The organism is Rugamonas violacea (assembly GCF_016461825.1).
GTDB lineage: Bacteria > Pseudomonadota > Gammaproteobacteria > Burkholderiales > Burkholderiaceae_D > Rugamonas.
Window position 1 is genome coordinate 32,917 of sequence record NZ_JAEMNU010000031.1, and the last position, 57,671, is coordinate 90,587.

Genomic DNA, 57,671 nt, shown 5'->3' on the forward strand with positions numbered 1-57,671 from the left:
GGGCCCCCACCCCGGATCTCTGCCGCTGGGTGGTTTTTGTCGCCGCCGGCGGCTTTCTTGACCGTGGCGACTGCCTTAGGCGGCGAGACCGACGACGATGCGCTGCAGCAGGCGGTCGCTGTGCGGACCGGCGCCGTTCCAGCCGGCCGGCAATTGCTCCAGCTTGCGCAGCTGGGCGCGGTTGCGCTGACGGAAGGCGTCCGGCGCGGCGCCGATATCTTCCAACATGCCCTCGGCGGCGCGCTCGATGCGCGCCCGGTCCTGCGGCGCCAATTCGACCAGGCTGGCCAGCAAGGTCGCGCCCCACTGCAAGCGCGTGGCGGGGCCGCGCGCGCCTTGCCAGGCCCGCTCGTACCAGTCCAGCACGGCGCCGTGGTCGCCGCGCCGGCGGGCGGCGGACGCCAAACTCAACATGAAGTAGAACGGTGCATGCGACGCGTCCAGCTCGGCCCGCAGCAGCGCCTCGGCCTGCGGCGCCAAACCGGCGTCGTTGAGGGCGCTGACGGCCGTGTTGAGCAAGGTGTGGCGCTCGTGCGGATGGTCGGCTGGGCCGGCTTCGTCCAGCAGGACTTGCATTTGCTGTTCGATGCCGACGCTGCGCTTGGCGGCCGGCGCACCGAGCCGCTCCAGCCGGCCCTGCAGACGCAGCGCGGCGAGGCGGTCGGGCCGGCCCAGCCACAAGTCTTCTGCCCAGCTGACGGCCTGCGCGTGCAGCGCCGTGGCCACCGCCGCGCGCTGATCGGCGGCGACCAGCCACTTCAGCAGACTGGCGCCGCTGTTGCAAAGGATGTCCATATTCGCCCGGGCTTGCGCCGGGTCGGCGCACAAGGCCAGCAGTTCGACCGGGTCGGCGGCGCGCTCGGCCAGTTGCGCGTGCAGCCCCAGGCGCAGGCGCGCGGCGCCAGCGGGCGCGGCCGCATGCAGCGCGCGCAGGGTGGGCGCGAGGCCGCGTTGGCCCAACAGGCTGGCCTCGTCGGTGTCCCAGGAATAGTGGCTGAGCAGTGTCCACTGCTCGCTGTTCAGAGTGTCGCCGGCCAAGGCCGCTTGCAGCGACCTGGCGGCATTGCCGCCGGCGGCGCCGACGCGCAAGGCCAGCGCCAGTGTGGCGGCGAACAGTTCGCCGTCCAGCTCGCACGGCAGACGGCTGATCTCGCCACCGTCGGGCGCGAACAGCACCAGCGTGGGATAGCTGCGCAGGCGGTATTGCTCGGCCAACGCCTGGGCGCCGGCGCTGTCGCCGTCCAGCTGCACGGCGCTGACCTTGGCCAGCTGCGCGATCACGGCCTCGTGGCCGAACACTTCGGACTTCAGCCGGTTACAAGGCGGACACCAGGCCGCGCCCCAGTACAGCAACACGGGCCGGCCGTCGCCAGCGGAGCGGGCCAAAACCTCGGCCAAGGCGCCGTCGCGCCCGCCGTCCCGCCACACGATGCCGGCCGCCATGCGCTTACTGCTCGCGGGCCAGGGCCAGGAACTCGGTGCGCAGCGCCAGGTTCGGCTGCAGCTCGCCCAGCATGGCCGAGGTGATGGTTTCCTCGCCCGGCGTGCGGATGCCGCGACTTTCCATGCACATGTGGCGGCACCGCACCACCACGCCGACCGCCTTCGGCTCCAGCGCCTCCATCAGCGCGTTGGCGATCTGGATCGTCATGCGTTCCTGCACCTGCAGGCGCTTGGCGAAGCAGTCGACCAGGCGGGTCAGCTTGGACAAACCGACAATCTTGCCGTTCGGGACATAGCCGATGGTGGCCTTGCCAAAGAAGGGCGCCAGATGGTGTTCGCAGTGGCTGTAGACGGGAATGCCGCGCACCACGATCAGCTCGTTGTACTGTTCCGCGCCATCCTCGAAAGCCTTGAGCAGCTCGACCGGGTCCTGGCCGTAGCCGGAGGTCCAGTGCTTCCAGGCCTTGGCCACGCGGTGCGGCGTTTCGACCAGGCCCGGACGATCCGGGTCCTCGCCCAAGCTGGTGAGCAGGCGGCGCCAGTCGTTTTCCGAGAATTCTTCTTTAGACATGATGATGAAAGACCATAAAAATTACGAGTGCCGCCAGTATATAGAGAAAATGTCGGCCAAGCATCGGCCGATGCTGCCGCCCGCGCAGGCCGCAACCGCGCCACAACCACGCCACAACCGCGCCGCCGGGGCGGCCCGGCGCGGCCGGCGTGCGGGCGGGCGGCCCGGCGCGGCGGGCCGGGCGAAGGCGCGGCGGGCGGCGGCCTATTCGGCGGCGCCGCGCGGCCGGTGCAGATTGAGCAGTTCGGCGGCGATCGACACCGACACCGTCATCTCCGGCCATTCGTCGTCCGGGCCGAACCAGCGGGCGTCGGCGATCTCGCTCGCGTCGACGCGGATCTCGCCGTCCAGGTAGTCGGCGGTGAAGGCGATCATCAGCGAGTGGGGGAAGGGCCAGAACTGGCTCTTGAAGTATTGCAGGTTGTGCACGCGCAGGCCGACCTCCTCGTACACCTCGCGGTGCACCGCCTCCTCGATCGACTCGCCGGCCTCCAAAAAGCCGGCCAGCGCCGTGTAGCGCTTGTACGGCGAGGCCGTGTGCATGGCCAGCAGCACCTTGTCGCCCTTGCGGATCAGCACCATCATGGCCGGCGAGATGCGCGGATAGGCGCACATGCCGCAGGCCGGGCAACGGTAGCTGCGGTCGCCCTCGGCCAGCCCCATCGGCGTGGCGCAGGCGCCGCAGAACTGGTGGCTGCGCGACCATTCGGCCAACTGGCAGGCGCGTCCGGCCAGGCCGAGGAATTCCTCGTCGAGCTGGCCGAACAGCGAGCGCAGCGGATGGAAGCTGTGGCCGGCCGGCGCCGGCGCGTCCAGCTCGGTCCAGGCCGTCTGGTAGTAGGACTGTTGCCACAAACCAACAGCGTGCAGGCGCGCCGCCTGCAGCGCCAGCGCGGCCACCACGTCGGCGTTCGGCAGGGCCAGGTCGGCGTCGCGCAGCAATAGGCGGTCGCGCTGGAACACCATGGTCAGGGTGGCGGCGTGGGCCTGGGGCTGGATCAGCGGAATGAAGGTGGAGGGCGTGCGCAACATAGCGGTCAATATTCCTGGCAAAAGGTGATAGTTATTATCTTACCGTGTTTCCAATTTGATTATACAACGCACGTAAGTCATTGTTTTTAGGCAAAGATTTAGCCAAATTTTACGGCTCAGCTCTCTAAATCAAAGCGATTGGCGTTACTATATATTTCCTGGAGGAGATATTAAACATGCCATCGATCATCCCCGGTTTAAACACCGACCAAATTCTCAGCCTGTCGACCAGCCAAATCGGTTTGTTGAGCACGATCGACATCGCCCTCTTGTCCACCGACCAGATCGGGGTGCTGACGACCAATCAGTTGCGCGCGCTGACCAGCGTGCAGATCCGTGCCATCACCACGCGCGACATCCAGGCGCTCAGCACCGACCAGCTCGGCGGCGGCTTCTCCACCTTGCAAATCCAGGCGCTGAGCAGCAACCAGATGGTCAGCCTGACCACCAGCCAGCTGATCAACGGCCTCAACTCCGACCAGTTCGGCGCCCTCGGCAGCGCGCAGATCGCCGCGCTGGGCAGCGCCCAGTTCGTGCTGCTCGGCAGCGCCGCGATCGTTTCGATGCGCACCGCGCAGATCGCCGCCATGTCGACCGCCCAGGTGCGCGCCCTGTCGACCGAGCAGATCGTCGCCTTCAGCAGCGCCCAGGCCGCCGCCCTGCGCACGGCCCAGGTGGCCGCGCTCAGCAGCGGCCAGATCGCCAGCATCGAGACGGCCGACCTGGTCGCCCTTAGCAGCAACCAACTGAACGCGCTGGGCAGCGCCGCCATGGCCTACCTCGGCACCGGCCAGATCGCCTCGCTCGTTTCAAGCCAGGCCAACACCCTGAGCAGCAGCCAGTTCGCCGCCCTGAATAGCGACCAGCTGGCCGCCATCGGCACCAGCAACTTCGCCGCGCTGAAGACCGCCCAGCTCGCCGCCATCGGCACGCGCCAGTTCGCCACCCTGGGCAGCGACCAGATCGTCGCCCTCAGCACCCAACAAGCCGCCGCCCTGACCACCGCCCAGCTGGTCGCGCTGAGCACCGACCAACTGGCCGCGCTGGAGACGGCCGACCTGGCCGCGCTGCGCACCGCGCAGATCGCCGCCCTCGGCACCGGCGCCACCGCCGCGCTCAGCACCAACCAGATCCAGGCGCTGACCACCGCCCAGGTCGCCGCCCTGCGCAGCGCCCAGTTGCGCGCCCTGAACAGCGACCAGATCGTCGCCCTCAGCACCCAGCAGGCCGCCGCCTTGACCACCGCCCAGCTGATCAGCCTGAGCACCGAGCAGATCGCCGCCCTTGAAACGCTGGACTTCGCCAGCCTGAAAACCGCGCAGGTCGCCGCCCTGACCAGCGCCCAGTTGCTGACCCTGAGCACCGACCAGATCGCCGCGCTGAGCAGCGCCCAGACCGTCGCCCTCGGCACCGCCCAGATCGCCCTCTTCAACAGCGCCCAGATCAACGCCCTGAGCAGCGCCAACATGGCCGTTCTGCGCAGCCAGCAGGTCGCCGCGCTGGCCACCGCCACCATCGCCGCGCTGGCCACCAGCCAATTCGCCGCGCTCGGCAGCGCGCAAGTGCTGGCACTGAAAACCACGCAGATCGCCGCGCTCGGCACCGACCACATCGCCGCCCTGAGCAGCAACCAGGCCGGCGCCCTGAGCAGCCAGCAGATCGCCACGCTGTCGACCCAGCAATTGAGCGCGCTCGGCACCGCCGACTTCGGCAGCCTGAAAACCCAGCAGATCGCCGCCCTCGGCACCGGCCAGTTCGCCTCGCTCAGCACCGACCAGATCGTCGCCCTGCGCACCGCCCAGGCCAACGCCCTCAGCTCGCAGCAACTGGCCGCGCTCGGCAGCGACCAGTTGCTGGCGTTGGAGACGGCCGACCTGGCCGCGCTGCGCAGCGCCCAGTTGGGCGGCCTCGGCAGCAAAGCCATCGCCGTCCTCAGCACCGACCAGATCGGCGCCCTGGGCACCGCCCAACTGCTGGCCCTGGCCACGCAGCAACTTGCCGGTTTGAGCAGCGACCAGATCGTCGCCCTGAGCAGCAACCAGGCCGGCGCGCTGAGCACGCGGCAGATCGCCAGCCTGTCGAGCGCGCAAATCGCCGCCCTCGAAACGGCCGACTTCGCCGGCCTGAAAACGGCGCAGATCGCCGCGCTGGGAACGGCCCAGTTGGCCGCCGTCAGCACCGACCAGATCGTCGCGCTGAAGACGGCGCAGGCGCAAGCCCTGGGCACGGCCCAGCTGGCCAGCCTCAGCACCGACCAGATCGCCGCGCTGGAAACGGCCGACCTGTTCGCCCTGAAGTCGCAACAAATCCTCGCCTTGGGCAGCAGCGCCATCGCCGCGCTGGGCACCGCCCAGATCGCCGCCATGGGCACGGCGCAGATCGCCGCGCTGAGCACCGGCCAGTTGGCCGCGCTGGGCAGCGACCAGATCGTCGCCCTGACCACCGCCCAGGCCGGCGCCTTCGGCAGCAAGCAGATCGCCGCCCTCTCCACGCTGCAAATCAACGCGCTGGAAACCTCCGACTGGGCCGCCTTGAAGACGGCGCAGATCGCCGCGCTGACCACCGCCCAGGTGGCCTCCCTCAGCACCGACCTGATCGTCGCGCTGACCTCGAACCAGGCCGGCGCGCTGACGGCGGCGCAACTGGGCGCGCTCAGCACCGACCAGCTGGCCGCCTTCGAAACGGCCGACTTCGCCGCGCTGAAATCGAGCCAGCTGCTGGGCCTGGGCACCAACGCCATCGCCTCGCTCAGCGTGGGCCAGGTGGCGGCGCTGAAGACCTCGCAAATAGCCGACCTGAACTCGGCGCAGATCGCCGTGCTCAGCTCGGCGCAGATCGGCGCCCTCAGCACCGCCCAGGTCAACGCCCTGAGCAGCAACCAGATCACCTGGTTCGGCAGCGCGCAGATTCCGGCGCTGACCACGGCCGACTGGGCCTCGCTGAAGAGCAGCCAGTTGAACGCGCTGCGCTCGGACCAGATCGCCGCCGTCAGCACCGACCAGATCGTCGCGCTGACCAGCGCCCAGACCGGCGCCTTGGCGACGCGACTGGTGGCGCTGCTGTCGACCGACCAGGTGGCCGCGCTGGAAACGGCCGACCTGGCCGCGCTGAAGAGCGCACAGATCCTGGCCCTGGGCAGCGATGCCCTGACCGCGCTGAGCAGCACCCAATGGCAGGCGCTGACAACGGCGCAAACCGCCGCGCTGAGCAGCACGCAACTGCGCTCGCTCGACAGCAAGCACATCGCCGCGCTGACCACCCTGCAGGCCAGCACCCTGGGCACGGCCCAGGTGGCCGCCCTGCTCGGCGCCCAGGTGGCGGCGCTGGAAACGGCCGACCTGGCCGCCCTCAAGACGCAACAGATCAACGCCTTCTCCAGCGACCAGCTGGCCAGCCTGAACACCGACCAGATCGCCGCGCTGAGCACGCTGCAAGCCGCCAATCTGAGCACCCGCCTGCTGGCCGTGCTCAGCAGCGACCAGTTGCGCGCGCTGGAGACGGCCGACCTGGCCGCCCTCAAAACGGCGCAGCTGGCCACGCTGGGCAGCGATGCCCTCAACCTGCTCGGCAGCGACCAGTTGCAGGCGCTGACCACGACGCAATTGCAGGCCCTGGGCAGCGCCCAGCTGCAAGGCCTGAGCACTAGCCAGATCGCCACGCTGACCACGCGCCAGACCACCAACCTGGGCACGGCGCAGATCGCCGTGCTGGCCAGCGCGCAGATCGCCGCCCTCGGCAGCGCCGGCCTGGCCCTGCTGCGCACCGCCCAGATCGCCGCGCTGAAAACGGCGCAGATCGCCGCCCTCGACAGCAACCAGATCATCGCGCTGACCAGCGCGCAGGTCAGCAACCTCGGCACCGCCCAGATCGCCGCACTGTCGAGCGACCAGTTGAACGCGCTGGAAAGCGCCGACTTCGCCGCCCTCAAAACAGCCCAGCTGGCCGCCATCGGCACCAGCCAGATCGGCACCCTGGGCAGCGACCAAACCGGCGCGCTGACCTCGCTGCAAATCGCCAGCCTGAGCACCGCGCAAATCGCCGCGCTGGGCACCGCCCAGCTGCAACTGCTGCCCTCGGCCGACCTGGTCGCGCTGAAATCCCAGCAGATGGCCGCGTTGACCACGGCGCAACTGGCCGCGCTGACCACCGACCAGTTGCAGACGCTGAAAACGGCCCAGCTGGCCGCGCTCGGCACGGCGCAGTTGCAGGCCTTGAGTAGCGACCAGATCGTCGCCTTGACCACGCTGCAGGCGAGCAACCTGGGCACCGCCCAGATCGCCGCGCTGTCCACCGGCCAGATCGTCGCGCTGGAAACGCTCGACCTGAACGCCCTGAAAACCCAGCAGATCAACGCCCTCAACAGCGACCAGATCGCCGCCCTGGGCAGCGACCAGATCGTCGCGCTGAGCTCGCTGCAAGTGGCCAACCTGGCGACCCGCCAGTTGGCCGCGCTGAGCACGACCCAGTTGCAGGCGCTGGAAACGGTCGACCTGATCGCCCTGAAAACGGCGCAGATCGTGGCCCTGAACAGCGACCAGCTGGGCGCCCTGCTGACCGACCAGTTGCAAGCGATGGCCACGGCGCAGCTCAGCGCGCTGACCACGCTGCAATTCCAGGCGCTCGGCACGGGGCAGATCGCCTCGTTGACGACGCGCCAGGTCAGCGGCCTGGCCACCGCGCAGATCGCCAGCATGAGCAACGGCCAACTGGCCGCGCTGTGGTCCGACGAGATCGCCGCCCTGCGCACCCTGCAGATCGCCGCGCTGGGCACCGCCCAGGTCGGCCTGTTGAGCACCGACCAGATCGTCGCCCTGACCACCTTGCAAGTGTCCTCGCTGAGCACGCGCCAACTGGCCGTGCTGAACTCCGACCAGATCGGCGCGCTGGAGACGGCCGACTTCGCCGTGCTGACGGCGGCCCAGTTGCTGGCCCTCGGCACCAACCTGTTCGGCCTGCTCACCACCGACCAGCTGCAAGCGATGACGACGGCGCAGATCGCCGCGCTGTCGACCGACCAGATCCGCGCCCTGAGCAGCGACCAGGTGGTGGCGCTGACCACGCGCCAGGCCACCAGCCTGACCAGCAACCAGATCGCCGCCCTGAGCACGGCCCAGCTGGCCGTCATGGAAACCGACGACATCGCCGCGCTGCGCAGCGACCAGGTGCAGGCGCTGGAAACCGACGACCTGCTGGCGCTGAAAACCGCGCAAATCGCCGCCCTGAACAGCGACCAGTTGGCCGCGCTGACCGTCGACCAGTTGCCCGCCATGGGCACGGCGCAGCTGGCCGCCTTGAACAGCGACCAGCTGCACGCGCTGGCCACCGCGCAGATCGCCGCGCTGACCACGCTGCAGGTGAGCAACCTGGGCACGGCCCAGGTGGCCGCACTGGGCACCGACCAGATCAACGCCCTCGACCTGGACGACATCGCCGCCATGAAAACCGCGCAGATCGTCGCGCTCAACAGCGACCAGATCGGCCACTTGACCATCGACCGCGTCGCCGCGCTGACCACCGGCCAGGCCGCCGCCTTGCTGACCCGGCAGATCGCCGCGCTCAGCACCACCCAGTTGCAGGCGCTGGAGACGGACGACCTGGCGGCGCTGCGCACGGCGCAGATCGTCGCCCTGAGCAGCGACCAGATCAACGCCCTCACCGTCGACCAGTTGCAGACCCTGGGCAGCGCCCAGCTGAACGCCTTCAGCAGCAAGCAGCTGCAAGCCTTGACCACCGACCAGATCGTCAGCTTGACCACGCTGCAGGTGAGCGGCCTGTCGTCGGCCCAGCTCAACGCCTTGAGCTCCGACCAGCTGATCGCCATCGAGCTCGACGATCTGGCGGCGCTGACCACGGCGCAGATCGCCGCGCTGGCCACCGCCCATGTCAACCAGCTGAGCCTGACGCAGATCGCCGCCCTGAGCACCGCCCAGGCGGCGGCGCTGAGCACGGCGCAGATCGTCTCGCTGGGCACCGCCCAGCTGCAAGCCGTCAACACCGACGACATCGCGGCCTTGCGCACGGCCCAGTTGGCCGCGTTCAGCACCGACCAGATCGCCGCCCTGAGCACCGACCAGGTGCACAACCTGGCCACCGCCCAGCTCAACGCGCTGGCCTCGGCGCAGATGGCCGCGCTGGGCAGCGACCAGATCGCCGTCCTGTCGACCCTGCAGGTGGCCAACCTGGCGACGCGCCAGATCGCCGGCCTGCGCAGCGAGCAGATCGCCGTGCTCAACACCGACGACTTCGCCGTCCTCAGCAGCACGCAGATCGGCGCCTTGAGCGCCAGCCAGTTCGGCGCCGTCACCACCGACCAGATCGTCGCCCTGAGCAGCATGCAGGCCGCCGCGCTGAGCAGCGGCCAGGTCGCCATGCTCAGCAGCGATCAGTTGAACGCGCTGGAAAGCGCCGACTTCACCGCCCTGCGCAGCAACCAGATCGCCGCCATCACCACCGCCGACATCGCCGCCCTGACGACCAGCTTGTTCAGCGTGCTGGGCAGCGGCCAGATCGCCGGCCTGGGCAGCGCGCAGATCGCCGCCCTTTCCACCGACCACATCGTCGCCTTGCAGACCGCCCAGGCGGCCGCCCTGTCGACCGCGCAGATCGCCGCCCTGTCGACCAACCATGTGGCCGCGCTGGAAACCGGCGACCTGAACGCGCTGCACGGCAACCAGTTGGCCGCGCTCAGCTCCGACCAGTTCGGCGCCCTGACCAGCGACCAGCTCAACGCCCTGTCGACCAGCGCGCTGACCGGCCTCAGCCCGCAACTGCTGGCCAACAACCTGAGCACGGCGCAAGTGGCCGCGCTGGCCACGGCGCAGATCGCCGCGCTGCTGTCCAGCCAGGTCGCCGCGCTGACCAGCACGCAGCTGGCCGCGCTCGGCACCGATCAATTCGGCGTGCTCAGCACGGCCGCCGTCGCCGCGCTGGGCAGCGACCAGTTCGCCAGCCTGTCGACCGACCAGATCGCCGCGCTCAGCACGCGCCAGAGCCGCGCCCTGGGCAGCACGCAGATCGGCGCCCTCAACAGCGACCAGATCGCCGCCCTGGAGACGGCCGACCTGGCCGCGCTGAGCACCAGCCAGCTCAACCTGCTGCGCAGCGAACAGCTGCGGGCGCTGCACACCCAGCAGCTGGCCAGCTTGGCCACCGGCCAGATCGCCGCGCTGTCCACCAGCCTGGTCCACAACGGCCTGAGCACCGACCAGATCGTCGCCCTGGGCACCGCCCAGGCCGCCGCGCTGGCCACCGCCCAGGTGGCGGCCCTCAACACCGACCAGATCGCCGCGCTGGAAACGGCCGACCTGGCGGTGCTGGCGACGCGCCAGATCGCCGCCCTCGGCAGCGACCAGATCGGCGCGCTGGGCAGCGACCAGCTCAACGCCCTGGGCAGCGGCCAGTTCGCCGCGCTCGGCACCGGCCAGTTGCTGTACGGCCTGAGCACGCTGCAACTGAGCGCGCTCGACACCGCCCACATCGCCGCGCTCGGCACGGCGCAACTGGCCTACGGCCTGGGCACCGGGCAGATCGCCAGCCTCAGCACCGACCAGCTCGGCGCCCTGGGTAGCGGGCAGATCGTCGCGCTGGGCAGCGACCAGCTGCTGAGCCTGAGCAGCGACCAGATCGTCGCCCTCAGCACCGCCCAGGCGGCGGCGCTGAGCACCCAGCAGATCGCCGTCCTGGCCAGCGCGCAGATCGCCGCGCTGGAAACCCGCGACCTGCAAGCGCTGGGCACGCGCCAGATCGTCGCCCTCAACACCGCCCAGGTCGGCGCGCTGAACAGCGACCAGTTGAACGCCCTGAGCACCACGCAATTCTCCGTGCTCACCAGCAACCAACTGCTGTACGGCATCGCCACCACCCAGCTGGCCGCCCTCGACAGCAGCCACATCGCCGCCCTCGGCACCGCCCAGCTGGCCTACGGCCTCAGCACCGACGCGCTGCAAGCCCTGCGAACGGGGCAGATCGCCGCCCTGCGCTCGGCCCAGATCGCCGCGCTGAGCAGCAACCAGGCCGGCAGCCTGAGCACGCAACAGATCAGCGTGCTCAACTCCGACCAGCTGCCCGGCCTGACCACCGCGCAAATGGGCGCGCTGAGCGCCGACCAGTTGGCCGCGCTGAGCACCGACCAGATCGTCGCCATCGACACCCAGGACATCGCCGCGCTGGGCACCAACCAGTTCACCGGCCTGTCGACCAGCCAGACGGCGGCGCTGACCACCGCCCAGGTGCGCGGCCTGAGCACCGGCCAGATCGCCGCCGTGGCGCCGGCCCAGATCGCCGCCTTCGGCACCGGCCAGTTGCTGGCGCTGAGCACGGCCCAGGTCTACTCGCTGCAGGTCGACAGCCTGCAGGCCTTGAGCGACGACCAGCTGGGCGCGCTGAGCAGCGGCCAGATCGTCGCCCTCGGCACCTTGCAAATCTCCAGCCTCGGGCTGGGCCAGGTGCCGACGCTCAACACCAGCCAGGTGCGGGCCCTGACCAGCCTGCAAATCGGCGCCCTCACGGCCGACCAGATGCTGGCGCTGAGCACCGGCCAGATCGCCGCGCTGCGCACCGCGCAGATCGGCTACCTGAACGCGCTGCAACTGCCGGCCCTGTCGAACGGCCAGGTGCAGGCGCTGACCACGGCGCAACTGGCCTCGATCAAGCTGAGCCAGATCACCCAGCTCACCGTCGACCAGGTCGGCGCGCTGCTGACCGAGCAGCTGGTGGCGCTGACCGCCTCGCAGATCCTGACCCTGAGCAACACGCAGATCGGGGCGCTGACCGTGCCGCAGGCCGGCGCCTTGACCACCACCCAGATGCAGGCGCTGAAAAACGCCCAGATCGCCGTGCTGTCGATCGACCAGATCGGCGCCTTCAGCACCACCCAGCTGACCGCCTGGAGCACCACCCAGCTGGGCGCGCTGACGACCACCCAGATCGGCTACCTGTCGCCGGCCCAGATCGCCGGCCTCAGCAACGCCCAGATCGCCGGCCTGAAGACCAGCCAATTGCTGGCCTTCAGCGTCGACCAGATCGCCGCGCTGACGGCGAGCCAGATGCCCTTGCTCAGCAACGCCGGCCTGGCCGCGCTGAGCACCCTGCAAATCACCGCGCTCGAGACGGTCGACCTGGCCGCCCTCAGCACGGCGCAGATCGCCGCCTTCACCAACAGCCAGATCGCCGCCATGACGGTGACGCAGACCATGGCGCTGGACCCGTCCTCGTCGCGCTACGCCACGCCCATCGTGCTCGACCTGGACGGCGACGGCGTCTCGACCCTGGGCGCCGACGCCGGCGTGCGCTTCGACATCTACGCCGACGGCAAGCCCGTGCCGACCGGCTGGGTGGCGCCGCACGACGGCCTGCTGGCCCTCGACCGCAACAACGACGGCGTCATCAACGACGGCGGCGAACTGTTCGGCAGCGCCACCACGCTGGCCGGCGGCGGCAAGGCGGCCGACGGCTACACCGCCCTGGCCGAGCTCGACAGCAACAAGGACGGCCGGATCAGCGACGCCGACGCGGCCTTCGGCGCCTTGCGCGTGTGGGTCGACAGCAACAGCGACGGCGTCAGCCAGGCTTCTGAGCTGCACAGCCTGGCCGCGCTGGGCATCAGTTCGATCAGCACCCACGCCGACGCCAGCGCCACGCTGCAAAGCGGCAACCGCATCGGCCTGACGTCGAGCTACACCACCAGCGACGGCCTCAGCCATGCCAGCGCCGACGTCTGGTTCCTCGCCCAGCGCAACAGCGGCGCGCTGCAGCAACGCGTCGGCCAGTTGGGCGAGGCGCTGCGCCAGTACGGCGACGGCGCGGCGGTGGCGCCGGCGGCCGGCGCGCCGGCCACCCCGGCCCAGCTGCTGCAAAGCGCCACCCACGCGGCGCAACCGGCGCGCGCCATGGCGGCCGCGCTGGAGCGCTTCGCCGCGCACGGCCTTGCGGCCATCGCGCCGCTGGCCGACGGCGGCGGCGGCGGCAAAGGCGGCGAATTCAAGCCGCAGGCCGACGGCTGGTTCACCGTGCCGAAACGCTGACCACGGCGGCCGGCGCCGGCGCCAACGCGGCGGCGCCGGCGTGCCCGGCGCCGGCCTCGCCGCCGCGTCCGGCCGGCGCCGGCGCGCCGTTCGACGCGGCGCGGCAAACGCCGCCCGTCGCGGCGGCCGCGCGAGTGTTGCTCTGGAGCCAAAAATTTGCCCCAGCCAGAGCGACAAAAGGTATGATAGGTGCTTCCTTTAGGCGTCCGCCGCGCCGATAGTTTGCGGCCTGCCCGAAACGACCAACCTGCCATTTTGCCCATGACCGCACAAGCCTCCCAAACCGTCCCGAACGTGCTGCAACTGGCCGCCAGCGGCGCCATGTCGATTACCGATCTGTTTGGCGCCGCCGCGCAGTTGCAGGAGCACGGCCAGCTCGACGCCGCCATCGCCCTGTACCGGCTGTGGCTGGACCACACGGTCACGCCGCTGGCCTACGCCGCCTGCTTCAATTTGGCCGTGACCGTGTCGGCGGCCGGCGACGACATCGGCGCCGAGGCGATCTACCGCCGCGCCATCGCGCTCAATCCCGGCTTCGTCGAGGCGCGCCTCAACCTGGGCACCTTGCTGGAACGCTTGAACCGGCCCGACGAGGCGCTGGCCACCTGGCGCGAAATCCTCACGCCGGCGGTGCAGCCCGACGTCAGCGACAACCGGCCGCTCTACCTGCAAACCCTGAACAACCTGGGCCGCCTGCTGGAGATCCGCAAACAATATCCGGCCGCCGAGGCGATGCTGGCGCGCAGCCTGCGCGTCGACCCGCAGCAGGCCAACGTCATGACCCACTGGGTGCACCTGCGCCAGAAGCAGTGCGAATGGCCGGTCTACAGCGGCCTCGAACACATCTCCACCACCACCATGATGGACGGCACCTCGGCGCTGGCCATGCTCAGCGCCTCGGCCGATCCGGCCCAGCAGCTGGCCGCCGCGCGCCGCTTCGTCAACGAGAAGGTCAACGCCGCCGTCGCGCCGCTGACCGGCGCCTACGGCTACGCCCACAGCCGCCTGCGCATCGGCTACCTGTCGTCGGACTTCTGCTCGCACGCCGTCTCGATCCTGACCGCCGAGCTGTACGAACTGCACGACCGCAGCAAGGTCGAGGTGTACGCCTTCAGCTGGAGCCGCGAGGACCACTCGCCGATCCGCGCCCGCGTGGTCAAGGCGATGGACCACTACATCCGCATCGACGGCATGAGCGACGAGCAGGCGGCGCGCTGCATCCGCACCCACGAGATCGACATCCTGGTCGACCTGCACGGCCTGACCCTGGGCGCGCGGCCGAACATCCTGGCCTACCGCCCGGCGCCGGTGCAGATGACCTACCTCGGCTTCCCCGGCACCACCGGCCTGCCCGGCGTCGACTACGTGCTGGCCGACGAGTTCCTGATTCCGCCCGAGCTGGCCGCCAACTACACGGAAAAGCCGCTGTACCTGCCGGACACCTTCCAGATCAACGACCGCCAGCGCCTGATCGGCGCCCGTCCCAGCCGCGCCAGCGTGCAGCTGCCCGACGACGCCTTCGTCTTCTGCTCGTTCAACAACAACTTCAAGTTCACCCCCGAGGTGTTCGGCGTCTGGATGTCCATCCTCAAGCGCGTGCCGAACAGCGTGCTGTGGCTGGTGGCCGACTACGACGAGGTGCGCGAGAACCTGTGGCGCCACGCCGAGCGGGCCGGGATCGAACGCGGCCGCCTGATCTTCGCCAGCCGCGCCGTGCCGGCCGAATACCTGGCGCGCTACCAGCTGGCCGACCTGTTCCTCGACACCTTCCCCTTCAACGCCGGCACCACCGCCAGCGACGCGCTGTGGGCCGGCCTGCCGCTGCTCACCTGCGCCGGCAGCACCTTCGCCTCGCGCATGGCCGGCAGCCTGCTGCACGCCGTCAACCTGGCGCAGCTGATCACCCACAACTTCGCCGACTACGAGGAACTGGCGGTCGAACTGGCCAACGACCCGGAACGCATCGCCGCCATGAAGCGCCAACTGGCCGAGCAGCGCCAGACCTGCGCCCTGTTCGACAGCCCGCGCTTCGTGCGCAACCTGGAAACGGTGATGCAGCGCGTCGCCAAGCCGGCCGCGCCGCGCCTGGCCACGCCGCACGCGCCGCAGGCCCCGGCCGTCTCGCACGCCGCCCCGGCGCCGATCGGGGACATCCCGATCATCACCGTGTCCTACAACGCGCCCGACCTGATCGCCGCGCTGCTCGGCTCGCTGCGCAAGTTCTACACCAACCGCGTCTACATCATCGACGGCTCCAACCCCGACGTGGCCGAGCAGATCCGCGCCGTCGCCGCGCGCTTCGACAACGTCGAGTTCATCCCCTTCGGCTACAACATCCACCACGGCCCCGGCCTGTCCTGGGCCATCAACCATCTCGGCCTGAACGGCGAGGTGCTGTTCCTCGACTCGGACGTGGAGATCGTCAACCCCGGCTTCCTCGAATCGCTGCGCAGCCACCTGCGGCCCGGCATGTACGGCGTCGGCGGCATCCAGCCGGTCAACGAACAGGGTTACGACCGCGCCGACGGCGTGGTGCGCTACCTGCACCCGGCCTGCATGCTGACCAACATCGACGTGGTGCGCCAGTGGCCGATGCCGATCAAGCACGGCGCGCCGCTGATCGCCACCATGCTGGCGATCCACCGCGCCGGCCGCCACGAGCTGATCGCCACCATCGACTGGGTCTCCAACGACTTCAGCCGCGATCCGCAGCGCGTCTACATCAAGCACGACTGGCAGGGCACGGTGATCCGCACCGGCGGCTACCACTACGACATGCCGACCGCCACCGCGCAGATCAACGCCGACCTGCTGTCCTTCGTGCCGCTCGAAGCCGGCAAGCTGGTCGAACTGGGCTGCCGCGACGGCGCCTTCGCCAAGGCCTACAAGGCGCGCAACCCGATCTGCGACTACACCGGCGTCGAGCGCGCCCCCGGCCTGGCCCACGCCGCCCGGCCGCACTGCGACTTCGTCTTCAACCAGGACATCGAGCACGCCGGCGCCGAGCTGTGGGACCACGTCAAGGGCGCCGACTGCTGGGTGCTCGACGAGGCGCTGGAACAGCTCAACGACCCGTGGACCGTGCTGGCCAAGATCCGCGCCAACATGGCGCCGGGCGGCCGCCTGATCGCGGCGATGCGCAACTTCCAGCACTGGAGCACCCAGGCCCACCTGAACGCCGGCGACCTGCGCTACCAGCCCGGCGCCGTGCTCGACCCGGCGCGCCTGCGCCTGTTCACCCGTGGCGCCATGCTCGACATGTTCCAGCGCGCCGGCTTCCAGGTCAGCGGCGGCAGCGCCCGCATCATGGACGAGCCGGCGCGTGAAAAATACCTGCCGGCGATCCGCCTGATGGCCCAGGCCAGCGGCATCGATCCGGTCATCGCCGTCGAGGACGCGCTGCCGTGGCAGTACATCCTCGCCCTCGTCGCCGTCTGAGCCGGGCCGCCGCCCGCGCCGCCGCGCCGGCCCGCAGGGGCGGCGCGGCCAACTTCCAGGAGCACCGCATTCCATGAGCCTTCCCAAAGTCAGCATCGTCATCCCGTCGTACAAGCCGGCCCACTTCGAGCAGTGCCTCAAGTCGGCCATCGGCCAGACCTACCCGAACACCGAGATCCTGGTCAGCGACAACTGCCCCGGCGAGGACATCCGCGACATCTGCGCCCGCTATCCCGGCGTGATCTACCAGCGCAGCAGCGCGCTGCGCGAGGCCAACCTGCTGTCCTGCTTCTACTCCGGCAAGGGCAACTTCATCAAGCCGCTGTTCGACGACGACATCCTGCATCCCTTCTGCGTCGAGCGCATGGTGGCGGTGATGAACATGGACCCGCAGACCCAGCTGGTGTTCTCGGCCAGCCAGGTGATCAACTCCGACAACGAGCGCACCGAGACGCGCCGGCCCTACGAGGCCAGCGGCAGCATGCCGGGACGCGACATGCACCGCTCGATGGCGCTGGGCATGTGCAACTTCATCGGCGAGCTGACCAGCATCATGTTCCGCCGCGAGCAGCTGTGGAACATCGGCTGGCGCGACCTGTTCCGCATCGGCAGCCACGACTTCACGCTCGGCCTGGCCGACGTCGCCGCCTACTGCAACCTGGTACAGGGCGGCAACGCCTTCTACATCGACGAGGAGCTGACCTACTTCCGCCGCGACCAGCGCCTGCAGTCGAACTCCAACCCGAACTCCAACCCCAACTTCGGCAACTGCTTCTCCGACTACATCGACCTGCTGGTGGTGTCGCACGAGGGCGGCCAGATCAGCCACGCCGAACTGCTCGAACTCGGGCCGCAGGTCGACGCCGTCTGCGTCCGCCTGGGCAATGTGTTCGAACAGATGGCGCGCGCGCGCCAGCGCTACCTCGACTACTGCGCCGCCCTGGCGGCCCAATAAACCGCATCCACGGAGCCCCACCATGCAAATCCTCGACCAATGCCAGTTGATCGACCTGCCCAAGCACCACGACCCGCGCGGCAACCTGTCGGTGATCGAGGGCGGCGTCCACGTCCCGTTCGACATCAAGCGGGTCTACTACCTGTATGACGTGCCGGGCGGCTCGGCGCGCGCCGGCCACGGCCACATCGAGCTGCAGCAGCTGTTCATCGCCATGTCCGGCAGCTTCGACGTCATCGTCGACGACGGCTACAGCCGCAAGAAGGTGCAGTTGAACCGCTCCTACCACGGCCTGTACGTGCCCGGCATGATGTGGCGCGAGGTCGACAACTTCTCCTCCGGCGCGGTCTGCCTGGTGCTGGCCTCGACCATGTACGACCCGAAGGACTACTACCACGACTACGACGAATTCGTCGCCGCCGCCCACAACCACCGCGAAGGCGGCATCAACCTGCGAGACCAGCCATGAGCGTCCCCTTCCTCGATCTGCAAGCCATCAACCTGTCGCAGGCCGACGAACTGGAAGCGGCCTTCAAGCGCGTGCTGCACTCCGGCTGGTATGTGCTGGGCAGCGAAACGGCCGCCTTTGAAAGCGCCTTCGCCGCCTACAGCGACAGCCGCCACGCGGTCGGCGTGGCCAACGGCCTCGACGCCATCTTCCTGATCCTCAAGGGCTACGGCATCGGCCCCGGCGACGAGGTCATCGTGCCGAGCAACACCTTCATCGCCACCTGGCTGGCGGTCAGCCACTGCGGCGCCACGCCGGTGCCGGTCGAACCCTGCGCCGACGGCTTCAACATCGACCCGGCCCGCATCGAGGCGGCCATCACGCCGCGCACCAAGGCCATCATGCCGGTCCACCTGTACGGCCAGACGGCCGACATGACGCCGATCGTCGCGCTGGCCCGGCGCCACGGCCTGAAGGTCATCGAGGACGCCGCCCAGGCGCACGGCGCGCGCTACCACGGCGAACGCGCCGGCCAACTGGGCGACGCCGCCGCCTTCAGCTTCTACCCCGGCAAGAACCTCGGCGCCCTGGGCGACGGCGGCGCCGTCACCAGCAACGACGCCGAACTGTGCGAACGCATCCGCACCTTGCGCAACTACGGCTCCAAGGTCAAGTACTACAACGAGGTGGCCGGCTACAACTCGCGCCTGGACGAACTGCAGGCCGCCCTGCTCAACGTCAAGCTGCCCAAGCTCGACCTCGACAACGCGCGCCGCCGCCAGATCGCCGCCATCTACAACCAACGCCTGGCCGGCATCGACGGCCTGCGGCTGCCCCACGTGCCCGACTGGGCCGAGCCGGTCTGGCACCTGTACGTGCTGCGCCACGCCCAACGCGACACGCTGGCCGAGGCGCTGGCCGAGCGCGGCATCGGCACCATCGTGCACTACCCGGTGCCGCCGCATCTGCAACCGGCCTACGCCGCCATGGGCCACCAGGAAGGCGACTTCCCGCTGGCCGAGGCGATCCACCGCGAGGTGCTCAGCCTGCCGATCGGCCCGACCATGACCGACGCCCAGGCGTTCGAGGTGGCCGACGCCGTGCGCGCCATCCTCGCCGCCTGAGGAGGGCCGCCATGATCCATCCCAGCGCCATCGTCGCGCCGGGCGCCAAGCTGGGCGCCAACGTCAGCGTCGGCCCGTTCAGCATCATCCACGACAACGTCGAGATCGGCGCCGGCTCGGTGATCGACGCCTACTGCGAGATCGGCTACCCGACCCCGCTGGCCGACGGCCTGCCGCTGCGCATCGGCGCCGGCGCGCGCATCCGCTCGCACTCGGTGTTCTACCAGGGCTCGACCTTCGGCGCGCGGCTGGTCACCGGCCACCGCGTCACCGTGCGCGAAAAAACCACCGCCGGCGTCGCCTTCCAGATCGGCACCATGAACGAGATCCAGGGCGACTGCACCATCGGCGACCATGTGCGCTGCCAGTCCAACGTCTTCATCGGCAAGATGACGACGATCGGCGACTTCGTCTGGCTGTTCCCCTACGTGGTGCTGACCAACGACCCCCACCCGCCCAGCAACCTGCTGCTCGGCTGCCAGATCGGCGACTACGCCGCCATCGCCGCCATGTCGGTGGTGCTGCCCGGCGTGAAGGTCGGCCGCCACGCCCTGGTGGCCGCCGCCAGCAAGGTGCACCGCGACGTCGCGCCGGCCACCGTGGTGGGCGGCAATCCGGCGCGCTACCTGTGCGACACCAGCACCATCCGCCTGCGCGACGGCAGCGAACAGCCGGCCTACCCGTGGACCACGCACTTCCGCCGCGGCTACCCGGCCGAAGTCACCGCCGGCTGGGACGCGCCGGCCGACTTGAGCGAGCAGGACACGCCGCCGTAACGGCGGCGCCGGCGCCATGACCCAGCAACTCAACGCCGCCATGGCCGCCGGTAACGTGGCCGAAGCCGCCACGCTGGCCTTCGCCCTGGCCGGCCTGGGCGAACTGCCCATCGCCGAGCTGTTCGGCATCGCCGGCATGCTCGGCGCCCAGGGCCGTGGCGAACAGGCCGACGCGCTGTACCGCCTGTGGCTGCGCAACACCGACTCGCCGCTGCTGTACGCCGGCTGGTACAACCTGGCCGTGCTGCAGGTGCAGGCCGGCGACGAGCGCGGCGCCGAACAGTCCTACCGCGCCGCCCTGGCGCTGCGCGAGGATTTTTCCGAGGCCGGCCTCGGCCTCGGCTCGCTGCTCGAACGGGCGCGCCAGTACGACGCCGCGCTGGAGCAGTGGCGCCAGACGCTGGAACGGGTCGACCCGGCCGCGCCCAACCACGCCGCGCTGCAGGTCCAACTACTCAACAACATCGGCCGCCTCAGCGAGAACCGCAACCGCCACCACGAGGCCGAGGAAGCCTTCACCCGCAGCCTGCGCCTGAATCCCCAGCAGGCGCCCGTCATCACCCACTGGGTCCACCTGCGCCAGAAGCAGTGCGCCTGGCCGGTGCTGGCGCCGTTGCCCGGCCTGGGCGAGGCCGAGCTGCTCGGCGCCACCTCGGCGCTGGCCACCCTCAGCGCCAGCGACGACCCGGCGGTGCAACTGGCCGCCGCGCGCCGCTACGTCAAGGAGAAGGTGCTCAGCGGCGTGGCCCCGCTGTCCGACCCGCGCGGCTACCGCCACCGCCGGCTGCGCGTCGGCTACCTGTCGTCCGACTTCTGCTCGCACGCCGTCGCCATCCTCACCGCCGAGCTATACCAGTTGCACGACCGCGCCCGGGTCGAGGTCTTCGGCTTCTGCTGGAGCAACGAGGACGGCTCCGGCCTGCGCGCCCGCGTGGTGCGCGGCATGGACCACCACGTGCGCATCGTCGACATGAGCGACGAGCAGGCGGCGCGCTGCATCCGCTCGCACGAGATCGACATCCTGGTCGACCTGCACGGCCTGACCCTGGGCGCCCGCCACGACATCCTGTCCTGGCGCCCGGCGCCGGTGCAGATCGCCTGGCTGGGCTTCCCCGGCACCAGCGGCATGGACAGCATCGACTACGTGCTGGCCGACCCCTTCGTGCTGCCGCCGGCGCTGGCGCCCCACTTCACCGAGCAACCGCTGTACCTGCCCGACACCTTCCAGGTCAACGACCGCCAGCGCCTGGTCGGGCCGCGCCCCGGCCGCGCCGACTGCGCCCTGCCGGCCGAAGGCTTCGTCTTCTGCAGCTTCAACAACAACCACAAGCTCACCCCCGAGCAGTTCGCCAGCTGGATGCGCATCCTGCAGCGCGTGCCGGCCAGCGTGCTGTGGCTGGTGGCCGACAGCGAACAGGTGCGCGACAACCTGCGCATGGCCGCGCTGCGCCACGGCGTGCCCAGCGAGCGCCTGGTGTTCGCCGAGCGCGCCCTGCCGTCCGACTACCTGGCGCGCTACCAGACGGCCGACCTGTTCCTCGACACCCTGCCCTTCAACGCCGGCACCACCGCCAGCGACGCGCTGTGGGCCGGCCTGCCGCTGCTGACGCGCGCCGGCCGCAGCTTCGCCGGCCGCATGGCCGGCAGCCTGCTGCACGCCGTCGGCCTGCCCGAGCTGGTCACCGACAGCGTGCAGGACTACGAGGACACGGCGGTGCGCCTGGCCGGCGCACCGGCCGAACTGGCCGCGCTGCGCCAACGCCTGGCCGCCAACCGCGACGCCAGCGCCCTGTTCGACAGCCCGCGCTTCGTGCGCAACCTGGAGCAGCTCTACCTGCGCGTGGCGCGCGGCAGCCTGCTGGCCGCCGACGCCGGCGCCGACGCGGCCGACGATGCCGCCGGCGCGGCGGCGCGCGCCCTGCCGCTGGTCAGCATCCTGCTGCCGGTGAGCGGCGCCGACGGCCTGCTGGCGACCTTGGCCGGCGCGCTGGCGCAAAGCTACACGCAGTGCGAGATCGTGGTCAGCGACAGCAGCGCCGACGGCATCTGCCGCGCCCTGTTGGCGCCGTATCTGCACGGCGGCGGCGATGGCGATGGCGACAACCGCGCCACGCCGCGCCTGCGCTACAGCCACGCCGCCGGCCTGAGCCCGGCCGACAACCTGAACCACTGCCTGGCGCTGGCGCTGGGCCAGTACCTCGCCTGCACCGAGGCCGGCGAGCTTCTGCACGCCGACAAGATCGCCCGCATGATGCACTGCTACCTGAACTACCCCGGCATCGGCCTGGTGGTGGGCTGGCGCCAGCCACAGGACGGCAACGGCGCCGACCTGCCGGAGCAGCCGATGTTCGGCATCGACACGGCCGTCGGCGGCGCCTCGCTAACCGCGCTGCTGCTCGGCGGCGAGGCCGGCGCCGCGCTCTGCGAGCCGGGCGCCATGCTGCTGCGCCGCGCCGACATCGGCGCCGCGCTGGGCCGCTACCAGGGCCGCCAGTACCAGCAATTGGGGGGCCTGGCCACGCTGCTGACGGCGCTGGCCGGGCGCGACTGCGTCTACCTGTCGCAGCCGCTGGGCAGTTATTTGGCGCCGGCACAGCCCGACGCGGTGGCCGGCCACGCCGCCTCGGCGCGCACCCTGGCACGCGCGCTGGAGAGCCTGAACCTGTTGTATCAAGTCCACGCCCAGAATCTGCTGCCGGGCGGTCCGGCACGCTTCAAAACGCTGCTGGCGGCGCGCCTGGCCGCCTTGGCCGCCCTGGTCACTGGCGAGCACGCCCGGCTCGGCGCCGAGCAGCCGCAAATCGACGAGCTTTGCCGCCTGATGCAGCAGGGTTACCGTCTGTTGCTGAGCGATTGAGCTGCCACGCGCCTCAGCACATAGACGTCCACAAAGGAGGACAAAACACGGCATTACGGCGCCGGCCGTGGCGTGAAAACAGCGCCCGCGCGCCCATCCGGTAAATTCCCCGGGGAAATTCGCCATCGCGTCCCCTGAAGCCCCAAACCACCCTTGCTTTTCGTTTAGAATAACCGGCAGGTGGGGGACAATACACTCGACAACCAACCCTCACACGACAATTCGGGACACGCATGAAAGCAGTGATATTGGCAGGTGGACTGGGCACCAGGCTCAGCGAAGAAACGACTGTCAAACCGAAGCCGATGGTGGAGGTCGGCGGCAAGCCGATCCTGTGGCATATTTTGAAGAGCTACTCCTTCCACGGCATCAACGACTTCGTCATCTGCTGCGGCTACCGCGGCTACGTCATCAAGGAATTCTTCGCCAACTACTTCCTGCACACCTCGGACGTCACCTTCGACCTGCAGAAAAATTCGATGGAGGTGCACGAGCGCCACGCCGAACCCTGGCGCGTGACCCTGGTCGACACCGGCGAGAGCACCATGACCGGCGGCCGCCTGAAACGGGTCCGCCAGCACGTCGAGAACGACGAGGCCTTCTGCTTCACCTATGGCGACGGCGTGGCCGACATCGACATCGGCGCCTCGATCCGCTTCCACCAGGCGCACGGCAAGCTGGCCACCATGACCGCGGTGCAGCCGCCGGGCCGCTTCGGCGCCATCGACATCGACGGCCAGCGCATCGTCAGCTTCAAGGAAAAACCGCAGGGCGACGGCAGCTGGATCAACGGCGGCTACTTCGTGCTGTCGCCGAAAGTCATCGACTACATCGACGAGGACAGCACCACCTGGGAAAAGGAACCGATGGAGACGCTGGCGCGCCAGGGCCAGATGGACGCCTACCTGCACAACGGCTTCTGGCAGCCGATGGACACGCTGCGCGACAAGGTCCTGCTGGAAGACCTGTGGCAGAGCGGCAAGGCGCCGTGGAAGCGCTGGCCATGAGGCCTGGCTTCTGGCACGGCAAGCGGGTCTTCCTGAGCGGCCACACCGGCTTCAAGGGCAGCTGGCTCAGCCTGTGGTTGCAGCGGATGGGCGCCGAGCTGACCGGCTTCGCGCTCGACGCGCCGAGCCAGCCCAGCCTGTTCGAGGTGGCCGGCGTGGCCGCCGGCATGCGCTCCATCGTCGGCGACATCCGCGACGCCGCCGCGCTGAGCCGCGCCATGCAGGAGGCGCGGCCGGAGATCGTCATCCACATGGCGGCCCAGGCCCTGGTGCGCCACTCCTACGCCCACCCGGTCGAGACCTACTCGACCAACGTCATGGGCCTGGTGAATTTCTTCGAGGCGGTGCGCGCCACCCCCGGCGTCAAGGCGGTGGTCAACGTCACCAGCGACAAGTGCTACGAGAACAAGGAATGGGCCTGGGGCTACCGTGAGAACGAGGCCTTCGGCGGTTACGACCCCTACAGCAACAGCAAGGCCTGCGCCGAACTGGTCACGGCCGGCTACCGCTCCTCCTTCTTCAATCCGGAAAAATACGCCGAGCACGGCGTCGCCCTGGCCTCCGGCCGGGCCGGCAACGTCATCGGCGGCGGCGACTGGGCCGAGGACCGCCTGATCCCCGACATGGTGCGCGCCATCGGCGCCGGCCGGCCGGTGCAAATCCGCAGCCCGCACGCGATCCGCCCCTGGCAGCACGTGCTGGAGCCGCTGTCGGGCTACCTGACCCTGGCCGAGCACCTGTACCAGCAAGGCGCCGCCTTCGCCGAGGGCTTCAACTTCGGCCCGCACGACAGCGACGCCCGCCCGGTCGAATGGATCATCGAGCGCCTGTGCCAAAGCTGGGGCGAGGGCGCCGCCTGGCAGCTCGACGCCGCGCCGCAGCCGCACGAGGCCCACTATTTGAAACTGGACTGCTCCAAGGCGCACGCCCGCCTGCGCTGGCAGCCGCGCTGGAACCTGGGCCAGACCATCGACCACATCGTCGCCTGGCACCAGGCCCACGGCGCCGGCGCCGACATGCGCGCGCTGACCCTGGCGCAAATCGAGCAATATCAAAACACCGCACACAGCACAAATTAAGTAAGGTCGGAACCATGAGCGAACAGCAAACCCAAGAACAACTCCGCGCGCAAATCCGCGCCCTGGTGGCCCAGTACGGCGCCCTGGCCAGCGCGCCGCGTCCCTTCGAACCCGGCGTCACCGTGGTGCCGCCGGCCGGCAAGGTGGTCGGCGCGCCCGAGATGGAGCTGATGGTCGAGGCCTCGCTCGACGCCTGGCTGACCACCGGCCGCTTCAACGACCAGTTCGAAGCCAAGCTGGCCAAGCTGATCGGCGTACAGCACCTGATCACCGTCAACTCCGGCTCCTCGGCCAACCTGGTCGCCTTCAACACGCTGACCTCGCCCAAGCTGGGCGAGCGCGCCATCCAGCCCGGCGACGAGGTGATCGGCGTGGCCGCCGGCTTCCCCACCACCGTCAACCCGATCCTGCAGTTCGGCGCCATTCCCGTCTTCGTCGACGTCGAGCTGGGCACCTACAACATCGACGTCACCCAGTTGGAGGCGGCCATCTCGCCGAAGACCAAGGCGATCATGCTGGCCCACACCCTGGGCAACCCGTACAACCTGGAAGTCGTCGTCGCGCTGTGCAAAAAGCACAAGCTGTGGCTGATCGAGGATTGCTGCGACGCCCTCGGCTCGACCTACAAGGGCCAGATGGTCGGCACCTTCGGCGACATCGGCACGATGAGCTTCTACCCGGCCCACCACATCACCATGGGCGAGGGCGGCGCGGTGTTCACCAACGACCGCGAGCTGAAGATGATCGCCGAGTCCTTCCGCGACTGGGGTCGCGACTGCTACTGCGCGCCGGGCAAGGACAACACCTGCGGCAAGCGCTTCTGCTGGAAACTGGGCACCCTGCCGGAAGGCTACGACCACAAGTACACCTACGGCCACCTGGGCTACAACCTGAAGATCACCGACATGCAGGCGGCCTGCGGCGTGGCCCAGATCGACCGCGCGGCCGGCTTCATCCAGGCCCGCAAGGACAACTTCGCCTACCTGAAGGAGCGCCTGCAGTCCTGCGCCGAGTTCCTCATCCTGCCCGAGGCCACCGAGCATTCCGACCCGTCCTGGTTCGGCTTCCCGATGACCCTCAAGCCGGCCGCCAACGTCGCCCGCGTCGACCTGCTGACCTATCTGGACCAGCACAAGATCGGCACCCGCCTGCTGTTCGCCGGCAACCTGACGCGCCAGCCCTACATGATCGGCCGCAACTACCGCGTCTCCGGCGAGCTGACCAACACCGACCGCGTGATGCACGACACCTTCTGGATCGGCGTCTTCCCCGGCCTGAGCCGCGAAATGCTCGACTTCACCATCGACAAGCTGGAAGCCTTCTTCGGCGTCGGCGGCTTCTGACCCGCCGTATGCACGCCGCCACCGCCTACCAGCCCGGCATCGCGGCCGACGACGTCGCACTGATCGTTGAGCGCGTCGCCGCGCCCGTCTGGCAGGCGTTGCGCGGCCAGCGCATCTTCATCACCGGCGGCACCGGCTTCCTCGGCTGCTGGCTGCTGGAGGCGCTGCTGGCCGGCCAGGCCCGGTTCGACCTGGGCCTGCAGCTGACCGTGCTGAGCCGCAACCCGGACGGCTTCCGCGCCAGGGCGCCGCACCTGGCCGGCGCCGCCGCCGTCACCGTGCTGGAAGGCGACATGGCCGACCTGGCCGGCGTCGACGGCCAGCACGACATCGTCATCCACGCCGCCACCGACGTGGCGCGCGCCGGCGACGACCCCTTGCACAACTTCGAGCAGATCGTCGCCGGCAGCCGCGAGACCCTGGCGCTGGCGCAGCGCTGCGGCGCCAAGCGCTACCTGCTGACCAGCTCGGGCGCCGTCTACGGCCGCCAACCGGGCGACTGCGCCAACCTCGACGAAAGCTACGCCGGCGCGCCCGACACCGGCGACAGCGCCAGCGCCTACGGCCAGGCCAAGCGCGTCGCCGAGTGGATGACCGCCTGCCACGCCGGGCGTTTCGAGGTGCGCATCGCCCGCTGCTTCGCCTTCGCCGGCCCCTACCTGCCGCTCGACGCCCATTTCGCCATCGGCAATTTCATCGCCGACAGCCTGGCCGGCCGCCCGGTCCACATCGCCGGCGACGGCACGCCGCTGCGCTCCTATCTGTACGCCGCCGACCTGGCCGTCTGGCTGCTGACCATCCTGGTGCAAGGCGACAGCCGGCCCTACAACGTCGGCTCGCGCCACGCTTTGCCGCTGGCCGAGCTGGCCGCGCTGGTCAGCCGCACCATCGGCGGCGCCGAACAGGTCCACATCGCCGGCACGCCGACGCCGGGCCGGCCGCCGCAACGCTATGTGCCGGCCACGGCGCGCGCCGCCGCGCTGGGCCTGCAGGAATACACCGATCTCGCCACGGCGATCCGCAAGACCGCCGCCTGGCACCACAAGGAGCACCCACATGCCGCATAACGCCGACCCGTTCAACGCCCGCCGCCTGCGCCGCACCGTGCTGGAGATGGCCTACGCCGGCGCCACCGTGCACGTCGCCTGCGCCTTCTCGCTGACCGACATCCTCGCCGTGCTGTACCGCCAGCACCTGCGCTACCCCGACAACGATCCGGACGGCGCCGCGCGCGACTACCTGGTGCTGTCCAAGGGCCACGGCGTGATGGCGCAATACGCCTGCCTGTATGAAAAGGGCTGGCTGGCGCGCAGCGCGCTGGAGCAGTACTACAGCGACGGCACGCCGCTCAAGGGCCTGTCCGACGCCCACGTGCGCGGCTGCGAGGTGACTTCCGGCTCGCTCGGCCACGGCCTGTCGGTCGGCGTCGGCATGGCGCTGGCCGCCAAGCTGGGCCGCACCGACCAGCGCTGCTACGCCGTGCTCGGCGACGGCGAAATGAACGAGGGCTCGATCTGGGAGGCCATGCTGTTCGCCGCCCACCGCAAGCTCGACAACCTGGTCGTCATCGTCGACGCCAACGGCTTCCAGGCCATGGGCCGCACCGACGAGGTGATGGGCCTGGGCGTGTTGCGCGACAAGTTCGCCTCCTTCGGCTTCGAGGCGCTCGACGTCGACGGCCACGACGAGGCGGCGCTCGACGCCGCCCTGGTGGCGTTGAAGGCCAACGGCGACGGCCGGCCCAAGGCCATCGTCGCCCACACCGTCAAGGGCAAGGGCGTCTCCTTCATGGAGAACCAGAACCTGTGGCACTACACCCGCCTGAACGCCGACACCTTCGCCGCCGCCATGGCCGAACTGGAGTAACCATGAGAACCGCATTTTCCGACGCCATCGCCGCCGCCGCCATCGCCGACCCCAAGGTGTTGCTGCTGACGGGCGACCATGGTTACGCCCTGTTCGACGATTTCCGCAAGCACCGTCCCGACCAGTTCATCAACTGCGGCGTGGCCGAGCAAAACATGGTCGGCGTCGCCGCCGGCCTGGCCAAGGCCGGCTACAAACCCATCGTCTACGGCCTGGCCTGCTTCGTGCCGGTGCGCGTGCTCGAGCAGATCAAGCTCGACGTCTGCTACCAGGACCTGCCGGTGGTGTTCATCGGCGACGGCGCCGGCATCGTCTACAGCGCGCTGGGCAGCAGCCACCAGTCGGCCGAGGACATCGCCGTGCTGCGCGCCATCCCCAAGCTCGACATCCTCTCGCCCTGCGACGCCAGGGAGATGGACTACGCGATGGCCCACGCGCTGAGCTTCAAGCGCCCGGTCTACATCCGCATGGGCAAGTCCGACGTCGGCGAGATCCACCAGACGCCGCTCAGCGCGCCGATCGGCGATTTGGTGGCCGTGCGCAGCGGCGCCGCCGACGCGGCCGCTGGCGGCCCCCGCACGGCCTTCCTGGCCACCGGTTCGATGGTCAAGAGCGCCATGCTGCTGGCCGAGCGGCTGGGCGACAACCCGGTCTGGAGCGTGCCGACCATCAAACCGATCAACCACGCCCAGGTGGCCGAGCTGGCGCGCCGCTACGACAACCTGGTGGTGCTGGAGGAACACAACCGCATCGGCGGGCTGGGCGGCGCCGTGGCCGAGGTGGTCGGCGACCTGGGCGGCGCGCGCGCCCGCGTGCTGCGCCTGGGCATCAACGACCGCTTCTCCGAATTCAACGGCAGCTGGGACTACCTGCTGCGCGAACACGGCATCGACACCGAGTCGCTGCTGGCGCAGATCCAGACCCTGCTGCGCGACGACGCCTAGGCCGGCCGGCCGCGCCCGTCGCGGCCGCCCTCCCCCTTCATTCCCCAGGCAGCATCCCATTCCACCTTAGGCAACCCGTCATGGCAGAAACCAGCCCCGTCCTTTCGATCTGCATCCCCACCTTCAACCGCGCCCCCTTCCTCGAACAAACCCTGGCCAGCATTTGCGCCCAGGCCGCCTTCGTCGACGGCGCGCAGATCGAGGTGGTGATCTCCGACAACTTCTCCGACGACGAGACCGAGGCCGTCGGCCAGCGCTACGCCGCCGCCTTCCCCGGCAAGGTGCGTTACCACCGCAACGCCGAGCCGGTGCAGGCCGACAAGAACTTCGACATCGTCATGCACCTCGGCCGTGGCGACTACCTGAAGCTGCACAACGACAATCTGCTGATCAACAACGGCAGCCTGGCCGAGATGCTCAGGGTGGTGCAGGCCACGGCGGCCGAGCGGCCGGTGATCTTCTTCACCAATGGCAACATGAACCAGGGCAACCCGATCGAGGTGCTCAACAACATCAACGACTTCGTCCGCCGCGTCTCCTTCTTCTGCACCTGGATCGGCGGCTTCGGCATGTGGCGCGAGGAGTTCCTCGCCATGACGGACTTCGGCCGCCACACCAGCCTGCGCCTGGTGCAAACCGACGTGCTGTTGCGCCTGATGGCGATGGGCAAGCGGGCGATCGTGCTGTACCAGCCCTACTTCACCGGCCTGAACATCGGCAAGAAGGGTGGTTACAACATCGCCGAAGTGTTCGGCCAGAACTACCTGTGGCTGCTCAAGCTCTACCTGACACCGGGCCAGCTGGACGACGCCGTGTTCCAGGCCGAGAAGCAGTCGGTGCTGATCAACCACATCATTCCCTACTACTTCGACAAGGACAACGGTTTCCAGAAGACCGGCTTCTTCCCCTTCATGCAGGATTACCTGCACGATCCCTACTTCTACCAGGCGGTCGAGCATCTGATCGATGTGGCACCGGCGCAGGCCGCCGCCGCGCCGGCGCCGGCCGCGCCCCAGCTCAGCGCGCAGGAGCAGCACCAGGCGCAGATGAGCGCGCACTGGCGCGCCCTCAACCCGCACAACGAAATCAGCCTGACGCGCTGCCACGGCCCGTTCGACTTCAACCGCGTGACGGCCGGCCGCAAGAGCTACGGCGGCCTGACGGTGTGGACCTTCGGCTGCGGCGACGAGGGCCTGCGGATCGGCAACTTCGTCTCGATCGCCGACGACGTCAAATTCCTCCTCGGCGGCAACCACCACTACGAAGGCTTCTCCACCTTCCCCTTCATGGCCAAGTATTTCGGCACGGCCGAGTCGGGCACCAAGGGACCGATCGTCATCGGCGACGACGTCTGGATCGGCTACAACACGACCGTCCTGTCCGGCGTGACGATCGGCCAGGGCGCCATCGTCGCCGCCGGCAGCCTGGTGACGCGCGACGTGGCGCCCTACAGCATCGTCGGCGGCAACCCGGCCAAGCTGATCAAGCACCGCTTCGCCCCCGAGGTGATCGAGAAGATCAGCAAGCTCGACTTCTCCAAGCTGGACGACCAGGCCATCCTGCGCAACCGCGAGATCCTCTACCAGCCGCTGACGCCCGACAACGTCGACGCCATCCTGGCGCAGCTGACTGGCTGATGCGATGAGGATTGAACAGGCTCTGGAGCGGCTTGGTCAAACTATTCCATTGCACCCGCAGTATTCATGCGGTCGGCAAAACGGCGGGCAATGGCTGCACAGCCAGGCGCAGGCCCATTGCCCGTAGGATGGCGGAAAGACTGCTCAGCGCCGGATTCCCCCTGGCCGATAAAGTACGATAGAGCTGCGTCGGATTCAGCTGCGCCTGCTCGGCCACCATCTGCATTCCGCCAAGGGCCAGCGCCATTTGCCGCAACACGATCAACAGTTCAGCTTGGTCGCCATCCTCCAGGATGTTGTTGATGAGATCCAGCGCGAAGCTTGGGTCGTCACGAAACAACTCCGCCATTGCCTCGTCATGGGGTCTACTTCTCATCGTCGGCTCTCCTGTGCCAGTCCTGCCAATATTCCACCGCCCTATTGACGTCCACGTCCTGCCTGCGTTTGTCTCCACCGCACAACAACAAAACTACGCAGCGCCCCGCCAAGCCGTAGTACACGCGATAACCAGGCCCCAAATTAACGCGTAGCTCCCACACACCGTCGCGGCAGAATTTATGATCGCCAAAGTTGCCATGCTCGATGCGCATGACATGACGTACGATCGCAAGCCTGGCCTGCCGATCAGGCAACCGTCCCAGCCAGTCGTTGTAAATATCCTTGCGTGAACCCGCGCTCAGATAGTGCTCGATCCGATATATGGTCATATTCGTTTATGAACGAATGGCAGTCAAGGTAAGAGGGCAGAAAAAATCCCACCGCGCCATTTGGTGAACGCGCCAGGATTCCGTCGATCCGTCACAATGACATGAAAATTCGCTCATCCTTACGCGCAAACGCAATGGCGAACATTGTTGTGGCGGCGGGGTGATCCGGTGTGCTAGCCGCTAACGGCAGACACAGCCCCCCCTATCCCGGCGCAGCTCAGGTGGTCTTGTCGCCGCCGGTGCCTTCACTTGGCGCAAAAAAGCCCGCCCCCGCGCTTGAACGCGGGGGCGGGCTTTTTCTGCGGCCGAACGCGCCGGCGGCGCGGCGGCCTAGCGGAAACTCAGGCGCTTGGACTTGTACAGGTACTCGTACTCGTCCATGTCCTTGTTGCGCGCCAGGTTCCACAGCGCCGGAGCGCGCGAGATCAGTTCGAACTTGTCGAAGTCGAAGGCGAAGTCGTCGGCGCGCACCGGCGGGATGCGCGTGTGGTTGACGTGGTAGATGAACTTCGAGGCCAGCCGGCTGAACTGCTGGACGTAGTTGGCCACGTTGTTGAGCGACATCTCGGCCAGGCTGTAGGAGTTGAAGGCCAGGTCGACCGAGTCGTCCTTCAGCTCGGCCAGCGCGAAGTTCGGCAAGACCACGCCGTCGTACCGGCTCAGGTCGGCCGTCGCCAGGTCGATCTCGCCGTACAGCGCGATCTTCTTGTCGGGGAAGCAGCTGAGCAGGTAGAAGGCGCTCAGCGCCATGTTCTCCGGCAGGTCGACGTCGATGTAGGTGAAGTTGCTGTTGTCGCGCATCAGGAAGTGGCCCAGGCCGCCGAAGCCGCCGCCCAGCTCCAACACCGCCGTATGGCCCTCGCCGCGGATCAGCCGGCTGATGATGGTGGCGTAGTAGTGCTGGTAGTCGACGCCGGCGCGGAAGAACTTGCCGTCGATCTCGAAACCGTAGGGGTTGCCCACCTGCGGCGTCTGCAGCGCGTCCAGGCTGTGCGTCTTGCCGATCGAATCGAGCCAGATCTGCATGCGGTGCATGATGTCGGCGATGTACTTGCCCTTGGCGTCCTCGCTGACGTTGCCGGAGAAGTAGGTGCTCTCCATGTCGACCGGCATGCCGTGGATGCCGATGCTGCAGGTTTCGCGGAAGAAGTTGCCGTAGATTCTGGCCAGCTCGGCGGCGTCGCCGCTGGCCATCACCTCCATCACCTTGCCCATGTAGCCCTGGTAGATCGGCAGCCACATGTGGCTGACCTGGTACTCCTCGGCGGCATCCTTCTGCACCGCCTTGGCCTTGTTGTACGAGGCGATGACGCGGTCGATGATCTTGCCATCGACTTCCATTTTACGATCGATGAAGCCGTTGTCTACAATTAAGAGCATGCTCGTTCCTCGTTGGCGGTTCGGATGAAAATCTGGCTGCGTCGGACGTGGCCGGGATGACTCCGCTCAGGGCTCGCGGATCGACTCGTCGACCGCCTTGGTCAACGGCCACAACAAATACGACATCACGGTGCGCTGGCCGACCACGATCTCGGCCGCCAGCGTCATGCCCGGCAGCAGCTGGGCGCCGGGCGCCATGTGGTGCAGCTTGGCCTTGCCCAGGTTGATGCGGCTCAAGTAGTAGGCGTCCATGCCCTGGGCCTGGTTGTTGGCCTCGCGGCGGAAGGCGTCCTGGCTGATCGAGCGCACCTTGCCGTCGAGCGAGCCGTGCTGCTGGAAGGAGTAGGCGTCGATCTTGATGTGGGCGCTGTCGCCGACCTTGATGTAGCCGATGTCGGCCGAGTCGATCTGCACCTCGATCTCCAGCGCGGCGCCGAGCGGCACCAGGGTGAACATGGTCTCGGCCTCGCGCACGATCGAGCCTTGCGACAGCTTGGCCACCTCCAGCACCACGGCGTCGGCCGGCGCGGTCAGCTGCACCAGCTGGTGGCGCTTGTCGGCCTTGGCCAGTTGCTCGTTGACGCCGTCGCGGTCGCGCGTGGCGGCCAGCAGGTCTTCCAGCATCTTCTGCCGCCAGTTCTTGGCGAAGCCGGCGCGCTCGGCCTGGGCCGAGGCCAGCTCGCGCTCCATCTCGGTGGCCTTGTTGAGCTGCATGATCATGTCGCGCTCGACGCCGAGGCGGCGGTCGCGCGCTTCGAGCAGGTGCATCTTGGCGCCGAACTGCTCGGCCATCAACTGCTCCTGCATCGCCTCGACCTCGCGCAGCGACTTGACGCGCAGGGCCAGGATCACCTGGTCGCGCTTGTTGGTTTCCAGGCCGGCCTGCAGGCGGGCGATGTTCTGGTCCATCTTGGTCTTCTGCGCGGCGAAATTGCCCTGGCGCTCGGTCGACAGCTGTGACTGCAGCAGGCCGTCGGCGCTCAGGCCGGCCACGGCGACGGCGCCCGGCTGGCCCGACAGCTCGGCGCGCAGGCCGGCGGTCTGGGTGTCCAGGCTGGCCAGGCGGGCGCGCAACTGGGCCTCGTCGGCCTGGGTGAAGGTCGGGTCCAAGGTGGCCAGCAGCTGGCCCTTCTTGACCACCTGGCCGGCGCGCACTTCGATGCGCTGGATGATCGAGGTCTCCAGCGGCTGCACCACGATGTTCGGCTGCGGGTTGACCAGGCGGCCCTTGGCGATGACGATCTTCTCGACGTGCGACAGGCTGGCCCACAGGATGAAGGTGGCGAAGGCGGCCAGCAGCACGTGCAGGGTGATGCGGACGAAGCGCGGCAGCGGGCCGCGCTCGATGGCGTCGGCGTCCGGCAGGAAGTCGATCTCCGTTTCGTCCTTGTTGCGGCGGCGGTTGGCGGTCACAGGTGGCTTGTTTGCTGGTTCCATAGGTGCTGGTAAGTTTCGCTACGTGTGAGCAGTTCGGAGTGGCGGCCGCTGTCCATCAGGCGGCCCTGTTGCATGACCAGGATGGTGTTGGCGTTGACCAGGGTCGACAGGCGGTGCGAGATCATCACCACGGTGCGGCCGACGGCGATGCGCGACAGGTTGCGGATGAAGATGGCCTCGCTCTCCGGGTCCAGCGCGCTGGCGGCCTCGTCGAGGATGAGGATGCGCGGCTTGGCCAGCAGCGAGCGGGCGATCGACAGGCGCTGCTTCTGGCCGCCCGACAGGTTGGCGGCGTTCTCTTCGAGCAGGGTGTCGTAGCCCATCGGCAGGCGCTCGATGAACTCGTCGGCGCCGGCGGCGGCGGCGGCCTCGAGGATCTCCTCGAAGGAGGCGTCCGGCTTGGTCACGGTGAGGTTGTCGCGCACGGTGCCGCGGAACAGGAAGTTCTCCTGCAACACCACGCCGATTTGCCGGCGCAGGTGCGACAGTTCGATCTCGCGGGCGTCGATGCCGTCGAAGCGGACGATGCCCTCCTGCACGCCGTAGAGGCCCTGGATCAGCTTGGTCAGGGTGGTCTTGCCCGAGCCGCTGCGGCCGACGATGCCGACCACGGTGCCCGGCGCGATGGTGAAGCTGGCCTTGTCGAGCGCCATCGCCTGCGCGCCCGGATAGCGGAAGGTGACGTCGTCGAAGCGGATCTCGCCGTTCAGGATCGGACGCAGGCCGCCGGCGCCGGCGCGGCCCTCGGGGGCGCGGTTCATCACCTCGCCCAGCATGCGCACCGACAGCGCCGTTTCCTGGTACTCGTTGACCAGGCCGACGATGGAGATCAGCGGGCCGGTGACGCGGCCCGACAACATCTGGAAGGCGATCAGCGCGCCGACCGAGAGGGTCTGGTCGAACACGTCCTGGGCGCCGACGACGATCAGCGTGACCGGCAGCATCTTGCCGAGGAAGTCGGTGACCGAGTTGCCGGCGATGGAGATCTGGCCGACGCGGAAGTGCATGGTGATCGCCTCGGCCGAGCGCTGGTCCCAGATGCGCCGCTGGCTGGGCTCGATGGCCAGCGCCTTGACGGTGCGCATGCCGTGGATGGTCTCGACCAGCATCGCCTGGCGCTGCCCCTCGGCGGCGTAGAGGGCGTTGAGGCGGCGCTGGAAGGTCGGCACCATGGCCATCACCACCGCCGCGATCATGGCGGCGAACAGCAGCACGATCAAGGCCAGCTTGAGCGAGTAGGCGAACAGGATCGGCAGGAAGACGAACAGGGCGATCAGGTCGAGGCCGGTGAAGAACAGCCGGCCGGTGAGGAAGGTGCGGATCTTTTCGAGCTGCTGCATGTGGCGCGTGACGACGCCGGCGGTGGTGGTCTCGAAGTAGTCGATCGGCAGCGACAGCAGGTGGCCGAAGGTGCGCCGGGTCAGCCGCATGTCGATCTTGTTGGACGCCGCCAGGGTCAGCGTCTGGCGCAGGAAGCCGAAGGTGGCGTCGAACATCAAGGCCAGCACGATGCCGACGGCCAGCACCCACAAGGTGGTCTGGCTCTGGTGGGTCAGCACCTTGTCGATCACCAATTGGAAGAAGATCGGCGAGGCCAGCGCCAACAGGTGCATCGCCACGGCGGCGATGAAGATGTCGCGGAAGGCCGCCTTCTGTTTCAGGATCTCGGGGATGAACCAGCGCAGGCCGAACGGCTGGTTGGGGTCGGACAACTTGTGTTGCCGTTTGACGAAGAGGACCTCGCCGCTCCAGCGGGCGCAGAAGTCGGCGCGCGGTTCGAGCGTCACGCTGGCGTTCTCGGCGATGGGATTGAGCAGGGCCACCTGGCCGTCGCCGTCGCCTTCGCCGTTGCGCACGCCGACCACGATCACCATGTTGCCGTCGTTGAGGCGGGCCATCAGCGGGAACACGCCGCCCTGGGCCAGCAGGCGGCTCCAGCTCAAGGTGTCGAGTTTGGCCTTCAGGCCGATGTCGGCGGCGATGCGCAGCAGCAGGCCGTTGCCGGGCTCCTCGGCGCCCATGGCGTAATCGTCGATCAGGCGTTCGGGATTGATTTGCAGACCGTGGTGCTGGGCGATCGCGGTCAGGCACTGGATCGCGGTGTGGGGGAATTTATCGTGCATTGTGAGGGGACGAATGCAGGGGCGCACATGACAACATCGATGTTCACCTTCTATTGTGGCAAAGGAAATGGATAGAGCTTGCGTCAGCGCATCTCGCTCTGGGATTCTAACTCAGGGCCGTGCTTCCCGGCGCTCTTTTTGATGCCTCTGTGCACATAATAAAAAAGCGGCAAGACTCTCAGGTCTTGCCGCTTTTGGCCGGGCGGCGGCGGCGGCCGGACTGGCCCGCCGCCGCGCGCTGCGCTGGCTTACTTCGGTGCCGCCAGGAAGCCGTGGCCGCCGTTCGATTGCAGCGCTTTCAGGCGCAGCGTGTCGTCGGTCGAGGACAGCTGTTCGCCGCCGCCGAGCGCCTTGCCGTTGGCGTCGAACTGCTTGAGCACGTCGGCCAGCTGGGCCACGCTGGTGCTGACCTTGCTACCCTGCACGTCCAGCTTGGTCGTGGCCGGTGCCGCTTCGGTGGCGCCGGCGCCGCCGAAGGAGGACATCGCCTGCACCAGGCCGGTGACGCTGCCGCGCAGGTCGCTCGGCGTTGCCGCCGCTTTGGCCGCCTGGTCCATGGCGAACCAGACGTCGGCCGCCGCGTGGGTCTTGCCGTCGCTGGTCTCGAAGGTCGATGTCGCGCCAACGATGTTGCCGTTGTTCAGCGAGGCATCCTGCTTGCCGTCGAGGTTCAGCTTGGTGATGCCCAGCTGGTTCAGCGATTTCAGCTCGTCGGCCTGGCTGATGCCGTCGGCGTTGCCGTCGACCCAGACGCGCAGGTCGGCGAAGGCGCCGTCGGCGGCGCTGATGACGCCGTCGCCGTTGCTGTCGAGTTCAGCCATGGCTTGGTAGCCGTTGCTGGCTTTCTGACCGTTGGCCAGGGTGGTGCCGGAACCGAACAGCTCGCCACCGTCGTTGATCAGACCGTCGTGGTTGCGATCCAGCGCCAGCAAGCCGTCGCCGCCGCCGACCCAACCCGTGCCGCCCTTGTTACCGGTGGCCAGCAGGTCGAACTTCACGCCGGCCGACAGCGCCAGGGTGGTGATGCCGTCGCCGTTCAGGTCCAGCACGATCGGCGTGCCCAGTGGCGAAGGCAGCGCGTTGATCTGGTCGGTGCTCAGGCCCGGCACCTGGTTGCTGGTGATCGAGCAGACCTGGCTGGTGGTCATGACGTGGATCTGGTCGGTCGTCAGCGCGCGGATCTGCGCGGTGCTCAGCGCCGCGATGGCACCGGTGCGCAGGGCCACGAAGTCGGCCGTCTCCATCGCCGCCAACTGGTTGGTGGTCAGCGCCTGCACCTGTTTGGTGGTGAAGGCGACGATCTGGCCGGTGCTCAGGCCGACGATCTGGTCGGTCGTCAGCGCCGCCACTTGCGCGGTGGTCAGGCCGGCGAAGGACGAGGTCTTCAGCGCGGCGACGTCCTCGGTGTTGAGGGCGGCGACGGCGGCGGTGCTCAGCGCGGCCACCTGGGCCGACGACAGCACGGCGACCTGGCTCGAACTCAGCGCGACGGCCTGGTCGGTGCTCAGACCGGCCGCCAGCGCGGTGGTGCTCAGCGCGGCCACTTGCGCGGTCGACAGGGCGACGATCTGGTCGGTCGTCAGCGCGGCGACCTGGGCGGTGCGCAAGGTGGCGATCGAGGCCGTTTTCAACACGGCGATGTCGGCCGTTTCGATGGCGGCGACCGAGTTGGTCGACAGCGCGTTGACCTGCGCCGTGCTCAGCGCGTTCAGCTGCGCCGAGTTGAGCGCCACCACCTGGTCGGTGGTCAGGCCGGTGGCCAGGTTGGCGGTGCTCAGCGAGGCGATCTGCGCGGTGCTCAGCGAGGAAGCCTGGCCGGTGGTCAGGGCGGCGACCTGGGCGCTGTTGAGGGCGCTGATGGCCGCCGTTTTCAGGGCCACCAGGTCGGCCGTTTCGAGGGCGGCGATGCCGTCGGTGCTCAGGGCGGCGACTTGGCCGCTGCTCAGCGCGTTGGCCTGGGCCGTCGCCAGGGCGACGATCTGGTCGGTCGTCAGGGCCTTGACCTGGTTGGTCGACAGGCCGCCGATGGCCGAGGTCTTGAGCGCGGCGAAGTCCTCGGTTTGCAGCGCGGCGATCGAGTTGGTCGACAGCGCGGCCACTTGTGCCGAGCTCAGCGCGTTGGCCTGGGCGGTGCCCAGCGCCACCACCTGGTCGGTGCTCAGCGCCGACGACAGCTGGGTGGTGGTCAGGGCGGCGATCTGGCCGACCGTCAGGTTGGCCACCTGGTCGGTCGTCAGCGCGGCGACCTGGGCGGTGCGCAGCGAGGCGATGGCGGCGGTTTTCAGACCGACGATGTCGGCCGTCTCGATCGCCGCGATGGCGCCGGTCGAGAGGGAGTTCACCTGGTTGGTGCTCATGGCGTTGAGCTGGTTCGACGACAGCGCCACCACCTGGTCGGTGGTCAGACCGGCCGACAGCTGGGTGGTGGTCAGCGAGGCGATCTGCGCGGTCAGCAGGGCGCCGATCTGGTTGGTCGTCACGGCCGACAACTGGGCGGTGGTCAGGTTGGCGATGGCGGCCGTTTTCAGGGCGACCAGATCGGCCGTCTCGATGGCGGCGACGCCGTCGGTGCTCAGGGCGCCGACCTGCACGCTGGTCAGGGCACCGGCCTGGGCCACGGTCAGGGCGACGATCTGGTCGGTGGTCAGCGCCTTGGCCTGGGCCGAGGTCAGACCGGCGATGGCGACAGTGCGCAGGGCGGCGAAGTCGGCCGTTTCCAGGGCGACGATGTCGTTGGTCGACAGCGCGCCGACCTGGGCCGAGCTGAGCGCGCCGGCCTGGTCGGAACGCAGGGCCACGATCTGGTCGGTGGTCAGCGAGGCGATGTTGGCGGTGGTGACCGCGGCGATCTGGCCGGTGGTCAGGTTGGACAACTGGTCGGTGGTCAGCGCGGCCAACTGGGCCGTTTTCAGCGAAGCGATGATCGAGGTTTTCAGACCGACGATGTCGGCCGTCTCGATGGCGGCGATGTCCTTGGTCGACAGGGCGCCGAACTGGTTGCTGCTGAAGGCGCCGAACTGGGCCGACGACAGCGCCACCACCTGGTCGGTGCTCAGGCTGGAGGCGATCTGCGCGGTGGTCAGCGAAGCGATCTGCGCGGTGGTCATGCTGGACACCTGGCCGGTGGTCAGGGCGACGACCTGGTCGGTGGTCAGGGCGGCGATGGCGGCGGTTTTGATCGCCACCAGGTCGGCCGTTTCCAGCGCGGCGATGGCCGAGGTGCTCAGACCGGCGACCTGGGCGCTGTTCAGCGCGCTGGCCTGGGCGGTGCTCAGGGCGACGATCTGGTCGGTGGTCAGGGCCTTGGCCTGGCTGGTGCTCAAGCCGGCGATGGCCGCCGTTTTCAGGTTGGCGAAGTCCTCGGTCTGCAGGGCGGCGATGTTGTTGGTCGACAGTGCGGCGACCTGTTGCGAGCTCAGCGCGCCGGCCTGGTTCGAGGTCAGGGCGACGATCTGGTCGGTGGTCAGCGCACCCATGTTGGCGGTGGTGATCGCGCTGATCTGGCCGGTGGTCAGGTTGGACAACTGGTCGGTGGTCAGCGCGGCCAACTGGGCCGTTTTCAACGAGGCGATGATCGAGGTTTTCAAACCGACGATGTCGGCCGTCTCGATGGCGGCGATGTTGTTGGTCGACAGGACGCCGAACTGGGCGGTGTTGAAGGCGCCGAACTGGGTCGACGACAGCGCCACCACCTGGTCGGTGCTCAGGCTCGAGCCGATCTGCGCGGTGGTCAGCGAAGCGATCTGCGCGGTGGTCAGGCTGGACACCTGGCCGGTGGTCAGGGCGACGACCTGGTTGGTGGTCAGGGCGGCGATGGCGGCGGTTTTGAGCGCCACCAGGTCGGCCGTTTCCAGCGCGGCGATGGCGTCGGTGCTCAGACCGGCGACCTGGGCGCTGTTCAGCGACGAAGCCTGGGCGGTGCTCAGGGCGACGATCTGGTCGGTGGTCAGCGCCTTGGCCTGGTTGGTGCTCAGGCCGGCGATGGCGGCGGTCTTCAGGTTGGCGAAGTCCTCGGTCTGCAGGGCGACGATGTCGTTGGTCGACAGCGCGGCGACCTGTTGCGAGCTCAGCGCGCCGGCCTGGTTCGAGCTCAGGGCGACGATCTGGTCGGTGGTCAGCGCGGCCATGTTGGCGGTGGTGATCGCGCTGATCTGGCCGGTGGTCAGGTTGGACAACTGGTCGGTGGTCAGCGCGGCCAACTGGGCCGTTTTCAGCGAAGCGATGATGGCGGTTTTCAGACCGACGATATCGGCCGTCTCGATGGCGGCGATGTTGTTGGTCGACAGGACGCCGAACTGGGCGGTGCTGAAGGCGCCGAACTGGGTCGACGACAGCGCCACGACCTGGTCGGTGCTCAGGCTCGAGCCGATCTGGGTGGTGGTCAGCGAAGCGATCTGCGCGGTGGTCAGGCTGGACACCTGGCCGGTGGTCAGGGCGACGACCTGGTTGGTGGTCAAAGCGGCGATGGCGGCGGTTTTGATCGCCACCAGATCGGCCGTTTCCAGCGCGGCGACGGCGTCGGTGCTCAGACCGGCGACCTGGGCGCTGTTCAGCGCGCTGGCCTGGGCGGTGCTCAGGGCGACGATCTGGTCGGTGGTCAGGGCCTTGGCCTGGTTGGTGCTCAAGCCGGCGATGGCCGCCGTTTTCAGGTTGGCGAAGTCCTCGGTCTGCAGGGCGACGATGTCGTTGGTCGACAGCGCGGCGACCTGTTGCGAGCTCAGCGCGCCGGCCTGGTTGGACGACAGCGCGACGATCTGGTCGGTGGTCAGCGCGGCCATGTTGGCGGTGGTGATCGCGCTGATCTGGCCGGTGGTCAGGTTGGACAACTGGTCGGTGGTCAGCGCGGCCAACTGGGCCGTTTTGAGCGAAGCGATGATGGCGGTTTTCAGACCGACGATATCGGCCGTCTCGATGGCGGCGATGTTGTTGGTCGACAGGGCGCCGAACTGGGCGGTGTTGAAGGCGCCGAATTGGCTCGACGACAGCGCCACCACCTGGTCGGTGCTCAGGCTCGAGCCGATCTGGGTGGTGGTCAGCGAGGCGATCTGCGCGGTGGTCAGGCTGGACACCTGGCCGGTGGTCAGGGCGACGACCTGGTTGGTGGTCAAAGCGGCGATGGCGCCGGTTTTGATCGCCACCAGGTCGGCCGTTTCCAGCGCGGCGACGGCGTCGGTGCTCAGACCGGCGACCTGGGCGCTGTTCAGCGACGAAGCCTGGGCGGTGCTCAGGGCGACGATCTGGTCGGTGGTCAGGGCCTTGGCCTGGTTGGTGCTCAAACCGGCGATGGCGGCGGTCTTCAGGTTGGCGAAGTCCTCGGTCTGCAGGGCGACGATGGCGTTGGTCGACAGCGCGCCGACCTGGGCCGAGCTCAATGCGCCGGCCTGGTTGGACGACAGCGCGACGATCTGGTCGGTGGTCAGCGCGGCCATGTTGGCGGTGGTGATCGCGCTGATCTGGCCGGTGGTCAGGTTGGACAACTGGTCGGTGGTCAGCGCGGCCAATTGGGCCGTTTTCAGCGCGGCGATGATCGAGGTCTTCAGGCCGACGATGTCGGCCGTCTCGATGGCGGCGATGTTGTTGGTCGACAGGGCGCCGAACTGGGCGGTGCTGAAGGCGCCGAACTGGCTCGACGACAGCGCCACCACCTGGTCGGTGCTCAGGCTAGAGCCGATCTGGGTGGTGGTCAGCGAGGCGACCTGCGCGGTGGTCAGGCTGGACACCTGGCCGGTGGTCAGGGCGACGACCTGGTTGGTGGTCAAAGCGGCGATGGCGGCGGTTTTGATGGCCACCAGGTCGGCCGTTTCCAGCGCGGCGACGGCGTCGGTGCTCAGACCGGCGACCTGGGCGCTGTTCAGCGAGGAGGCCTGGGCGGTGCTCAGGGCGACGATCTGGTCGGTGGTCAGGGCCTTGGCCTGGTTGGTCGACAGGCCGGCGATGGCGGCGGTCTTCAGCGCGGCCAGGTCGTCGGTCTGCAGGGCGGCGATGCCGCTGGTGCTCAGCGCGGCGACTTGTTGCGAGCTCAGCGCGGCGGCTTGGGCGGTGCTCAGCGCGACCACTTGGTCGGTGGTCAGCACGCCCATGTTGGCGGTCGAGATGGCGGCGGCCTGGGCGGCGCTCAGCGCGGCGATCTGGTCGGTGGTCAGCGAGACCATCTGGCCCGATTTCAGCGAGGCGATGACGGCGGTCTTCAAGGCGCCGATGTCGGCGGTCTCGATGGCGGCGACCGAAGCGGTGGCCATGGCGCCGACCTGGGCCGAGCTCAGCACGGCGACCTGGTTCGAGCTCAGCGCCACCACCTGGTCGGTGGTCAGGCCGGCCGACAGGGCCAGGGTGCTGAGGGAGGCGACTTGGGCGGTGGTCAGGCTGCTGATCTGGTTGGTGGTCAGGGAGACCAGCTGGCTGGTCTGCAGGGCGTTGATGGCGGCGGTCTTGAGGGCCACCAGGTCGGCCGTTTCCAGCGCGGCCAGCACGCCGGTGCTCAGCGAGGCGACTTGGGCGGTGCCCAGCGCGTTGGCTTGGGAGGTGGTCAGCGCGACGGCCTGATCAGTGGTCAGGGCGCGCAGGGTGTTGGTGCTCAGGCCGGCGATGGTGGCGGTTTTCAGGGCGGCGAAGTCGCCCGTTTCCAGGGCGGCGAAGGCGTTGGTCGACAGGGCCGAGGCCTGCGACGAGCTCAGGATGGCGGCCTGGTTGGACGACAGCGCGACGATCTGGTCGGTGGTGATGGCGTTGGCCAACTGGTTGGTGGTCAACACCGCGATGTGGTTGGTGTTCAGCGCGACGATCTGATCGGTCGTCAGGGCGCGGAACTGGGCGGTGTTCAAGCCCGCGATATCAGCAGTCGCCAGAGTTGCAATTGTTTGGGTCGACAGACTTGCGATCTGGTCGGTTGACATGCTGGTTACGAGGCTCATTTCCATTCTCCTTGGGGGGCACTACCTGAATTCAGTCAAGATACGAGACGAAGCCGAGCGGGACTACTCCCTGGGGCTCCTCCTCACTATCGCTGGCACATTGCCAATTTTCTACTATGTTTTTTCTGCTATCCCGAAGCCACGGCCGCAAGAAAGCCCTGCTTTCCATTCTTAACGTCAACAAAAAAGTTAACTTGAGTAAACGAAAGCGGGATTCCTTGCTTAACTTCAACTTTCTTGCATTGCTTCAAAATCAATAATTCACAACAGTCATTGCGCTTGGGTAAAAAGGGGAATGACGATGCGCTTAGGTACAAAGCGACCGCTTCCGCACTTTCATTAAGTAAACTTGTTTACATAGGGCAATTTGTTTTGGCACACTGCGCATGTCGCCGGGCGGACCAGAGACAGGCGGAATACGAACCCCGAGTATAGCCCAAATAATTTCCCAAAAGAACGTTTTTGCCGCCCTGTCTCCTGTCAGCAACCTGATTTTCGGGCAAGTTTTAAGCTATCTCAACGATGTCGAAAAGGCACTTTCCGGCGGCCGGCGCACGCTCCCGGCGGCGGCCGCCGCGGCGGCGCGCCTTGATTCACTAGGGAAACATCGATCCCGCCGATACTTTGCCGTAGAGAAATGACAGGACGATGACGGCGGCCGCCGATCGTTGCCGCTCCTCAACTTATCGCCGGCCGCCCGGCCCGCCGGCATGGCCTGTTTAGGGGATTGCCGCATTATCAAAAGGAAACTTTCAATGCCGTAGGCACCACACGGCGCAAATCCGGCGCCGGGAAAAGTATTCTGACGGAAATTTCGCGGTGGATTCTCTCGCAATCCCACCCCTGGCGCGACGGCATGCCGGGCGGTGCCGAAAAAAAGGGCGGCGCCGAGACCGGCGCCGCCCTGTTTTACCCCGCCCGGCCCCGGCCAGGCCCCGCTGGCGGCCGTTTTGGCGGCGCCGGCGGCTTGCCGGCCGTGCCGCCGGGACTCAACCCTGTTTCTGCGCCGCCACCCAACCCTTGATGCGCGTTTCCAACACATCCATCGGCAAGGCGCCGGCGCCCAGCACCTGGTCGTGGAAGGCGCGGATGTCGAACTTGCCGCCCAGCTCGGTCTTGGCGTAGTCGCGCAGGGCGATGATCTTCAGCTGGCCGATCTTGTAGCCCAGCGCCTGGCCGGGCCAGACGATGTAGCGGTCGGTCTCGCTCTGCACCTCGATCTCGTCGGTGCCGGAGTGGGCGTGGAAGTAGTCGACCACCTGCTGCCGGCTCCACTTCTTATAGTGCAGGCCGGTGTCGACCACCAGGCGGATGGCGCGCAACATCTCGTCCTGCAGGTGGCCGTAGTAACTATATGGGTCGCTGTAGAAGCCCAGCTCCTCGCCCAGCCGCTCGGCGTACAACGCCCAGCCCTCGGTGTAGGAGGTGTAATAGGCTTGCTGGCGGAACGAGGGCAAGGCCTCGACCTCCTGCGCGATGGCGATCTGCATGTGGTGGCCCGGCACGCCCTCGTGCAGCGCGGTGGTCTCGACGCCGATGGTCGAGCGCTTGGCGAAATCGCCGGTGTTGACCATCACCCGGCCCGGCCGGCTGCCGTCCGGCGCGCCCTGGTTGTAGGCGGCGCTGGAGGCCTCCTTCTCGGCGAACTCCTCGACCTGGACGATCTTGACCTTGCCTTTGGGCAGGATGCCGAACTGTTCGGGCAGCTTGGCGTACATCTGCTCGGTGTACTTGCCGTACAGGTCGACCAGCTCCTGGCGCGACTTCGGATGCAGCGCCGGATTGGCCGCCAGCGAGGCGTTGAAGCTTTTCAGGTCGGTGAAACCGAGCTGTTGCGCCACGCCCAGCATTTGCCCCTCGATGCGCGCCACTTCGGCCAGGCCCAGTTGGTGGATCTGCTCGGGCGTCTGCTCGGTGGTGGTCGAGCTCTTGGCGCGGTAGCTGTAGCGCGCCGCGCCGTCCGGCAGCGACCACAGGCCGACATCGCGGCGGCCGTGCGGCTGGTACTCGGTCTTGACGAAGCGGGCGAACTGTTTATAGGTCGGCACCACCTCCTTGCTGATCGCCGCCAGGATGGCGCCGCGCAGACGGGCCTGCTCGGCGGCCGGGATGCCGGCCGGGAAGCGCTTGAGCGGCTCGGCGAACGGCGAGTCGGCCGGCTTCATCGCCGCCAGGTCCTCGCACTGGCGCACGATCTTGGGGATCAGGAACTGCGGCGGCATCAGGCGGTCGCGCACACCCTTGCGCATTTGCAGCGTGGTCTCCTTGAAGGCGCGCGGCAACTGGTGCAGGCGGGCCAGATAGTCCTCGTAGTCCTTGACGCTGTCGAAGCTGAGCGCGGCCACCAGTTGCGGCGCGTCGATGTGGATGCCGGAGTTCTGCAGCACCGGCATTTCCCACTCCTTGAAGCGGGCGCCCTCCAGATTGAGCCGCAGATTGCGCAACATCAGCGCCAGGTTCAGCTGCTCCTGCTCGGAGAAGCCGCTGCCGTCGATCGCCTCGAAGCGCTTGAGGAAGTCGGCGCCGGCCTTCAGGTCGGCGTCGATGGCCCGCTGCGAGAAGTCGGACAGGCGGTCGTTGTAGCGCTTGTCGCCGAGAATGGAGGCCCACTCCGGGCTGTTGCGCATGGTGTATTCCCATTGCTCCTTGAGCAGGTCGGACAGCGCCGCGGGGGGGGNCCGCCCCCCGCGGCCGGATCGGCGGCGCCGGCGTGGGCGCAGCCAAAGACGAGGGAAAGAAGTAGCGCGCTGGCGCCGGTGCGGGAGGCGAGGGTCATGATGTCCTGTCTGCGGGGAAAGTGGTGGAGGCTGCACTGTAGGCGAGGACGTGCTCGGCGGCGGGGCAATTGTGACAGGATGTCATTTTCGCCGGCTGGACTGCAGCCGGCGCCGACGGCGCCGTTGCGCATCGGCTACAGCGGCGCCGGCCGCTTGTGACGCCGGCCACCCGCCGTGGCTTTTTGTTCGCTAGCGCACAGCGTATCTCAGCCATAGGTGTAGAGTTGGAGGCATGGATAATTCGAAAAAACTGGCCGGGGTCGCCGGCGTCGCCAGCATGTTGTGGCTGGCCATGACGGCGGCGGTGGCGGCCAACCAGCGCCGCCTGGTGTTCAACCCCACCGTCAAACGCGAGGTCGAACGACCACTCAGCAGCGGCCACCGCACCCGTCCCATCGTGCTGCGCTCGAAGGACGGCACGCGCCTGTCCGGCTGGTTGATGACGCCGGCCGCGCTGGGACCGCATCCCGGCGTGGTCTACTTCGGCGGCCGCTCGGAGGAGGTGTCGTGGGTGGCGCGCGACGCCGGCAAACTGTTCCCCGGCATGGCCGTGCTGGCGGTCAACTACCGCGGCTACGGCGATTCGCACGGCGACCCGGCCGAACACCACATGGTCGACGACGGCCGCATGCTCTACGACTGGCTGGGCCAACACCACCATGTCGACCCGCGCCGCATCGCCGTGGTCGGCCGCAGCCTGGGTTCGGGCGTGGCGGTGCAGGTGGCGTTGGAGCGCGACGCCCACTCGATCGTCCTGATCACGCCCTACGACTCGCTGCTGGCGATCGCCAAGCGGCGTTTCCGCGCGCTGCCGATCGAATACGTGCTGCGCCACCGCTTCGAGTCGGTCAAGTACGCCGCCGCGCTGATGGCGCCGACCTATGTGCTGCGCGCCGCCAGCGACGACATCGTGCCGCACTCGCACACCGACCAGCTGGTGGCCCGCCTGGGCCGGCTGCACGCCGACGAGACCGTGCCCGACTCCGACCACCTGAACATCCCCTATCTGGACAGCACGCAAACCCGCATCGCCAACTTCCTCAGCCAGCAGTTCCGCCGCCCGTCCGGCGACGCCGCCTAGGCCGGCGCGGCCGGCGCCGTGACGCTGCGGCCCGGCCCGGCCCGGCCGCACCGCACCGCACCGGCGTCAGCCCAGCTTCGCTTCAACCCAGCTTCTTCAACTGCTCGCGGGCATAGACCGCGTTGGGATGGTTGGGTGCCAGCTCGATGAAGCTGGTGTAGGCCTTCTTCGCCTTGTCGGTCTCGCCCAGGCGCATGCGCGCGTCGCCCAGGTTCAGGTAGGCAATGGCGCGCGAGGTGTCGATCTGCAAGGTGTTCTCGAACCAGCGCGCCGCCTCGGCGAATTTCTCCTGCTTGTAATAGACGAAACCGAGGTTGTTGGCGGCCAGGCCGAAGTCGGGGCGGAACTTGAGCGCCTCGGTGAAAGCCGCCTCGGCTTGGGCGTACTGCTTCTCCTTGTACAGCTGCAAGCCCTTGTCGTTGGCGCGCTGCGCCAACTGGCGGCCGGAGGCGTCGACCTGCTTGGGCGCCTCGATCTTCAGCTCGCCGCCCTGCAGGTTCTTCACCACCACGGCCTTGCCCTCGGCCTGCTGCTGGCGCCCGGTGTCGAGCTTGCTGTTGAGGGCGATCGCCTCGGCCGACAACTGGCCGGTCTGGGCGCTGAGGAACTCCGCCTCGGCCGGCAGCTGGAAGATGAACTCGCCGCCCTCGGAGCCGGGCAGGCTGCCGAAGGCCGGCGTCTGCTGCGACACGCTGGCCACCGCCGGCGCCACGTAGGCGGCCAGCTCGGTGGCGGTGATGACGCCGTCGCCGTTCAGGTCGGCCTTGCCGCCCAGCGCCTGCAACACCGTCCAGGTGAACACCGAATGGCCGCCGGGGCCGCCGTCGGCCACCATCTGGTCGGCGCCGCCGGCCGTCAGCATCTGCCGGCCCATGCGCCGCGCGTTGTCGCGCAGGAAGGCGGCGCTGCCGCCGCCGCGCGTCAGGCCCAGGCCGCTGTAGCAGGCGTCCATCAGGAACAGCACGTGCTTGGCGTTCAGGCTTTCGGCGATGTTCTGCAGGTCGGTCATCGGGATGGCGTCGACGCTGACCTGGTTGGGATCGGAGTCGACCGGGATGATGTAACCGAGGTTGCGGCCCGAGCTGAGCTGGCGCGTGGCGCCGTGGCCGGCGAAGAAGACGAAGACGCGGTCGTCCTTCTTCAGTTGGGCGTCGGCCAGCTTGTCGTGGAACACCGCCAGGATGTTGTTGCGGGTCGCCTCGCCGTTGTTCAACGAGAAGACCTTGTTGCTGTCGAAGCCGAAACGCTTGACCAGCGTGTCGCGGATGGCGTTGGCGTCCTGCACGGCGTACTGCAGCTTGGGCCACTTCTGATAGTCGTTGACGCCGATCACCACGGCGTAGCTGTTGGCGTAGCCGCTGCTCGGCGCGATCCGCTCGGCTTCCGGCTTGGCGCCGCGCGCCACGGTGAACTCGCTGCCGTTCCAGCCGGCGAAGCTGTAGCCGTCGGCGATCAGCTTGTCGAGCACCATCGGCAGCGCCTTGACGCTGCGGGCGTGGATGTCGTGGAACAGCACGATGCCGCGCTGCTCCTTGCCCAGGGTGGTCAGCACGCGGTTGGCGATCGAGTTGGGCACCGGATCGGCCCAGTCGAGCGAGTCGACGTTCCACATCACCGAGCGCAGGCCCAGCTTGGCCAGGATGGCCAGGCCCTCGGCGTTGTGGGCGCCGTAGGGGAAGCGGAACAAGCTGGAGCGGCGCGGGTCGACCGACTTGAGCATCTGGTCGGCGTGGGCGATCTCGCCATACAGCTGCTCGCCGCTCTGCTTGGACAGCAGGGCGTGGCTATAGCTGTGGTTGCCGACGGCGTGGCCGGCGTCGAGCAACTGGCGGCTGGTGGCGGCGGCGGACTTGCCGGGGATCTCCTTGCCTTGGGCGTCGAGCTTGCCCAGGTTGCGGCCGACCTGGAAGAACACGCCCGGCACGTTGTACTGCTTGAGGATGGCGGCGATCTCTTCCGTGTAACTGCCGTGCGGACCGTCGTCGAAGGTCAGCACCACGGTCTTCGGCGGCAGCGCGTTGCCGAAGATCTCCTTGGCCGGCGCCGGCGCGGCGGCGGCCAAGGAGGCGGATGCGGACGCCGAGGCCGAGGCCGAGGCCGACGCGCCGTCGCCGGCGCCGGCCGGCGGCTCGGCGTAGGGCACGATGACGCCGTAGTCCTTCATGATCTGCTCGCGGCTGTACAGCTTGCGCAGATGGGCCACGTAGTCGTCCCAGCGCTCGCGCTTGGGCACGATGGCGCGGCTGTCGAAACGGCCGAAGATGTCCTTGAGTTCCTTGTCGTACTGCTTCTCGATGTCCTCCAGCGCGGCGAGGTCCTCGCCGACCCGCTTGTGCAGCTTGATGGCCGGCAGCGTCTGGTCGGCGGCGGCCAGCTTTTGCAGGCTCAGCAGCACTTCGCGGAAGGCCAGCCGGTCGGCGTCGTACAGGTCGGCGGCCGACTCGATCCAGGCCAGCATGGCGTCGGTGGCGGCGTCGCGCTGGGCCGCCGGCAGGGCGCGCATCTGCTGCAGTTGCAGCTCGATGGCGGCCAGGCGCTCCAGGTTCTCGTGGAACAGCGACTGGCCGACCTGGCTGGCGGCGTGCTTGTCGGCGGCGCTCATGCTCTGCTCGTCGGCCAGCAGCACGATGATCTTGCGGTGGGCGGCGAGCAGGTCGAGCAGGGCCGGCGGCACGTTTTGCGCGCTGCCCGCCTGGCTGGCGGCGGCGCCGGCCGCGCCGGCCGGCGGCGGGGTTTTCAGGTAGAGGAAGGCGGCGGCGCCGAGGGCGGCCACGGCCACTACGGCGGCGGCGGCGAGGTGCTTGCGAGATGTCATGAAGGAAACCGTGTCCAGTGAGCAACGAATCAGGGTATTTTATGACAAATTGAACAATCTGATCGAAAGCTTCAGCTGCGCGGGCGCACAAGCGCGCCGCTTAAGTCGACGCAGCTGGCCGCAACAGCCCCTGCGCCCCGTCCCGGGCCGGGCGCTTGGCAACGCGCGCCGTGACAAAGCGAGAGAAATCACCGCACTTTTATCGTTATATTGATTGTTGGATTATTGGGCGAGCACGCGAAAGGATGGTCTGGCATGGATTTGAGCCGCAAGCGCCTTCCAGGGAATATGCCGCCGACGCCGCCCGCCGCCCACACGGCAACCATGAACGGTCGGCCGCCACGCGCCGGCGCGCTGTCGGTCGCGAAGTCTGTGCCAAGCCCGCCGCCGTATTTCCTGCCGCAGCGGCCGCCGCCATTGGCGCCATCCTTGCAGGCAAAACTGGCCCATGGTCCGCTGCACGGCACGCCGCGAGCGCCCGTCGTGCCGCCGCGGCCGGCCGCCCCCGCCCTGCCAAAACTGCCAAAACCGCCGATGCCAGTAGCGTCGGCGCTAGGCCAACGCGCGCCGGCCAAACCCATGCAGGCAAAGACGATCACCGCGCCGGCCCTGCCGGCCAGACAGATCGTGCAAGCCAGACTGACCATCAAGAACGGCACGAAGCAGGAGCTGGTCAAGGCGATCGAGAAGACCGGGCTGGTCCGGCCGAACCGGGTGCATCGGCTGCCCATCGAAATCGGCCACATGATACGCAGCACCCACAAGGACGAGCAGTTCGGCGAGGTCGACGTCAACAACGCCCAGCAAGTGGCGCTGGTGGCCTACCGCCTCGCCCAGCACCGCTTCACCGCCAAGCCGATCATCGCGCCGTCGCGCAACCCCAACCGAGTCTACGAGCTGGCCATTGTCGGCGCCGGCAGCACGGCGGCCTACTACATCGATACGCTTGGGCCGGCCTACGACCACTCGCATACCGTGGTCATCGGCGGCAACAATCCATGGATGTCCGCGCGCGGGCACGGCATTGCCTACATCAACCACACGCGGCGCCAGATCGCCATGCCCAGCGAAAACGTCACCGAGCATGGCGGCAACGAGAGCTTTGTCAACCGCCGCGCATTCGCCCTCGCCAGCGACCGTGTGGTCGGCTCGACCACGGGGCGCTGGATACACTCGGACAAGGTGACAAACATCAGCTTGCTCGCCGGGGTGTATACGATCACCTACGGCAACGGACAAACTGTGCGGGCGAGCAAGGTGACCTTCGCCGGCGGCGGCGGCCCCTTGCGCAAGCCGACCGAGTTGACCGACGAGAGCAAGGCCATCCGCAACGGCGCGCGGATCATCGACATGAACACCTTTATCCGCAAAAAGGTGCGGCTGCGGCCGCGCGGCAGGGTGGTGATATGGGGCAGCAATGCCGCCATCGATGCCGTCGCGGCGGCCAAGCGCTTTGGCTGGACCATCGTCAAATGGCTGTACAACGCCGAGCCGGCATGGCTGCCCGGCAGCCGCTACAAGTCCAAACCCTACCGCCTGCAAGAGGTGCAAAGAGACTCCTCGCACCCCTACAAGGGTCGCAACGACATCAAGATCGAGGACAGCGGCAACAAACTCCAGGTGCGGGACACGAGCACGGGCCTCGTCATCGCCGCAAATATCGACTTTGTGGTCTATGGCCTGGGCACCGACGACCTGTTGACCGATGGCGCGGCCGTCATGGACGCCAGCGTGCTGGAGGGCGCCGCCAACCTGTCCCCGATGCTGGACGACGGCGGGATTTTCGGCGCCACGCCGAGCCAGGACAACGAGTCGAGCCGCGCCTTCCTCGGCTGGCGGAACACGGCGGGAACCTTCAAGGTCGTCGGCTTGGCGGCGGAGAACTACACCACCACCACGGCGCGCGACGGCAAGCAGGTCAAAACGCGCATCAACTCGAAGGACGACCCCCGCGTGCAGGCCCTGAAGGAGTGGGTCTCCGGCGACGTCGCCACCGTCGGCCAGCTCACCTACATCCGCTCCGCCGTGCGGGCGGTCAACAACTACGTGCCCCCGTCCATCGTCGAGCGGGTCGACTACAGCCATGCCGACAGGAACCAGTTGCGCGTCCACCTGCAGGCGAAGTATCCAAGTTTGCCGGAATCGTATGCGCAAGCCTTCATCGCTCTGGTGCACACGGTGCGCACGGGCTACAGCGCCCGTCTACCGCACGGCTTCACCGCCCAGCAAACCGCCTTCCTCGACCAACAGCTGGCCGCCAAGCACCAGCAGGCCAAGCGTGGCAGGGTCAGCAGCCTGGGCGCCTGGGAACAATGGATGAGGAGCCGGCTCGTGGACATGATGCCGAGCGAGGGCGTCGAAGTTAGCAGGGGCCTGGCCAAGCTGCCGCGCAACAAGCGCTAGGCGGCGCCGCCGGCCGCCGCCGGCCGGCGGCGCAGCAGCACCAGCGCGGTCGCCGCCAACAGGGTGGCGGCGATCAGATTGAGCACCAGGGTGGCGCCGTGCAGCTGCAACACCACGCCGATGCTGGTGCCGGCCTTGACGCAGAAGGCGCGGCCGCCGTCGTGCGGATAGTAGCTGAGCACTTGCAGGCCGTAATACAGCAGGGCGCCCCACAGGCCGGCGACGCGGCCGCGCAGGCACAGCGCCGCCGACACGCAACCGAGCGCGGCGGCCAACCCCAGCCCGGCCAGCGCGCCGTCCTCGTGCGCCGGCCCGAGCAGGCCGAACACCACGGCGACGGTCAACACGCCGTTCAACAGCAACACCCGGGCCAACCACTTTTCAAATTCCGCCATCATCGGCACGCTTTCCTGTGTCCACGGGCGGCCGCTGCCGCCCTCGCCCCGCATGATAGCGACAAATCAGGGCGTCTGTATGGCCGGCAGCACGTAGTTGCGCAGGATGTCGAAGGGCCGGTCGGCCTTGTCCGAGTTGTAGTTCTCGCCGGTGAAGACGACCACCAGGTCCGCCTCGGGGACGATGAAGATCATCTGCCCGCCGTTGCCCCAGGCGAAGCTCATGCTCACCTGCTTGCCGCCCACCTGCTCGAAGTGCAACCACCACAGGTAGCCGTATTTCCAGCCGTCGTCGATGAAGGCCTGCTTGCCGGTCGAACGGGCGATCCAGTCGGCCGACACCACCTGCTTGCCCTCCCACACGCCGCCTTGCAACACCAGCTGGCCCAGCTTGGCCAAGTCGCGCGGGCGCAGTTGCAGGTGGCCGCCGGTGTCGGTCTGGCGGTGGTTGTCGAAGTCGGCCCAGCGCGCCTGCGTGATGCCCAGCGGATTGAACAGGCCGGCGCTGGCGAACGCCGGGATCGACTGCTTGCTGGCCTCGGCGACCACGCGCCCCAGCGCCACCGCGCCGGCGGTGCAATAGTGGCCGTCGCCGCCGGGCGCGGCGCGCTGCGGCAGGTTGACGAAGAAGCCGACCCAGTCGGTCGTGGGGTACATCTTGTCCTCGTTGCCGGGCGAGCCGGCGTCGCGGTCGTCGCAGGCCAGGCCGCTGCTCATCGTCAACACCTTGGCCAGGGTGATGTTCTGCTTCAGGGCCGGCGCGCCCGGATAGGCCGCGCCCAGGTACTGGCCAATCGGGTCGTCGACGCTGCCGACCAGGTGCTGGTCGATGGCGATGCCGACCAGCAGCGAGGTGATGCTCTTGGTGGCCGAGCGCAGGTCGTGCAGCGTGTCCTTGGTGTAGCCGTTCCAGTACTGCTCCAGCACCGGTTTGCCGTGGCGCAGCACCAGCATGCTGGCCATGCCGTGCACTGCCGGAGCAGGCAACTCGCTGACGGCGCGGCCGAGCAGCGCGCCGTCCATGCCCACCTCGGCCGCCGGCGCAATGAGCCAGCGCTCGGTATCGTTGGGCGGCACCGGCACCGGCGGGCTTGAATTGCCGCCGGCGCCGCCGCCACCGCAGGCGTTCAGCAGCAGACCCAGGACGGCGCAGGCCGCCAACATTGCGGCGCGCTGCGGAGGGAGTTTCTTGCTGCGGTTCATAGGCGGTCCCTGTCTTGGTGGGGCAAGACGGCGGCGGGCCGTCGGGCCGGGAAATTATCAAGAATGCAAATTGCAATCCTAACAATTTTCCACCACATTGTGGGAAATGTTTTAGTCCTCCTGGAAACGCTCCGCCAGAAAATCGACAAAGCTGCGCAACTTGGGCGAGCGATAGCGGTCCGGCAAATAGACCACACTCATCGGCCGGCTGGCCAGCTCATGCTCGGGGAACAGGCGCACCAGGCGGCCGGCGCGCACATCGGCCTGCAACAGAATCGCCGGTTGCAGCACGATGCCCAAGCCGTGCAGGGCCGCCACCCGCAGCGCCTGGCCGTGGTTGACCTGCAAACGGCCCGAGATGGGCACGCGGCTGGTGCCGTCCTGGTCGCTCAAACGCCAATGCGCCAGCACCGAGGGGGCAAACGACAGGCACTCGTGGCAGCTGAGATCCTCCGGCACGGCCGGCGTGCCGCGCCGCGCCAGGTAGTCGGGCGAGGCGCACAACATCATCCGGTACGGCGCCAGCGGCTTGGCGATCAGCGCCGAGTCGGGCAGCGGGCCGATGCGGATGGCCGCCTCGAAGCCCTCCTCGACCAGATCGACCACGCGGTCGCACAGGGCGACGTCGACGCTGACGTCGGGATAGCGGTCGAGGTAGTCGCGCAGCGCCGGCATCAGCGCCTCGGTGCCGAAGGTGACGGGCGCGCTGATGCGCAGTTGGCCGGCCGGCGCCAGTTGCATCTGCTGCGCCTGGGCGTCGGTTTCCGCCACCAGACGGAGGATTTCCTTGCAGCGCAGGTAGTAGTCCTCGCCGAAGGCGGTCAAATGCTGGCGCCGCGTGGTGCGGTTGAGCAGGCGCATGCCCAGCCGCTTCTCCAGCGTGCGCAGATGGTTGCCGGCCATCGTCGCCGAGATGCCGCAGGCCGTGGCGGCGGCGCTGAGGCTGCCCTTTTCGGCCGCCGCGACGTAGACCTTCATGCTGTCGAGCAAATCCATTCAACACTCCCGCTTTCAAATCACTCAAGTATTAAGCAGTTTATCTCGAATAGATTTTAAATAACACTGGAGCCTTGCTTGCACATGGAACGGCCGGGCGCCGTTCCGCGGCACGCCCCCTCAACTACCCAGGAGCCATCATGGAATTACAACTCGAACAACGTAGCGCGCTGGTCTCCGGTGCCAGCGCCGGCATTGGCGCCGGCGTGGCGCGCGTGCTCGCCAGCCAAGGCGTGCGCGTGGCGATCACCGCGCGCCGCCGCGACTTGCTGGAAGAGCTCGCCGCGCAGATCGTCGCCGACGGTGGCGCCAGGCCGGTCATCGTCGTCGGCGACATCACCGACGCGCGGGATACCCGGCGCATCGCCGCCGAAGCCGGCGCCGCGCTCGGCGGCGTCGACATTTTGGTCAACTGCGCCGGCGGCTCGCGGCCGATTCGGCCGGACGCCCCGGACGCCGACTGGGACGAGGCCTTCGCCTTGAACTTCACGGCGGCGCGCCGCCTGACGCAGGCGCTGCTGCCGGCCATGCGGGCGCGGCGCTGGGGCCGCGTGATCAACATCAGCGGCTCGATGGAGCCGCGCTCGCTGAACGCGGCCAGCGCCGCCAAGGCCGCCCTGCACCTGTGGGCCAAGGGCCTGGCCGGCGACGTGGCGGCCGACGGCGTCACCGTCAACTGCATCCCGCCCGGCCGCATCAACAGCGAGCAGATCCTCGGCAAGCTGCATCCGACCGAGGAAAGCCGGCGCGACTTCATCGAACGCAACATTCCCATCGGCTACTTCGGCGAGCCGGAGGACATCGCCCAGCTGGTCGCCTTCCTCGCCTCGCCGCTGGCGCGCTACATCACCGGCGCGGTGATCCCGGTCGACGGCGGCATGCACTATTTTGCGCACTAAGCGCGCAATAAGCGTGCAGTAAGCAGCGCCATTCAATCTTTTCTACTACCGAGAAAAATACATGAAAGCCATTCAACTCACCGCTCCCTCGCTCGACGCCTTCCGCCAAACCGACCTGCCCGCCCCCAAGGCCGCGCGCGGCGAGGTGCTGCTGCGCCTGCGCGCCGCCAGCCTGAACTTTGTCGACGTGGCCATCGCCACGGGCAACTTCCCCGGCGCCAGCTTTCCCATGATTCCCGTCGCCGACGGCGCCGGCGAGATCGCCGCGCTGGGCGAAGGCGTCGACGGCTGGCGCGTCGGCGAGCGCGTGGTGCCGCACTTCATGCCGAACTGGCTGGGCGGCGCCATCACGCCGCACAACGTGGCGGCGACGCGCGGCATCTCGCTGCCCGGTTCGCTGGCCGACTACGTCGCCGTGCCCGCCAGCAGCCTGGTGGCCCTGCCGGCCCACCTCGATTTCGTCCACGGCGCCACGCTGCCGATCGCCGCGACGACGGCCTGGAACGCGGTGCGTTCGGCCCAGTTGCGGCCCGGCGCGGTGGTGCTGGTGCTGGGCACGGGCGGCGTCAGCGTCTTCGCCCTGCAGTTCGCCAAGGCCCACGGCGCCACGGTGATCCTGGCCTCCTCGTCCGACGAAAAACTGGAGCGTGCGCGCCAGCTCGGCGCCGATCTGCTGATCAACTACCGCGCCACGCCGGCCTGGGACGAGGAGGTGTTGAAGCTGACCGGCGGGCGCGGCGCCGACCTGGTGGTGGAGACGGTCGGCGGCGCCACCATCGCCCGCTCGCTCAACGCGGCGGCGGTGGGCGGCACCGTGTTCACGGTCGGCTTCGTCACCGGCACGGCGGCGTCGATCGACCTGCTGCCGATCATCGTCAAGGCCTTGCGCATCGTCGGCAACAACACCGGCTCGGTGGCCGATCTGGCCGAGGCGGCCCGCGCCATCGCCGCCCACCGCATCGTGCCGGTGGTCGACCGCGTCTTCGACATCGAAGAGACCGCCGCCGCATACACCGAACTGGCCGCCGGTGGCCGCCACTTCGGCAAGATCGCCATCGTGCACTGACACGCCGAAAAACGGAAACGGACCCGGCCAGTCGCCGCCGGGACCTGCGCCGGCTGGTTCAGCTGGCCTGTTTCGGTGCTGCCACCAAGCCCGCCGCGCCGCCCGCATGCCTGTTCAGCAAGGCGAGCATCAAACCAGGCAGCGCGGCATCGCTCACGACGCCGAGGGTGGCGGCGAATATTTCCAGCGACATTTTTTCCGCCCAGAACTTGAATATGCCGGCACCACCGCCAACGATCAACATTCCCGGGAAGGCAAGCGCCTCACGCATTTCCATCATGTCGGCCCGATATGCCACGGCAAACCCGCAAGCCATAAGAAATCCGACGACGGTCAGGCCGACCGCGATGTGAAAATATTTTTCATTGTCCTTGATGCTCAGCAGCACATCCTGCCTGACGCGCTCCCGGCTGATCCCGCCGCCGGCTTCGCCATCGCCGAAGTGGAATTGCGCCGCATATGATCGCAGCAAACTCTTCAAACTGTTTTTCATCATCTCAACTCCCTCAATCGTTGATTCACCCAGAACACGGCCTCTTCGTAATGTCCGGGCCGCCGTTTGATCCGGCGGATAATTTGCCGGTACGCCGCCGCCCGAATGCTCAGGTAGGCCACTTCCTCGTTGCACAGTACGTGACTGGCCGGACAGCGCCGTTTGATCTCGTCGGCCAGCAACATCGAATTGCAGACGGACAAGTCGAATTGGCAGTGGCTATTGTGCGCGAAGCCATCGACGATCGCCGCCACGGCATGAAAGCCATCGGAAAATTCGACCGCCGCGCCGCCGCCGAACACGCCGGGAAAACAGGCGTCGATCTGCTGGCGGCGTTGGTACAGGGTCAGCTGGTAACGTGAGGTGCGGCCGAGTTCTTGGAAAGATTTTTCCGGACGGGGATTTCCTTCCAACAAAATGCCGTTCAGGCATAGCAACAGTTG

At 68.1% G+C, this 57,671-nt stretch carries 35 protein-coding genes (1 of these 35 running past the window's edge); 19 read left to right on the forward strand and 16 right to left on the reverse strand.

Features of this window, described 5'->3' with window-relative positions; genetic code table 11:
• Positions 1–75 precede the first annotated feature (75 nt).
• The 3 genes from H7U20_RS05990 to nudC all read right to left on the reverse strand — a co-directional run bounded on the left by H7U20_RS05990 (position 76) and on the right by nudC (position 3,046).
• Positions 76–1,443 carry a thioredoxin family protein gene (locus tag H7U20_RS05990; protein ID WP_199518700.1) on the reverse strand — a complete coding sequence of 456 codons (1,368 nt, stop codon included), beginning with the start codon at positions 1,441–1,443 and terminating at the stop codon, positions 76–78.
• Positions 1,444–1,447: 4 nt separating this feature from the next.
• Entirely contained in the window at positions 1,448–2,014 is a 567-nt protein-coding gene (gene folE / locus H7U20_RS05995) for a GTP cyclohydrolase I FolE (RefSeq protein ID WP_199518701.1), read from the reverse strand.
• Between the two features lie 204 nt (positions 2,015–2,218).
• Positions 2,219–3,046 (reverse strand): NAD(+) diphosphatase, encoded by an 828-nt coding sequence (nudC, locus tag H7U20_RS06000; RefSeq protein ID WP_199518702.1) that lies wholly within the window; start codon positions 3,044–3,046, stop codon positions 2,219–2,221.
• Positions 3,047–3,222: 176 nt separating this feature from the next.
• Here nudC and H7U20_RS06005 point away from each other — a divergent pair, with 176 nt between their 5' ends.
• From H7U20_RS06005 to H7U20_RS06070, 14 genes are all read left to right on the forward strand, one after another.
• The gene (locus H7U20_RS06005) at positions 3,223–13,068 is read left to right on the forward strand and encodes a beta strand repeat-containing protein (RefSeq protein WP_199518703.1); all 9,846 of its coding nucleotides are present in this window, start codon (positions 3,223–3,225) and stop codon (positions 13,066–13,068) included.
• Between the two features lie 261 nt (positions 13,069–13,329).
• Positions 13,330–16,506, forward strand: a complete 3,177-nt coding sequence (locus H7U20_RS06010; protein WP_199518704.1) for an O-linked N-acetylglucosamine transferase family protein — start codon at positions 13,330–13,332, stop codon at positions 16,504–16,506.
• A gap of 73 nt (positions 16,507–16,579) precedes the next feature.
• On the forward strand, positions 16,580–17,461 hold the full coding sequence (locus H7U20_RS06015; protein ID WP_199518705.1) for a glycosyltransferase: 882 nt from the start codon (positions 16,580–16,582) through the stop codon (positions 17,459–17,461).
• A 22-nt stretch (positions 17,462–17,483) separates the two neighbouring features.
• Positions 17,484–17,930: a sugar 3,4-ketoisomerase gene (locus H7U20_RS06020; RefSeq protein ID WP_199518706.1), complete on the forward strand. Its 447-nt coding sequence runs from the start codon at positions 17,484–17,486 to the stop codon at positions 17,928–17,930.
• Positions 17,927–19,033 (forward strand): DegT/DnrJ/EryC1/StrS family aminotransferase, encoded by a 1,107-nt coding sequence (locus H7U20_RS06025; RefSeq protein ID WP_199518707.1) that lies wholly within the window; start codon positions 17,927–17,929, stop codon positions 19,031–19,033. Before H7U20_RS06020 ends, H7U20_RS06025 begins: the two co-directional genes overlap by 4 nt.
• Before the next feature lie 11 nt (positions 19,034–19,044).
• Entirely contained in the window at positions 19,045–19,809 is a 765-nt protein-coding gene (locus tag H7U20_RS06030; protein WP_199518708.1) for an N-acetyltransferase, read from the forward strand.
• Between the two features lie 16 nt (positions 19,810–19,825).
• On the forward strand, positions 19,826–22,666 hold the full coding sequence (locus tag H7U20_RS06035) for an O-linked N-acetylglucosamine transferase family protein (RefSeq protein WP_199518709.1): 2,841 nt from the start codon (positions 19,826–19,828) through the stop codon (positions 22,664–22,666).
• 233 nt (positions 22,667–22,899) lie between these two features.
• On the forward strand, positions 22,900–23,673 hold the full coding sequence (gene rfbF, locus H7U20_RS06040; RefSeq protein WP_199518710.1) for a glucose-1-phosphate cytidylyltransferase: 774 nt from the start codon (positions 22,900–22,902) through the stop codon (positions 23,671–23,673).
• On the forward strand, positions 23,670–24,752 hold the full coding sequence (rfbG, locus tag H7U20_RS06045) for a CDP-glucose 4,6-dehydratase (RefSeq protein WP_199518711.1): 1,083 nt from the start codon (positions 23,670–23,672) through the stop codon (positions 24,750–24,752). The genes rfbF and rfbG overlap by 4 nt, the downstream gene beginning before the upstream one ends.
• Before the next feature lie 14 nt (positions 24,753–24,766).
• Entirely contained in the window at positions 24,767–26,095 is a 1,329-nt protein-coding gene (rfbH, locus tag H7U20_RS06050) for a lipopolysaccharide biosynthesis protein RfbH (RefSeq protein WP_199518712.1), read from the forward strand.
• Positions 26,096–26,103: 8 nt separating this feature from the next.
• Positions 26,104–27,162, forward strand: a complete 1,059-nt coding sequence (locus tag H7U20_RS06055; RefSeq protein WP_199518713.1) for an NAD-dependent epimerase/dehydratase family protein — start codon at positions 26,104–26,106, stop codon at positions 27,160–27,162.
• Positions 27,152–27,961: a transketolase gene (locus tag H7U20_RS06060; RefSeq protein ID WP_199518714.1), complete on the forward strand. Its 810-nt coding sequence runs from the start codon at positions 27,152–27,154 to the stop codon at positions 27,959–27,961. The genes H7U20_RS06055 and H7U20_RS06060 overlap by 11 nt, the downstream gene beginning before the upstream one ends.
• A gap of 2 nt (positions 27,962–27,963) precedes the next feature.
• Positions 27,964–28,905, forward strand: coding sequence for a transketolase family protein (locus H7U20_RS06065; RefSeq protein ID WP_199518715.1), 942 nt, complete (start codon positions 27,964–27,966; stop codon positions 28,903–28,905).
• A gap of 80 nt (positions 28,906–28,985) precedes the next feature.
• Positions 28,986–30,542 carry a glycosyltransferase gene (locus tag H7U20_RS06070; RefSeq protein ID WP_199518716.1) on the forward strand — a complete coding sequence of 519 codons (1,557 nt, stop codon included), beginning with the start codon at positions 28,986–28,988 and terminating at the stop codon, positions 30,540–30,542.
• 64 nt (positions 30,543–30,606) lie between these two features.
• On the opposite strand, the gene H7U20_RS06075 is transcribed toward H7U20_RS06070, so the two are convergent.
• The 7 genes from H7U20_RS06075 to H7U20_RS06105 all read right to left on the reverse strand — a co-directional run bounded on the left by H7U20_RS06075 (position 30,607) and on the right by H7U20_RS06105 (position 45,727).
• Complete coding sequence (locus H7U20_RS06075) at positions 30,607–30,918, reverse strand: helix-turn-helix domain-containing transcriptional regulator (protein WP_199518717.1); 312 nt, start codon at positions 30,916–30,918, stop codon at positions 30,607–30,609.
• Positions 30,908–31,249 carry a type II toxin-antitoxin system RelE/ParE family toxin gene (locus H7U20_RS06080; protein ID WP_199518718.1) on the reverse strand — a complete coding sequence of 114 codons (342 nt, stop codon included), beginning with the start codon at positions 31,247–31,249 and terminating at the stop codon, positions 30,908–30,910. The genes H7U20_RS06075 and H7U20_RS06080 overlap by 11 nt, the downstream gene beginning before the upstream one ends.
• 330 nt (positions 31,250–31,579) lie before the next feature.
• Positions 31,580–32,629: a putative sugar O-methyltransferase gene (locus H7U20_RS06085; RefSeq protein WP_199518719.1), complete on the reverse strand. Its 1,050-nt coding sequence runs from the start codon at positions 32,627–32,629 to the stop codon at positions 31,580–31,582.
• 66 nt (positions 32,630–32,695) lie between these two features.
• Positions 32,696–34,066 carry an HlyD family type I secretion periplasmic adaptor subunit gene (locus H7U20_RS06090; protein WP_199518720.1) on the reverse strand — a complete coding sequence of 457 codons (1,371 nt, stop codon included), beginning with the start codon at positions 34,064–34,066 and terminating at the stop codon, positions 32,696–32,698.
• Positions 34,039–36,189, reverse strand: coding sequence for a peptidase domain-containing ABC transporter (locus H7U20_RS06095; protein ID WP_199518721.1), 2,151 nt, complete (start codon positions 36,187–36,189; stop codon positions 34,039–34,041). Before H7U20_RS06095 ends, H7U20_RS06090 begins: the two co-directional genes overlap by 28 nt.
• A gap of 248 nt (positions 36,190–36,437) precedes the next feature.
• Positions 36,438–43,106 (reverse strand): heme utilization protein, encoded by a 6,669-nt coding sequence (locus H7U20_RS30110; RefSeq protein WP_233410533.1) that lies wholly within the window; start codon positions 43,104–43,106, stop codon positions 36,438–36,440.
• A 983-nt stretch (positions 43,107–44,089) separates the two neighbouring features.
• Entirely contained in the window at positions 44,090–45,727 is a 1,638-nt protein-coding gene (locus H7U20_RS06105) for a DUF885 domain-containing protein (protein WP_233410534.1), read from the reverse strand.
• A 382-nt stretch (positions 45,728–46,109) separates the two neighbouring features.
• Between H7U20_RS06105 and H7U20_RS06110 the strand changes: the two genes are divergently transcribed.
• A complete protein-coding gene (locus tag H7U20_RS06110) occupies positions 46,110–46,958 on the forward strand; it encodes an alpha/beta hydrolase (protein WP_199518722.1) in 849 nt (282 codons plus the stop codon).
• An 82-nt stretch (positions 46,959–47,040) separates the two neighbouring features.
• On the opposite strand, the gene H7U20_RS06115 is transcribed toward H7U20_RS06110, so the two are convergent.
• Positions 47,041–49,773 carry a polysaccharide deacetylase family protein gene (locus H7U20_RS06115; RefSeq protein WP_199518723.1) on the reverse strand — a complete coding sequence of 911 codons (2,733 nt, stop codon included), beginning with the start codon at positions 49,771–49,773 and terminating at the stop codon, positions 47,041–47,043.
• Here H7U20_RS06115 and H7U20_RS06120 point away from each other — a divergent pair.
• Both H7U20_RS06120 and H7U20_RS06125 read left to right on the forward strand, forming a co-directional pair.
• Entirely contained in the window at positions 49,772–49,987 is a 216-nt protein-coding gene (locus H7U20_RS06120) for a hypothetical protein (protein WP_199518724.1), read from the forward strand. The genes H7U20_RS06115 and H7U20_RS06120 overlap by 2 nt on opposite strands.
• A 365-nt stretch (positions 49,988–50,352) precedes the next feature.
• A complete protein-coding gene (locus H7U20_RS06125; protein ID WP_199518725.1) occupies positions 50,353–52,176 on the forward strand; it encodes a hypothetical protein in 1,824 nt (607 codons plus the stop codon).
• Here the strand turns inward: H7U20_RS06125 and H7U20_RS06130 are convergent.
• The 3 genes from H7U20_RS06130 to H7U20_RS06140 all read right to left on the reverse strand — a co-directional run bounded on the left by H7U20_RS06130 (position 52,173) and on the right by H7U20_RS06140 (position 54,770).
• Entirely contained in the window at positions 52,173–52,574 is a 402-nt protein-coding gene (locus H7U20_RS06130) for a hypothetical protein (RefSeq protein ID WP_199518726.1), read from the reverse strand. The genes H7U20_RS06125 and H7U20_RS06130 overlap by 4 nt on opposite strands.
• Positions 52,575–52,637: 63 nt before the next feature.
• On the reverse strand, positions 52,638–53,774 hold the full coding sequence (locus tag H7U20_RS06135; protein WP_199518727.1) for a serine hydrolase domain-containing protein: 1,137 nt from the start codon (positions 53,772–53,774) through the stop codon (positions 52,638–52,640).
• Between the two features lie 111 nt (positions 53,775–53,885).
• Positions 53,886–54,770, reverse strand: a complete 885-nt coding sequence (locus tag H7U20_RS06140) for a LysR family transcriptional regulator (protein ID WP_199518728.1) — start codon at positions 54,768–54,770, stop codon at positions 53,886–53,888.
• A 140-nt stretch (positions 54,771–54,910) separates the two neighbouring features.
• Here H7U20_RS06140 and H7U20_RS06145 point away from each other — a divergent pair, with 140 nt between their 5' ends.
• A complete protein-coding gene (locus H7U20_RS06145; protein WP_199518729.1) occupies positions 54,911–55,669 on the forward strand; it encodes an SDR family NAD(P)-dependent oxidoreductase in 759 nt (252 codons plus the stop codon).
• 61 nt (positions 55,670–55,730) lie between these two features.
• Entirely contained in the window at positions 55,731–56,735 is a 1,005-nt protein-coding gene (locus tag H7U20_RS06150) for a zinc-dependent alcohol dehydrogenase family protein (RefSeq protein WP_199518730.1), read from the forward strand.
• 58 nt (positions 56,736–56,793) lie between these two features.
• On the opposite strand, the gene H7U20_RS06155 is transcribed toward H7U20_RS06150, so the two are convergent.
• Both H7U20_RS06155 and H7U20_RS06160 read right to left on the reverse strand, forming a co-directional pair.
• The gene (locus tag H7U20_RS06155) at positions 56,794–57,231 is read right to left on the reverse strand and encodes a hypothetical protein (protein ID WP_199518731.1); all 438 of its coding nucleotides are present in this window, start codon (positions 57,229–57,231) and stop codon (positions 56,794–56,796) included.
• On the reverse strand, positions 57,228–57,671 hold the final stretch of the coding sequence (locus tag H7U20_RS06160; RefSeq protein WP_199518732.1) for a hypothetical protein. The gene runs 444 nt beyond the window's last position; 444 of the gene's 888 nt are visible here — the last part of the coding sequence; its start codon lies beyond the right edge, outside the window; its stop codon occupies positions 57,228–57,230. Before H7U20_RS06160 ends, H7U20_RS06155 begins: the two co-directional genes overlap by 4 nt.

What these genes read in the sequence shown, in the direction of transcription:
- H7U20_RS05990 (WP_199518700.1), bottom strand. Translation starts at nt 1,443, where the DNA reads ATGGCGGCCGGCATCGTGTGGCGGGACGGCGGGCGCGACGGCGCCTTG.
- folE (WP_199518701.1), bottom strand. Translation starts at nt 2,014, where the DNA reads ATGTCTAAAGAAGAATTCTCGGAAAACGACTGGCGCCGCCTGCTCACC.
- nudC (WP_199518702.1), bottom strand. Translation starts at nt 3,046, where the DNA reads ATGTTGCGCACGCCCTCCACCTTCATTCCGCTGATCCAGCCCCAGGCC.
- H7U20_RS06005 (WP_199518703.1), top strand. Translation starts at nt 3,223, where the DNA reads ATGCCATCGATCATCCCCGGTTTAAACACCGACCAAATTCTCAGCCTG.
- H7U20_RS06010 (WP_199518704.1), top strand. Translation starts at nt 13,330, where the DNA reads ATGACCGCACAAGCCTCCCAAACCGTCCCGAACGTGCTGCAACTGGCC.
- H7U20_RS06015 (WP_199518705.1), top strand. Translation starts at nt 16,580, where the DNA reads ATGAGCCTTCCCAAAGTCAGCATCGTCATCCCGTCGTACAAGCCGGCC.
- H7U20_RS06020 (WP_199518706.1), top strand. Translation starts at nt 17,484, where the DNA reads ATGCAAATCCTCGACCAATGCCAGTTGATCGACCTGCCCAAGCACCAC.
- H7U20_RS06025 (WP_199518707.1), top strand. Translation starts at nt 17,927, where the DNA reads ATGAGCGTCCCCTTCCTCGATCTGCAAGCCATCAACCTGTCGCAGGCC.
- H7U20_RS06030 (WP_199518708.1), top strand. Translation starts at nt 19,045, where the DNA reads ATGATCCATCCCAGCGCCATCGTCGCGCCGGGCGCCAAGCTGGGCGCC.
- H7U20_RS06035 (WP_199518709.1), top strand. Translation starts at nt 19,826, where the DNA reads ATGACCCAGCAACTCAACGCCGCCATGGCCGCCGGTAACGTGGCCGAA.
- rfbF (WP_199518710.1), top strand. Translation starts at nt 22,900, where the DNA reads ATGAAAGCAGTGATATTGGCAGGTGGACTGGGCACCAGGCTCAGCGAA.
- rfbG (WP_199518711.1), top strand. Translation starts at nt 23,670, where the DNA reads ATGAGGCCTGGCTTCTGGCACGGCAAGCGGGTCTTCCTGAGCGGCCAC.
- rfbH (WP_199518712.1), top strand. Translation starts at nt 24,767, where the DNA reads ATGAGCGAACAGCAAACCCAAGAACAACTCCGCGCGCAAATCCGCGCC.
- H7U20_RS06055 (WP_199518713.1), top strand. Translation starts at nt 26,104, where the DNA reads ATGCACGCCGCCACCGCCTACCAGCCCGGCATCGCGGCCGACGACGTC.
- H7U20_RS06060 (WP_199518714.1), top strand. Translation starts at nt 27,152, where the DNA reads ATGCCGCATAACGCCGACCCGTTCAACGCCCGCCGCCTGCGCCGCACC.
- H7U20_RS06065 (WP_199518715.1), top strand. Translation starts at nt 27,964, where the DNA reads ATGAGAACCGCATTTTCCGACGCCATCGCCGCCGCCGCCATCGCCGAC.
- H7U20_RS06070 (WP_199518716.1), top strand. Translation starts at nt 28,986, where the DNA reads ATGGCAGAAACCAGCCCCGTCCTTTCGATCTGCATCCCCACCTTCAAC.
- H7U20_RS06075 (WP_199518717.1), bottom strand. Translation starts at nt 30,918, where the DNA reads ATGAGAAGTAGACCCCATGACGAGGCAATGGCGGAGTTGTTTCGTGAC.
- H7U20_RS06080 (WP_199518718.1), bottom strand. Translation starts at nt 31,249, where the DNA reads ATGACCATATATCGGATCGAGCACTATCTGAGCGCGGGTTCACGCAAG.
- H7U20_RS06085 (WP_199518719.1), bottom strand. Translation starts at nt 32,629, where the DNA reads ATGCTCTTAATTGTAGACAACGGCTTCATCGATCGTAAAATGGAAGTC.
- H7U20_RS06090 (WP_199518720.1), bottom strand. Translation starts at nt 34,066, where the DNA reads ATGGAACCAGCAAACAAGCCACCTGTGACCGCCAACCGCCGCCGCAAC.
- H7U20_RS06095 (WP_199518721.1), bottom strand. Translation starts at nt 36,189, where the DNA reads ATGCACGATAAATTCCCCCACACCGCGATCCAGTGCCTGACCGCGATC.
- H7U20_RS30110 (WP_233410533.1), bottom strand. Translation starts at nt 43,106, where the DNA reads ATGGAAATGAGCCTCGTAACCAGCATGTCAACCGACCAGATCGCAAGT.
- H7U20_RS06105 (WP_233410534.1), bottom strand. Translation starts at nt 45,727, where the DNA reads ATGCGCAACAGCCCGGAGTGGGCCTCCATTCTCGGCGACAAGCGCTAC.
- H7U20_RS06110 (WP_199518722.1), top strand. Translation starts at nt 46,110, where the DNA reads ATGGATAATTCGAAAAAACTGGCCGGGGTCGCCGGCGTCGCCAGCATG.
- H7U20_RS06120 (WP_199518724.1), top strand. Translation starts at nt 49,772, where the DNA reads ATGAAGGAAACCGTGTCCAGTGAGCAACGAATCAGGGTATTTTATGAC.
- H7U20_RS06115 (WP_199518723.1), bottom strand. Translation starts at nt 49,773, where the DNA reads ATGACATCTCGCAAGCACCTCGCCGCCGCCGCCGTAGTGGCCGTGGCC.
- H7U20_RS06125 (WP_199518725.1), top strand. Translation starts at nt 50,353, where the DNA reads ATGCAGGCAAAGACGATCACCGCGCCGGCCCTGCCGGCCAGACAGATC.
- H7U20_RS06130 (WP_199518726.1), bottom strand. Translation starts at nt 52,574, where the DNA reads ATGATGGCGGAATTTGAAAAGTGGTTGGCCCGGGTGTTGCTGTTGAAC.
- H7U20_RS06135 (WP_199518727.1), bottom strand. Translation starts at nt 53,774, where the DNA reads ATGAACCGCAGCAAGAAACTCCCTCCGCAGCGCGCCGCAATGTTGGCG.
- H7U20_RS06140 (WP_199518728.1), bottom strand. Translation starts at nt 54,770, where the DNA reads ATGGATTTGCTCGACAGCATGAAGGTCTACGTCGCGGCGGCCGAAAAG.
- H7U20_RS06145 (WP_199518729.1), top strand. Translation starts at nt 54,911, where the DNA reads ATGGAATTACAACTCGAACAACGTAGCGCGCTGGTCTCCGGTGCCAGC.
- H7U20_RS06150 (WP_199518730.1), top strand. Translation starts at nt 55,731, where the DNA reads ATGAAAGCCATTCAACTCACCGCTCCCTCGCTCGACGCCTTCCGCCAA.
- H7U20_RS06155 (WP_199518731.1), bottom strand. Translation starts at nt 57,231, where the DNA reads ATGATGAAAAACAGTTTGAAGAGTTTGCTGCGATCATATGCGGCGCAA.